The organism is Aneurinibacillus sp. XH2 (assembly GCF_001439585.2).
Taxonomy (GTDB): Bacteria; Bacillota; Bacilli; order Aneurinibacillales; family Aneurinibacillaceae; genus Aneurinibacillus; species Aneurinibacillus thermoaerophilus.
The window spans coordinates 65001-122671 of record NZ_CP014140.1 but is presented as its reverse complement, the minus strand read 5'-3'; the positions used below and the strand labels follow the sequence as shown (position 1 = coordinate 122671).

At 43.5% G+C, this 57671-nt stretch carries 55 protein-coding genes and 1 rRNA gene (2 of these 56 cut by a window edge); 17 read left to right on the top strand and 39 right to left on the bottom strand.

The window, feature by feature from the left end; all coding sequences use genetic code 11:
• Positions 1–1725, top strand: the 3' portion of a protein-coding gene (locus ACH33_RS00615) for a methyl-accepting chemotaxis protein (protein WP_057897264.1). 330 nt of this gene lie to the left of the window's left edge; the window shows 1725 of its 2055 coding nt (coding positions 331–2055); the start codon falls outside the window, past its left edge; the stop codon is at positions 1723–1725.
• Between the two features lie 100 nt (positions 1726–1825).
• A complete protein-coding gene (locus tag ACH33_RS00610) occupies positions 1826–3130 on the top strand; it encodes a haloacid dehalogenase-like hydrolase (protein ID WP_057897263.1) in 1305 nt (434 codons plus the stop codon).
• Positions 3131–3232: 102 nt separating this feature from the next.
• Here ACH33_RS00610 and ACH33_RS00605 read toward each other — a convergent pair whose 3' ends face one another.
• Complete coding sequence (locus tag ACH33_RS00605) at positions 3233–4108, bottom strand: LysR family transcriptional regulator (RefSeq protein ID WP_057897262.1); 876 nt, start codon at positions 4106–4108, stop codon at positions 3233–3235.
• Between the two features lie 134 nt (positions 4109–4242).
• Between ACH33_RS00605 and ACH33_RS00600 the strand changes: the two genes are divergently transcribed.
• Both ACH33_RS00600 and ACH33_RS00595 read left to right on the top strand, forming a co-directional pair.
• Positions 4243–5187, top strand: a complete 945-nt coding sequence (locus ACH33_RS00600) for a DMT family transporter (RefSeq protein ID WP_057897261.1) — start codon at positions 4243–4245, stop codon at positions 5185–5187.
• Between the two features lie 68 nt (positions 5188–5255).
• The gene (locus tag ACH33_RS00595; protein WP_057897260.1) at positions 5256–5993 is read left to right on the top strand and encodes a thioredoxin domain-containing protein; all 738 of its coding nucleotides are present in this window, start codon (positions 5256–5258) and stop codon (positions 5991–5993) included.
• A 34-nt stretch (positions 5994–6027) separates the two neighbouring features.
• Here ACH33_RS00595 and ACH33_RS00590 read toward each other — a convergent pair whose 3' ends face one another.
• The 6 genes from ACH33_RS00590 to ACH33_RS00575 all read right to left on the bottom strand — a co-directional run bounded on the left by ACH33_RS00590 (position 6028) and on the right by ACH33_RS00575 (position 10345).
• The gene (locus ACH33_RS00590) at positions 6028–6384 is read right to left on the bottom strand and encodes a hypothetical protein (protein WP_057897259.1); all 357 of its coding nucleotides are present in this window, start codon (positions 6382–6384) and stop codon (positions 6028–6030) included.
• A gap of 37 nt (positions 6385–6421) precedes the next feature.
• Positions 6422–7810, bottom strand: coding sequence for a class II fumarate hydratase (gene fumC / locus ACH33_RS00585; RefSeq protein ID WP_057897258.1), 1389 nt, complete (start codon positions 7808–7810; stop codon positions 6422–6424).
• 196 nt (positions 7811–8006) lie between these two features.
• Entirely contained in the window at positions 8007–8171 is a 165-nt protein-coding gene (locus tag ACH33_RS19930) for a hypothetical protein (protein ID WP_236781995.1), read from the bottom strand.
• 381 nt (positions 8172–8552) lie between these two features.
• Positions 8553–8783, bottom strand: coding sequence for a UvrD-helicase domain-containing protein (locus tag ACH33_RS20480; RefSeq protein WP_327874750.1), 231 nt, complete (start codon positions 8781–8783; stop codon positions 8553–8555).
• Entirely contained in the window at positions 8759–8935 is a 177-nt protein-coding gene (locus ACH33_RS18420) for a transposase (RefSeq protein WP_162264980.1), read from the bottom strand. Before ACH33_RS18420 ends, ACH33_RS20480 begins: the two co-directional genes overlap by 25 nt.
• 459 nt (positions 8936–9394) lie before the next feature.
• Complete coding sequence (locus tag ACH33_RS00575) at positions 9395–10345, bottom strand: ABC transporter substrate-binding protein (protein WP_057897256.1); 951 nt, start codon at positions 10343–10345, stop codon at positions 9395–9397.
• A 210-nt stretch (positions 10346–10555) separates the two neighbouring features.
• Here ACH33_RS00575 and ACH33_RS00570 point away from each other — a divergent pair, with 210 nt between their 5' ends.
• The 3 genes from ACH33_RS00570 to ACH33_RS00560 are packed head-to-tail and all read left to right on the top strand — an operon-like array spanning position 10556 to position 13407.
• Positions 10556–11590 (top strand): FecCD family ABC transporter permease, encoded by a 1035-nt coding sequence (locus ACH33_RS00570; protein ID WP_057897255.1) that lies wholly within the window; start codon positions 10556–10558, stop codon positions 11588–11590.
• Positions 11587–12594, top strand: a complete 1008-nt coding sequence (locus tag ACH33_RS00565) for a FecCD family ABC transporter permease (protein ID WP_057897254.1) — start codon at positions 11587–11589, stop codon at positions 12592–12594. Before ACH33_RS00570 ends, ACH33_RS00565 begins: the two co-directional genes overlap by 4 nt.
• A 15-nt stretch (positions 12595–12609) precedes the next feature.
• Positions 12610–13407 (top strand): ABC transporter ATP-binding protein, encoded by a 798-nt coding sequence (locus ACH33_RS00560; protein ID WP_057897253.1) that lies wholly within the window; start codon positions 12610–12612, stop codon positions 13405–13407.
• A 290-nt stretch (positions 13408–13697) separates the two neighbouring features.
• Here the strand turns inward: ACH33_RS00560 and rlmH are convergent, their stop codons facing one another.
• The 18 genes from rlmH to ychF all read right to left on the bottom strand — a co-directional run bounded on the left by rlmH (position 13698) and on the right by ychF (position 32713).
• Complete coding sequence (gene rlmH / locus ACH33_RS00555; RefSeq protein ID WP_057897252.1) at positions 13698–14177, bottom strand: 23S rRNA (pseudouridine(1915)-N(3))-methyltransferase RlmH; 480 nt, start codon at positions 14175–14177, stop codon at positions 13698–13700.
• A gap of 261 nt (positions 14178–14438) precedes the next feature.
• Positions 14439–14660 (bottom strand): CxxH/CxxC protein, encoded by a 222-nt coding sequence (locus ACH33_RS00550; protein WP_057897251.1) that lies wholly within the window; start codon positions 14658–14660, stop codon positions 14439–14441.
• A gap of 223 nt (positions 14661–14883) precedes the next feature.
• Positions 14884–16107: a S1C family serine protease gene (locus tag ACH33_RS00545; protein ID WP_057897250.1), complete on the bottom strand. Its 1224-nt coding sequence runs from the start codon at positions 16105–16107 to the stop codon at positions 14884–14886.
• A gap of 31 nt (positions 16108–16138) precedes the next feature.
• Positions 16139–16966 (bottom strand): MBL fold metallo-hydrolase, encoded by an 828-nt coding sequence (locus tag ACH33_RS00540; protein WP_057900190.1) that lies wholly within the window; start codon positions 16964–16966, stop codon positions 16139–16141.
• A 174-nt stretch (positions 16967–17140) separates the two neighbouring features.
• A complete protein-coding gene (locus ACH33_RS00535; RefSeq protein WP_057897249.1) occupies positions 17141–17962 on the bottom strand; it encodes a two-component system regulatory protein YycI in 822 nt (273 codons plus the stop codon).
• Position 17963: 1 nt separating this feature from the next.
• Positions 17964–19352, bottom strand: a complete 1389-nt coding sequence (locus ACH33_RS00530) for a YycH family regulatory protein (RefSeq protein ID WP_057897248.1) — start codon at positions 19350–19352, stop codon at positions 17964–17966.
• A complete protein-coding gene (walK, locus tag ACH33_RS00525; RefSeq protein ID WP_057897247.1) occupies positions 19342–21156 on the bottom strand; it encodes a cell wall metabolism sensor histidine kinase WalK in 1815 nt (604 codons plus the stop codon). The genes ACH33_RS00530 and walK overlap by 11 nt, the downstream gene beginning before the upstream one ends.
• A 3-nt stretch (positions 21157–21159) precedes the next feature.
• The gene (gene yycF / locus ACH33_RS00520; protein ID WP_175493633.1) at positions 21160–21879 is read right to left on the bottom strand and encodes a response regulator YycF; all 720 of its coding nucleotides are present in this window, start codon (positions 21877–21879) and stop codon (positions 21160–21162) included.
• 114 nt (positions 21880–21993) lie between these two features.
• The gene (locus tag ACH33_RS00515; RefSeq protein WP_057897246.1) at positions 21994–23472 is read right to left on the bottom strand and encodes a M23 family metallopeptidase; all 1479 of its coding nucleotides are present in this window, start codon (positions 23470–23472) and stop codon (positions 21994–21996) included.
• 351 nt (positions 23473–23823) lie between these two features.
• The gene (locus ACH33_RS00510; protein WP_057897245.1) at positions 23824–25113 is read right to left on the bottom strand and encodes an adenylosuccinate synthase; all 1290 of its coding nucleotides are present in this window, start codon (positions 25111–25113) and stop codon (positions 23824–23826) included.
• Positions 25114–25387: 274 nt separating this feature from the next.
• Positions 25388–26740, bottom strand: a complete 1353-nt coding sequence (dnaB, locus tag ACH33_RS00505; RefSeq protein WP_057897244.1) for a replicative DNA helicase — start codon at positions 26738–26740, stop codon at positions 25388–25390.
• A gap of 16 nt (positions 26741–26756) precedes the next feature.
• Positions 26757–27200, bottom strand: coding sequence for a 50S ribosomal protein L9 (rplI, locus tag ACH33_RS00500; protein WP_057897243.1), 444 nt, complete (start codon positions 27198–27200; stop codon positions 26757–26759).
• Positions 27197–29158, bottom strand: a complete 1962-nt coding sequence (locus ACH33_RS00495) for a DHH family phosphoesterase (protein ID WP_057897242.1) — start codon at positions 29156–29158, stop codon at positions 27197–27199. Before ACH33_RS00495 ends, rplI begins: the two co-directional genes overlap by 4 nt.
• 14 nt (positions 29159–29172) lie before the next feature.
• Entirely contained in the window at positions 29173–30165 is a 993-nt protein-coding gene (locus ACH33_RS00490) for a YybS family protein (RefSeq protein WP_057897241.1), read from the bottom strand.
• A 139-nt stretch (positions 30166–30304) separates the two neighbouring features.
• Positions 30305–30535 (bottom strand): 30S ribosomal protein S18, encoded by a 231-nt coding sequence (gene rpsR, locus ACH33_RS00485; RefSeq protein WP_057897240.1) that lies wholly within the window; start codon positions 30533–30535, stop codon positions 30305–30307.
• Positions 30536–30575: 40 nt separating this feature from the next.
• Positions 30576–31043, bottom strand: a complete 468-nt coding sequence (gene ssb / locus ACH33_RS00480; RefSeq protein WP_217639395.1) for a single-stranded DNA-binding protein — start codon at positions 31041–31043, stop codon at positions 30576–30578.
• A gap of 24 nt (positions 31044–31067) precedes the next feature.
• Positions 31068–31358: a 30S ribosomal protein S6 gene (rpsF, locus tag ACH33_RS00475; protein WP_057897239.1), complete on the bottom strand. Its 291-nt coding sequence runs from the start codon at positions 31356–31358 to the stop codon at positions 31068–31070.
• 248 nt (positions 31359–31606) lie between these two features.
• On the bottom strand, positions 31607–32713 hold the full coding sequence (gene ychF, locus ACH33_RS00470; protein WP_057897238.1) for a redox-regulated ATPase YchF: 1107 nt from the start codon (positions 32711–32713) through the stop codon (positions 31607–31609).
• Between the two features lie 132 nt (positions 32714–32845).
• On the opposite strand from ychF, the gene ACH33_RS18955 reads away from it, so the two are divergent.
• Entirely contained in the window at positions 32846–32995 is a 150-nt protein-coding gene (locus ACH33_RS18955; protein WP_156423976.1) for a hypothetical protein, read from the top strand.
• 42 nt (positions 32996–33037) lie between these two features.
• On the opposite strand, the gene ACH33_RS00465 is transcribed toward ACH33_RS18955, so the two are convergent.
• The 3 genes from ACH33_RS00465 to ACH33_RS00455 are packed head-to-tail and all read right to left on the bottom strand — an operon-like array spanning position 33038 to position 34498.
• The gene (locus ACH33_RS00465; RefSeq protein WP_057897237.1) at positions 33038–33241 is read right to left on the bottom strand and encodes a DUF951 domain-containing protein; all 204 of its coding nucleotides are present in this window, start codon (positions 33239–33241) and stop codon (positions 33038–33040) included.
• Between the two features lie 25 nt (positions 33242–33266).
• A complete protein-coding gene (locus ACH33_RS00460; protein ID WP_057897236.1) occupies positions 33267–34190 on the bottom strand; it encodes a mechanosensitive ion channel family protein in 924 nt (307 codons plus the stop codon).
• Positions 34191–34225: 35 nt separating this feature from the next.
• Positions 34226–34498, bottom strand: coding sequence for a putative Se/S carrier protein (locus ACH33_RS00455; RefSeq protein ID WP_057900187.1), 273 nt, complete (start codon positions 34496–34498; stop codon positions 34226–34228).
• 460 nt (positions 34499–34958) lie between these two features.
• Here ACH33_RS00455 and yyaC point away from each other — a divergent pair, with 460 nt between their 5' ends.
• The gene (gene yyaC, locus ACH33_RS00450) at positions 34959–35600 is read left to right on the top strand and encodes a spore protease YyaC (protein ID WP_057897235.1); all 642 of its coding nucleotides are present in this window, start codon (positions 34959–34961) and stop codon (positions 35598–35600) included.
• A gap of 101 nt (positions 35601–35701) precedes the next feature.
• On the opposite strand, the gene ACH33_RS00445 is transcribed toward yyaC, so the two are convergent.
• From ACH33_RS00445 to rpmH, 11 genes are all read right to left on the bottom strand, one after another.
• Positions 35702–36850, bottom strand: coding sequence for an aminotransferase class V-fold PLP-dependent enzyme (locus tag ACH33_RS00445; RefSeq protein WP_057897234.1), 1149 nt, complete (start codon positions 36848–36850; stop codon positions 35702–35704).
• Positions 36851–36933: 83 nt separating this feature from the next.
• Positions 36934–37791: a ParB/RepB/Spo0J family partition protein gene (locus ACH33_RS00440; RefSeq protein WP_057897233.1), complete on the bottom strand. Its 858-nt coding sequence runs from the start codon at positions 37789–37791 to the stop codon at positions 36934–36936.
• Positions 37784–38545, bottom strand: a complete 762-nt coding sequence (locus tag ACH33_RS00435) for a ParA family protein (protein ID WP_057897232.1) — start codon at positions 38543–38545, stop codon at positions 37784–37786. Before ACH33_RS00435 ends, ACH33_RS00440 begins: the two co-directional genes overlap by 8 nt.
• 179 nt (positions 38546–38724) lie before the next feature.
• On the bottom strand, positions 38725–39549 hold the full coding sequence (noc, locus tag ACH33_RS00430) for a nucleoid occlusion protein (protein ID WP_057897231.1): 825 nt from the start codon (positions 39547–39549) through the stop codon (positions 38725–38727).
• 271 nt (positions 39550–39820) lie between these two features.
• Positions 39821–40537: a 16S rRNA (guanine(527)-N(7))-methyltransferase RsmG gene (rsmG, locus tag ACH33_RS00420; protein ID WP_057897229.1), complete on the bottom strand. Its 717-nt coding sequence runs from the start codon at positions 40535–40537 to the stop codon at positions 39821–39823.
• 9 nt (positions 40538–40546) lie between these two features.
• Entirely contained in the window at positions 40547–42433 is a 1887-nt protein-coding gene (mnmG, locus tag ACH33_RS00415) for a tRNA uridine-5-carboxymethylaminomethyl(34) synthesis enzyme MnmG (RefSeq protein ID WP_057897228.1), read from the bottom strand.
• A gap of 41 nt (positions 42434–42474) precedes the next feature.
• Positions 42475–43848 (bottom strand): tRNA uridine-5-carboxymethylaminomethyl(34) synthesis GTPase MnmE, encoded by a 1374-nt coding sequence (mnmE, locus tag ACH33_RS00410; protein WP_057897227.1) that lies wholly within the window; start codon positions 43846–43848, stop codon positions 42475–42477.
• A gap of 173 nt (positions 43849–44021) precedes the next feature.
• Positions 44022–44795 (bottom strand): RNA-binding cell elongation regulator Jag/EloR, encoded by a 774-nt coding sequence (jag, locus tag ACH33_RS00405; RefSeq protein ID WP_057897226.1) that lies wholly within the window; start codon positions 44793–44795, stop codon positions 44022–44024.
• Positions 44792–45556 carry a membrane protein insertase YidC gene (gene yidC, locus ACH33_RS00400; RefSeq protein WP_057897225.1) on the bottom strand — a complete coding sequence of 255 codons (765 nt, stop codon included), beginning with the start codon at positions 45554–45556 and terminating at the stop codon, positions 44792–44794. Before yidC ends, jag begins: the two co-directional genes overlap by 4 nt.
• A gap of 100 nt (positions 45557–45656) precedes the next feature.
• Positions 45657–46022, bottom strand: a complete 366-nt coding sequence (rnpA, locus tag ACH33_RS00395) for a ribonuclease P protein component (RefSeq protein ID WP_057897224.1) — start codon at positions 46020–46022, stop codon at positions 45657–45659.
• A gap of 81 nt (positions 46023–46103) precedes the next feature.
• Entirely contained in the window at positions 46104–46238 is a 135-nt protein-coding gene (gene rpmH, locus ACH33_RS00390) for a 50S ribosomal protein L34 (RefSeq protein ID WP_057897223.1), read from the bottom strand.
• 574 nt (positions 46239–46812) lie between these two features.
• Here rpmH and dnaA point away from each other — a divergent pair.
• The 8 genes from dnaA to ACH33_RS00350 form a co-directional block, all read left to right on the top strand.
• A complete protein-coding gene (gene dnaA, locus ACH33_RS00385; RefSeq protein ID WP_057897222.1) occupies positions 46813–48174 on the top strand; it encodes a chromosomal replication initiator protein DnaA in 1362 nt (453 codons plus the stop codon).
• Between the two features lie 206 nt (positions 48175–48380).
• A complete protein-coding gene (gene dnaN, locus ACH33_RS00380) occupies positions 48381–49523 on the top strand; it encodes a DNA polymerase III subunit beta (protein ID WP_057897221.1) in 1143 nt (380 codons plus the stop codon).
• A gap of 17 nt (positions 49524–49540) precedes the next feature.
• On the top strand, positions 49541–49771 hold the full coding sequence (yaaA, locus tag ACH33_RS00375) for a S4 domain-containing protein YaaA (protein WP_057897220.1): 231 nt from the start codon (positions 49541–49543) through the stop codon (positions 49769–49771).
• A gap of 53 nt (positions 49772–49824) precedes the next feature.
• Positions 49825–50937 (top strand): DNA replication/repair protein RecF, encoded by a 1113-nt coding sequence (recF, locus tag ACH33_RS00370; RefSeq protein WP_057897219.1) that lies wholly within the window; start codon positions 49825–49827, stop codon positions 50935–50937.
• Between the two features lie 15 nt (positions 50938–50952).
• A complete protein-coding gene (gene remB / locus ACH33_RS00365) occupies positions 50953–51201 on the top strand; it encodes an extracellular matrix regulator RemB (RefSeq protein WP_057897218.1) in 249 nt (82 codons plus the stop codon).
• Between the two features lie 7 nt (positions 51202–51208).
• Positions 51209–53122 (top strand): DNA topoisomerase (ATP-hydrolyzing) subunit B, encoded by a 1914-nt coding sequence (gene gyrB, locus ACH33_RS00360; protein ID WP_057897217.1) that lies wholly within the window; start codon positions 51209–51211, stop codon positions 53120–53122.
• Positions 53123–53265: 143 nt separating this feature from the next.
• The gene (gene gyrA, locus ACH33_RS00355; RefSeq protein WP_057897216.1) at positions 53266–55776 is read left to right on the top strand and encodes a DNA gyrase subunit A; all 2511 of its coding nucleotides are present in this window, start codon (positions 53266–53268) and stop codon (positions 55774–55776) included.
• Positions 55777–56288: 512 nt separating this feature from the next.
• Positions 56289–57671 (top strand): 16S ribosomal RNA (locus ACH33_RS00350) (it continues 158 nt past the right edge of the window).

Genomic DNA, 57671 nt, shown 5'->3' with positions numbered 1-57671 from the left:
ATGCATTACGTGGAATCGCATCCCAATACATCTGCCGCTTTTTTAGCAACAGTAAACGGCGGTTACACCCAATACCCTGTAAAAGAAATGAAGCCTCATTACGATCCCCGCAACCGTCCTTGGTACAAAGCCGCTATGGCTAAACCAGGGGAAGTAGTTATTACTGATCCATATATTTTGTCTGCAACGAATACGATTGCGGTAAGTGAAGTTACCATGCTGAAGGATGCTAATGGAAAACCTGCGGGTGTTGTAGGAGTAGATGTTAACTTAGAGAATTTGACCGAAGTATTAAAAAATATGAAAATTGGAGATTCTGGCTATGTCATGATGCTTTCCCAGGATGGAACGATTCTTGCTCATTCCAAACGTCCTGACATGATTTCAAAAAACATTAAAGATTTAAAAAATGATAAGTTAGCATCCATTCACAATGTGTCACAAAAACATTTTGAAGTAAATATAGATGGGTTGGATTATGTTGCCAACGTTTATACTTCCAAGAAAACCGGCTGGAAATATATTTCCTTTATTGAGCAGCAAGAATTAAGTAAGAGCGCAAACCATATTGGCTATGTCATTCTATTTGTAAGCTTAGGCTTTGGAGTTATCGCATTGGGCGTAGCAATGATTATTTCCTCTAGATTTTCCAAGCCAATTACTATGATTATTGACCATATGAAGCAAATTGGCATCGGTAACTTAACGCAAGAAGTTCCATCAGCATTGCTGAATAGGAAAGATGAAGTCGGAATTTTAGCCCACTCTCTTGAATCTATGCAATCATCGATCCAACATTTGGTGGCACAACTAATAAATGCGGCAAAGAAACTAGTCGATTCATCGGAACAATTGTCTTCTCATGTTGAACAAAATATGAAGACAATTAATCAAATTGTATCGTCTGTTCAAGAAGTAGCGACGGGTGCCGATAACCAATTACAACGCACGGAAGAAAGTGCCAGAGCAATGGAAGAAATGGCTATCGGTATACAACGAATTGCCGAATCCACTTCAAATATTGCAGAATCGTCATTGGAAACATCGAAAGAAGCTGAAAAAGGAAACGGTACGATTCAACAAGCTGTTCAGCAAATGAATGAAATTGAAGATGCCGTGACCCATTCACTGAAAGTAGTCAAAGTATTGCAAGAGCGTGCAACCGAAATTGTAAGTATAGTACATATGATTACAGATATTTCTTCACAGACCAATCTTCTCGCATTGAATGCCAGCATTGAAGCGGCACGTGCCGGTGAACATGGCCGAGGTTTTGCGGTTGTAGCCGACGAGGTAAGAAAACTTGCGGAACAATCATCTGAATCGGCCGATAAAATCATTACTCTTATCCAGGAAATTCAACGTGAGACAAACCGAGCGATGGATTCAATGGATTTTGTTAGTGAAAGTGTGACGAATGGTATCAAAATGGTTCAGGAATCGGGAAAAGCATTTCAACGTATACTTGGCGAAATTAAAAATATTACCGAGCAAATTCATGATAACTCCGCTGTTTCTGAACAAATGTCTGCGTCTAGTGAAGAAGTAACCGCATCTGTTGATGAAACAGCTCAAATTGCAAAAATGTCAACTGCACATATGCAAAATGTTTCCACTGCATCTGAACGTCAACTAGCAGCAATGAAAGCTTTGCAAACCTCTTCCGAGGAATTGCATCAACTATCCAAAGAACTAAACCAACTGATCGACAATTTTCAAGTGTGAAAAATTCACACTCTGTAATTTTTTATAATATGTCTCCATCTAAATGATTGATCATGTTTTATAATTATTCATTTTATAAATATACAGGGGGAATTTATTCATGAAAAAGAAAAACTTTTTACTCGGATTGGGACTGACCTTCTCTCTTTTACTAACGTCACAAGGCCCTGTCTTGGCAGCGCAGCCAGTACAGGAAACTACATCACGTATCGTGCAAAATATTCAAGCGCTTGATCAAGGAAAATGGGCACCGAAAAACTACGAAGCTATTCAAGCTCTTATTGACCAATATGGAATAAAAAATCCTTCATACAATCCCGAAAAAAAGCCTTATGTCATCTTTGACTGGGACAATACTAGCATTATGCACGATACGGAAGAAGCGTTATTTGTTTACCAAATAAACAATCTGGCCTTTAAAATGACTCCTGAAGAATTTGCCAAAGTACTTCGTGCCAATGTCCCGGCCGGCGCATTCTCCGCTCAGTATAAAAATGCAGACGGCAAAACGATAACACTTGAAGCGATTGCTTCGGATATCGAATCAGATTACAAATACTTATATGATCATTACAAAGGTTTTAAAGGCGAAAACTCTCTTGAAGACATTGTCAAAACTGATGAGTTTCAAGATTTCCGTAGCAAAATGCTCTTCCTTTACGAAGCGATAATCGGTACTCATGGCAGTAAAGTAGGTTATCCCTGGGTTCTGCAATTCTTTACAAATATGACAACCCAGGAAGTACAAAAGCTTGCGGAAGCTTCTAACGATTACTCTCTTGGAGATGCCATTAGAAAGGTTACATGGACAAGTCCAACATCACTTGCCGGTAATGCCGGGGTAGTAACGGCTACACACATCACAGGAATCCGTCTTACTCCGGAAATTGCAAACCTTATGAACACTTTCCGCTCCAACGGAATCGATGTTTACGTTGTTTCAGCTTCTATGGAAGAAGTAGTGGAGGTATTTGCCACGAATCCGAAATATGGTTACAACCTACCGAAGGAAAATGTGATTGGCATGCGGTTAGAGACAAATTCTGACGGTAAAATTATACCTAAGTACAAACAAAATTGGTTTATTACAGTAAATCACGGCAAAACGGAAGTTATCCAGTCAGAAATCGCCAAGAAACGCGGCTATGGGCCTCTCTTTATCGCCGGAGATAGTGACGGGGATTACGAAATGATGACCGAATTTCCTGATACTAAATTAGTTTTGATCATCAACCGTGTAAAAGACGGAAATATTGGTAAAGCAGCAGCCCGTGCTACAGAAACTGCGAATAATAAACAACCAAAATTCATCCTGCAAGGACGCGATGAAAATACTGGCATGTGGATCCCGTCTGAATCCACGATTAGACTTGGCAAGTCGGAACCGGAACTTTTGAAAAAATAGTAAGTACTGTTGTACAAGAACCGTTCGGAAAAATGACGAACGGTTCTTGTATATTCAATATGGGTTAAGCTGCATTCAGAAAAACATAGAATTTAAGATTGTTTATCTATCTCTTATGTTCTGTTCATTCCGTACAATGCGAATTGTCTCTATAAATTTCGCCAATGCATTTGTCATGTGCGATCCCGACCTGTACACAAAAACGGTAGAAACGATACTGTATTCTTTTGGGATAGCGTAGCATCTTACTTCCCCTTCCGCTTCCAAATGTTTTACTGTCATCTTGGGAATTAGCGTAATTCCCAAACCGGAGACAACACTACCTAAAATCGTTTCAAGTGTACCAAACTCCATCTCTTTCCCCGGTACGATTCCTTCCGATTCCAGCCATCGTCTCAATCGGGCCCGGTAACCACATCCTGGGCCAAATACAAGAAGCGGTTTTGTTTTTATATCATCCAAAGAAGAGGAACGAGCATTTGCCACGAGAACCAATTCTTCTTCAAATACTTGCTCCTGGATAATGTGAGGATGTTCAACAGGCCCTGTGACAAATGCGCCGTCAAGCTTACCGTTTATTACTTCGCGAATAAGATGGCTCGTAACTCCCGTGATAAGGGATAAATCCACCTGTGAGTATTTGTGATGATAGGCAGATAAAATGACAGGAAGTTTTACGACGGTTTCGACGGAACCGATTTCCAATGTGCCGCGCGGGTTATCTTTGTCTTGAAATGATTCTACCATTTCATCCATCATTGCTAAGATTTTTTCTACGTAAGATAATAACCGTTTTCCTTCCGAATTTAGTGTCATACCACGGCTATGACGATAAAAAAGCGGCGTTTGCAGCTTGATTTCCAACTGTTGAATTCTTGCTGTTACATTAGACTGAACATAATTCAGTTCTTTAGCTGCCTTGCTAATGCTTCCATGCTGCGCAACAGCTTGAAAAATTCGCAAATCTCGAATCTCCATGTGCATCCTCCATACTATTTGCCAGTTAGCTATCATTTATAATGATAGCTTATATCTATTTTAAGCATTTTACATGATATGTGAAACAGGCCTATGATTGGTTATGTATGAAACAGAGATGGAGGAAAGAAAAAATGCGAAGCGTTCAAGTCATCAAGGGTGCTATTCTCTGCCTGATTGCAAGTATAGCGTGGGGAGCTATGTTTCCGGTGGCAGAGCAAGCATTGAAGCATATTGATCCGTTTTATTTTTCATTTTTGCGGTATGCATCCGTGTCGGTGCTCCTTCTCATTTGGTTAGTAATAAAAGAGGGGAAAAAAGCGCTGCGTCTTGAAGGAAGGGCGATGTTACTGTGGTTTTACGGTACGATGGCATTTACCGTGTATAATTTCTTCATATTTTTAGGACAAAATTTACTGGGAAAATCGGGTGTTATTCTTGCTTCCATTATGGAAGCCATGATGCCCCTTATTTCCATTCTAATTTTATGGATTCATAAGCGTGCTCGTCCGGCAGGTTTTACGATGGGATGCATGATCGTTGCCTTTTCAGGAGTCTTCATGGTCGTTACTAAAGGAGACATAGGCTTTTTTTCTGAAGCAAAAAACAGCCTGCTTCCAGTTTTGATCATTTTTTTGGGCGTATTCGGCTGGGTCGTTTATACAATCGGCGGCAACTCGTTTAGTAATTGGTCGCCACTGCGGTATTCAACGCTAAGCTGCGTGCTTGGCACAATCACGGCGGGTATAATCGTCGCGGTTATGACATGGCTTGGTTATTTGGAGATTCCTAAATTCAAAACACTCGTTCTGATTCGATGGGAAATGACTTTTATGATTTTGATAGCCGGGCTAGCGGCACTCATAAGCTGGAATATCGGGGTTAAATACATGAAACCAGTAAATGGAATCTTATTTATTAATTTTGTTCCGGTAACAACATTTGCTATTTCTGTTATACAAGGATATACGACGACTATGTTTGATGTAGCAGGCACCCTTTTGATTATTACAGCCCTTATTTGCAATAATTTATATCAGCGTAAGACACTACAGAAACGGCTGCCGCAAACTACATAATAATAAATCGAATAGCAAAATGGACGTTGATCGAGCATCACTCCCTTTGATCTCGAATATGTTATTACATGACGCAAAAGCAGGAGGGAGTTAACTTGCGGGAGCAGCTACATTCATACGAAAAAAAAATCATGTCTCAGAATGGAGAAGACGGAATCATTGAGGAACTATTTTCGCGTATCGGCACAACGAACCAATTCTTTGTAGAATTTGGAGTACAGGATGGATTGGAATGCAACAGCGCCTACCTCGCTTTATTTAAAAATTGGTCCGGGCTTATGATTGAAGGGAATTTGAATCATTACAAAAATTTATATTCAAACTTTGCCAATCGTGCGACTGTAAAAATCGTACACCAATTTATTACTAAGGAAAATATTGTATCTATATTTAAAAGGATGCATGTCCCCATTGAATTTGATTTATTATCGATCGATATAGATGGCAATGATTACTGGGTATGGAGAGCCTTATCGGAATATAATCCGCGAATTGTCGTTATTGAATATAATGCGTCTTTTCCCCCACCCCAAAAAATGGTGATCAAATACAATCCGAATTTCATGTGGGATGGTACATCTTATTACGGAGCCAGTTTAACATCATTATCAGAGCTTGGAAAGGAATTGGGATATTCATTAATTGGAACCGACTCAAGAGGAGTGAATGCATTTTTTATCCGTAATGATTTAGTGAATGCTTCAAGATTTAAAGAATTGACCCCTGAACAAGCCTATCATCCCCCAGCTTACGGCCCATATAATGGCGGTCATCCATGGCGGGATGGACCTTACCTGGAGATTTAATAAAAAAACCCCTGTCCTTTCAGGGGTGTTCATTTCAAATATTACCCAACTCTTCCGAGAATTCCACATCGACAAACATGCGTCCATTTTTGTAGCGAGTAACGGGTAAGGGAAGTTCAATGGCTTCCGTTAAGATTCCCTTGCATTGAAAGTAAATCACACAATTCTTCTTCCCTGCTTCTCTCTTTTTCATATTAGCGAAGTATCGTATAGCTTCCAGAAGCTGTTCGTACTCCTCTCTGCTCTTCACATAAAAAATATGGATATCGACGCGAATCTCCAATTTGTCATGCATTTCTTTTACCAAAGCGACAGCTGTCCAAGCTTCGTCCCAGTTTTGTTCCAGCTGAAAGCCAAATATATTATGAGAAATAGAGAGAGCCTGCCACACAATGAACCCCCCTTTCGTTCTTTTCAAATGTTCGTTTCTATTCTTTAGGGTGAATCATATGTTCAGGCCGAACGATTTGATCAAATTGTTCCTCGGTCAACAGATTGCTTTTAATAGCAGCTTCTTTCAGCGTTAATCCCTCTTTATGGGCTAATTTAGCGACTGATGCGGCATTTTCATAACCGATATGGGGATTCAATGCCGTAACGAGCATCAGTGATTTTTCCAGATTGTTTTTAATCACACTCAGATTGGGCTCAATACCGACGGCGCAATTGTCATTGAAAGAGAGCATAGCGTCAGTCAGCAGTCGGGACGATTGCAGGAAATTGTAAATGATCACTGGCTTAAAGACATTCAACTCAAAATTTCCTTGACTGGCAGCAAATCCAATTGCTGCATCATTGCCCATCACCTGGCAAACGACCATCGTTAATGCTTCGCTTTGTGTTGGATTGACTTTTCCAGGCATGATAGAGCTGCCCGGTTCATTAGCCGGAATCGTAATTTCGCCGATTCCGCAGCGTGGCCCGCTGGCCAGCCATCTCACATCATTAGCAATTTTCATCAGATCGGCGGCAAGCGCTTTTAATGCACCGTGAACATAAACAATTTCATCATGGCTGGTCAAAGCATGAAACTTATTGGCCGCAGACTCGAATTTCTTGCCTGTTAACTTGCTGATCTCTTCCGCTACCATCTCTCCGAATCTCGGGTGGGCATTAATGCCGGTTCCCACGGCCGTTCCGCCAATGGCAAGCTCCCTTAGAGATTCTGCGCTTTCTCTAATCATTTTTTCACTTTTTTCAAGCATACGGTACCAGCCGCTAATTTCTTGTCCCAATGTTAGAGGGGTTGCATCCTGCAAATGTGTTCTTCCGATCTTAATGATGTCCTTATACTCCTCACTCTTTTGGTGGAGAGTATTTTTTAATTTGACCAATGCAGGCAACACATTGTCTTCAATGGCGATGAGAGCGGCCATATGCATAGCTGTGGGAAAGGTATCATTTGAGCTTTGCGATTTATTGACATCATCATTGGGATGAACCCGAAGTTGGCTTCCGTTTTGTTCCAACAATTGATTGGCACGTTTGGCAATCACTTCATTCACGTTCATATTTGACTGGGTGCCGCTTCCGGTTTGCCATACGACGAGCGGGAAATGTTCATCCAGTTTTCCTTGTAAAATTTCATCCGCTGCCGCTACGATTGCGTCTGCCTTTTCGTTTTCTAATTTACCTAGTTTTTGATTTACCAATGCCGCGCTTTTCTTAAGAACAGCAAACATCCGAATAATTTCTTGCGGCATTTTTTCCGTACCAATTTTAAAATTCTGGAAGCTGCGCTGGGTTTGTGCACCCCACAATTTATCTGCAGCCACTCTCATTTCTCCTAAGGTATCCTTTTCGATTCTGTACTCCATTTCACTTCCTCCTTTTTATATCCACATGTATATGATATCCAGTTTCCCTCCTCTTTGCTCAATTCATAGTGTATCTTCACTGATATGATAATGATTTTCATTATTAATTATATTATCGTAAATAATGGTCATCTTTGTCAATGTCTTTCTGTCAGACGATCTCTAATGTATTTGTGTCCCTTTAATGTTAATCACATCAACTGACCGATACATAAATATCGGGGGAAACGTCATAGATAAATGGACTCATCTCGCCAATGAAATAAACGTGCAATTCATGCATCGCCCTGGTACAAACGGTATAAAAAAGCTTGCGCTCAGAATCTCTCCCATACTGTGCTTGCGAGCCGTTGTAGACGATGACTGCATCGAATTCAATTCCTTTAGCGAGATAAGAAGGAATGACAAGTATACCTGCCTCAAAATATGTTGGTCTCTTTTTCGATAAGACGAAGCGGTAAGTCGTTTTGCAACATCTCGTACGCCTCCCGGATTTCCTGCGCCGTTTTGCAAATAACAGCGATCGTCCTTGTATCCAGCAACCTGAAGCATCTGTAGGCGTTCAGCAATCTGCGCGACAAGTTCCCTTTCATTGGCCGCTTGCGTCAACGTCGGCTTACTTCCTTCACGGTTGAACGGTTCGATTTCTTCTCCACCGTCAATTAATCCACGCGTAAACTCAACAATTTGCCGCATCGAACGATAACTGCTCCTCAATATGAACGTTTCGATCTGTTTGGTTTCATATACGCAAGACAACGCCGCAAATCCTGCACTGGCAGCCGCATGGGTATATATTGCACGGTTTAAGGTTACCAAGCACCGTCATTTTGCTGCGTAGAAACAATCGCCTGATAAACGCGAACTGAAATGGTGAGTAGTCCTGTGCCTCATCAATGAACACATACTGGACAGAAGTGTTCGTCTGAAAGCCTTCAATTTGCTCTTTTACCGTACAAATAAGGCACTGCATCTTCGTAATCTAGCTGTAAGTTGACTCAATAAATCGGATACAGCATCACTATCGTACACATTTGCTGTTGTCAGTTCTTGTGCAAGAATAATCCCTGTCGGTGTTGTTGCCAGATGTAACTTGTAACCCTTGTATAAGCAAAGATGAAACAAAGCAAGGATGTTTCAGGTAAAGTAGTATGCTTTTATGTAATGTTGGGTATCATGGTAAGTATCCACCTCGCTAGAATGGGGTTTGTCGGTACTCACCATTCTTGCTTACGAGGTGGATTTTTTTACGCTTTATTCAGAGAATATACGTTTTGCGACACCCTTATGCTTCATTATAAAATAACAGTATCGTTTTAACATGCCTTACAAACATCCCCATAAATAGTAATTTCGAATTTCTGCTTTACGATCACTTGTGATATGGTTCACCGTAACGGTTATATCCGAGAATTTTTTATTTTTAGTTCGCTTCCCCAGGGACACACCCTTGTCTTGAACACTCCCCTACTACTTCCTTCGAGGCTCATGACTTGCATCCGATAGATTACATACATACTAGACTCATACAAAAATAGGACTGACATTCACGTCAGTCCTATACACTATAATAGATATTTCACTTTATTTTTTCGTTAACGAATCAACAATTTGATCAATGGTTAGTTTATTAGCTATCAAACCGCTAATTGTCCAATGGCTTGGATCTTCCATATTATATACATTACCTTTTTTAACAGCTGGAATACCCTTCCAAACAGAACTATTTTTTAGTGTTTCTAATCCAGATTCACCAGGTTTGCTAACAAGGAAAAGGTGATCAGCATCAAGTTTAGATAATGCTTCAAGTGAAACCGGCTTCCATGTCGCTTCAGCTACAGGTAATTTTTGAATCATTTCAGGTTGAGCAACACCCAAATCATCATAGAGAACATTTGCTGCAAAGCGCGTGTTTTCAAACAAGTAGAATTGATCACCAGCTACCCATAAAATGGCTGCTGTTTCATCACCAATTGCTGCTTTAATTTTCTTAGATGCTTGTTTAGCTTTTTCGTCATAATCAGCCAATGCATTTTTTGCTTGTTTATCTTTACCTAACAATTTACCCATTACTAGCAATTGTTTACGCCAGTCGGAGCCCTCTTCATCTTTAAAAACATATGTTGGTGCCACTTTTTTGTAAACTTCATAATTCCCTTTTTGAATAGCCGCTGGTGAACTAAAAATGATTAAGTCAGGTTTTGCTTTAATCGTTTGTTCTAATGGTAAATCCCAACCAATTTTTTGCACATTTTTTAAATAAGATTGTAAGTAATCAAGTACCGTTGTTCCAATTGACCACTGAGCTACTGGAGTCACTCCAAGTGCTACGAGTGAATCTTCCATGTATGGAGCAAGAATGCGTTTCGCATTTGCAGGGATCGTTACTTGTTGCCCCATTGCATCAGTTACTGTCACATCTTTTGATTTTTCTTTCGCTTCCTTAGCGTGGTTGTTAGTACCACAACCTACTAATAACAATATAGTACAAATAAAAACAGTGATTATTCCTAAATACGTATTTCGAAATCTCATTTATGTCCTCCCTTGTTTATATTACGATAAAGATGATAATCATTATCAAATAAAACGTCAACAATTAAAAATTTAGTTTTTTTGATAATATTTCTCAATTAATTTGATAAAATATTTTGTTGAAAGGTATAGAGAATAATTTTATACTTAATTAATGTTGATAATGATTATCACTATTTTGAAATAACAAAGAAGGGTTGTTTTCAGCTAGTGACAAATTTAGTACAGCGAACTTGGATAGCAGAAGGACGTAAATTAAGAACAGGCTTAATTTTGTTTGTTGGAATTAGTGCTGTCTTGTTGGCCATTTGTATTTCTCTCGTTTATGGAACGACAACTATAAAACTGACGACAGTTTGGCAAGCAATATTCCATTATAATTCTGATAACAAAGCACATCAAATTCTTCTAGAAATTCGTCTACCACGAACATTAGTAGCTGCATTTATCGGTTCTTATTTAGCATTATCCGGAGCCATTATGCAGGCAATAACAAGAAATTCACTCGCTGAACCCTCTCTTTTAGGGGTATCTTATGGAGCAGCATTTTCCCTTGTTATTACAATAGCCCTGTTTCCGAGCGTATCGACTATTGGAGCAACTGTTGCTTCTATGATTGGTGCTGGATTATCAGTGCTTTTCGTATTTACGTTAGCTGCTACTTCAAAAGGTAGAACGACACCTGTTAAATTAGCACTTGCTGGTATAGCGGTAGGAATGTTTTTGAGCTCATTGACCTCAACTGTGGCGCTGCATTTTGATGTGTCAAAAGAGATGAGCTTTTGGTATGCTGGTGGGTTAGCTAACACAAACTGGAATGATCTTAAAATACTTAGTTTTGTTGGATTAATGGGGATTCCAATCGTCTTTGTAATTGCTCATACTTTAACGTTACTCAATCTTAGTGAGGAAGTAACGCAAGGACTAGGAATTAATGTAAGTCTAGTCAAAGCCCTTAGTGTTACCGCAGTTTTGCTATTAACTGGAAGTTCAGTTTCTGTAGCTGGATCAATTGGTTTCGTTGGACTAGTTGTACCTCATATTAGCCGAATGTTAGTTGGACCAGATTATCGCTTTTTGCTCCCAGTTTCAGCAGTATTGGGTAGCTTACTGCTTGTTTTAGCGGATGTCGGAGCAAGAATGATTAATCCTCCTTTTGAAACACCTATTGGAGTAGTCACAGCAGCAATTGGAGTGCCCTTTTTCTTATATTTAGTTCGAAATGAAGGGAGTAGATTAGTATGAACAGCATCTCTATTAAGTTTAAATGGACGATGTTGGTATTACTAGTACTCCTTTTCTTAGCTTGTTTAATAAGTTTGAATCTTGGTGTCGTACCCATTTCACCAGATGAAGTGCTCAAAACATTTATTGGTAATGGGACGAAACAACAACAGTTGATCTTGTTTGAGATTCGTCTACCCGCAATTGTATTAGCTCTCCTCGTTGGTGCAGGTATGGCTGTTTCCGGTACAATTTTACAAAGCATAACACGCAATGAATTGGCTGACCCTGGTATTTTGGGCATTAATGCGGGTGCGGGGGTAGCTGTCGTCATTTATATTACTTTTTTCAAAACAGTAACAGGAAGCCTTAGTACGTTCAGTACTTTTGCTTTACCTCTCTTTTCTTTTTTGGGAGCTTTATTGACAGCAGGTTTGATTATTAGTCTTGCTTGGAAACGCGGATTTCATTCTATTCGCCTAATCTTAGTTGGAATCGGAATCAATGCAGGTTTTAGTGCTATATTGATTGCACTTCAATTAAGAATGACACCAAACGATTTTATGCAAGCAATGGTTTGGTTATCTGGAGATTTATGGGCAACGCAGTGGAAGTTTGTATGGGCTTTATTGCCTTGGTTTATCGTACTAATTCCATACTCATTGTATAAAACACATATACTTAATATCTTGAATTTAGGGAGTCGAGTGGCAACGGGTCTTGGAATACATACAGATCGTGAACGTCTGCTTCTCCTTATATTAGCGGTGGGTTTAGCTGGTCTTGGAGTAGCTGCGGGCGGTGGAATTGCTTTTTTAGGTTTGATTGCACCACATATTGCTCGACGTCTTATTGGACCAAATCATCATTTGTTACTTCCAATAGCTGCAATTCTAGGATCGCTCATTTTAATGTTAGCTGATACGATCGGAACAAATTTAATGCCACCTACAGAGATTCCGGCTGGGCTTGTCGTGTCAATTGTTAGTGCTCCATATTTTATTTATTTATTAATGAAAAAGTAATAAGAAGGGATAGCTATGACAACTCTATCAGCAGAAAAATTAACCATTGGTTACGAGGAACGAATAATTGTTCAAGACCTAAACTTAGAAATTCAACCGAATCAAATCACTGCAATTATTGGTCCAAACGGTTGTGGCAAATCGACTATTTTAAAGACAATGGCACGACTGCATCCATCATTATCTGGTGTTATTTATTTAGATGGAAAAATCATTCATAAGACACCGACAAAAGAAGTTGCTAAAAAGCTGGCAATTCTACCTCAGTCACCAGAAGCACCAAGTGGATTGACAGTGTATGAATTAATTTCATATGGACGGACACCTTATCAAACAGGATTTTCACGACTAAGTAAACATGATCGCCAAATGATTGATTGGGCGCTTGACGTTACTGGATTAACCAATCTCCGAGACCAGTCCGTTGATACTTTATCAGGTGGACAAAGACAACGAGCTTGGATTGCGATGGCTATTGCTCAAGAAACCGATTTATTACTTTTAGACGAACCAACAACGTATCTAGATTTGGCTCATCAATTAGAAGTTTTACAACTCCTAGAGAAATTAAATCAAGAAGATGGACGGACAATTGTTATGGTGATTCATGATTTGAACCATGCTGCTCGTTTTGCTCATCACATGATTGCGCTCAAGAATGGAAAGATTGTTAAACAGGGAACTCCAGAAAAAGTAATGACTACAGATGTACTTAAGCAAGTGTTTAATATCGATACAGTGATTGTTACTGATCCTAGAACAGCTAAACCAGCAATGATTTCTTATGATTTAGTGACATCCTCTCTCCACTAAAGTGAAGAGCTTCCCTGTAGAAGTTCGGGGGCGAGTTGCTCCAGCAGAGATAGTGTCTCTCGACAAGGCCCGTTGTTTTATTTCCGACCTACTTTTTACGCAGATGTGCCACGGCGATCCTCCTGCCACGATTCTACCTGACAGGTACAAAGTGACAGATAGAGCACTAAAAATAGAAACAACTAAGAGAAAGTCCTAATTACTAGGGCTTTCTCTTTCACTGAAAAAACCATTCTATATACGTATATAAATCTTACTTAAGAAATCAACATCTGCTCGTGGAATTTGCGTCATTTGTGATATGGCTCGCCGCGATTAATCTTAAACCCGCGGTACACTTGCTCAAGCAAAATCAGCCGCATCAACTGATGTGGAAATGTCATCCTTGAAAATGACAACGACTCGTTCGCACGCTTCATCACCGCAGCCGACAGCCCCAGCGAACCGCCAATTACAAATGCCACTGAACTCTGACCATACGTCGCCCAGTAATCTAGTTTCTGTGCCAACTTCTCTGATGACCACATCTCGCCTTCGATCGCAAGCGCGATCACATGCTGATCCGGCTTCAACACGGCCAGAATCCGTTCTCCTTCCTTCTCCTTCACCCGCAGCATCTCAGCCTCACTCAAATTCTCCGGTGCCTTCTCATCCGTCACTTCTACGATTTCCACTTTCGCGTACGCCGACAAACGTTTCGAATATTCCTCAATCCCCAACTTCAAATATTTCTCTTTCAATTTGCCAACTGCGACAACTGTTATGTGCATAACTTTTTCCGCCTCTCTCTTTTTTCACACTTTTTGCACAGTTATCCCCTGTATAAACAGAGTTATCCACATTATGTTGATAACATGACTGTGAATATATACTACGAAATAACATTCAAAAAACCCAGTAAAATCAATAATTGTTCCATCTAAAACCTTGTTTTTTCAAATGTGAATAACTACATACACACAAGATTACCCACAAGTTATTCACAGCTATTGGATAACCTTCCCTCTCTTTGTTCACCTGTGGAATTTTATTTATAGTAAAATATATGCAGGCTTTTCGGCGCTATACCGACACGTCTTCGGCGCTTTCCAGCCCACGACTTCTTTCTCCACTTCCGACAATACATACACGTCTGGTGCCTCTCCGTACTCATCTACAAATTCATCAAGCGCCAGCTCAAGCTGATCAGCCGCACACACGATAAAACGCTCACCACCGTTCTCCAAATATTCCTTTTTAACCGGATCGAGCATTCTTTTTTCCTCCGTTACATATTTTCTCTGCTACCCTATGATACCGTATTTACTTGACAGACATACAGAAAAACTCCCACTCGCATTTTTACACACGGATGTTGATGATTCAATACTTACCAGAAAGAAGAAGAGACATATTTTTATCTAAACTCCCGATAAACAACCATATTTCTTACACATAAGAAAACCGGGGAAAATTCCCCGGCCTCTGTTTCATTATTTATTGCATGAGCTGCTTCACAAGCGTCACATTTACACTTTTCTTAATCGATCCGCGGTAGAACGTTATTTGAACCGTATCGCCAACCCGCTTCTGGAATAAATACTTACGCAGCTGCGCCAGGCTTTCAATCTTCTGATCATCAAGCTGCACAATTACATCGTACCGCTTCAGTCCAGCTTTGTCGGCCGGGCTCATCGGCGTTACACTCGTAATCACAACGCCACTTTCCACATCACCCGGCAACTGCAGCGGGTCTCGGCGAGCGTCTTCCGGAACCTGTCCCAAGTCTACCGGTCTCTCAAGACCAAGCATCGGGCGCTGCACAGACTTGTAGCGAATTAAATCGTCAATAATCTTGTTTGCATCATCGATCGGAATCGCAAAACCAAGGCCTTCTACGCCTGTTTTCGCGATTTTCATGCTGTTGATTCCAATAACCTGTCCGGCAATATTCACAAGCGGTCCGCCACTGTTTCCTGGATTAATTGCCGCATCTGTCTGTAAAACGTTTACTTCTAAATCCGTCTCATTGTCCCCGTCGATATCCACCGGCATCGTCCGTTCCGTAGAACTGATGATGCCCTGCGTTACAGTGCGGGAAAATGCAAGACCAAGCGGATTGCCGATCGCGATCGCCGGCTCTCCAACTTTGACTTTGGAAGAATCGCCAAATTCCGCGACTTGCTCTACTTTTGAACCATCAATTTCTAGTACTGCAAGGTCGGTATACTCGTCTGCACCTACTACTTTCGCCTCTACATTCTTTTCACCATTGGCCAATGCAACTTGTACTTGTTCAGCTCTTTCAATCACATGATAGTTCGTTACGATATATGCTTTTCCCCCGGCTTTGCGAAACACAATACCAGAACCTGTCCCTGCTGTTCCCTCTTCCACAAATCCGAAGAAATCGCGTCTCTGCTGAATATTGACGACACCAACCACCGCATTTTCTACTTTTTCCACCGCATCTACAATAGCAGTATTAACATTGACCGAATAGTTGGCCGTATTGCCCCCGATTACAGGTTCCCGCTGTCCCGGCTGCTCGGGCAGAGCCGTCCATCCGGGAAAATAACCTGATTTCAGCAATGTCGGCACCATCATCAGTACCACAAGGCCGCCGATGATCGCTGACACAAGCGCAATAAAGAACGTAGAGGCGCCGCCCCGCTTTCCTTTCTTGTGGCCGTTATAAAGTTCATCATCGTAATAACCCATGGCGTTGCTCCTTTCTTTCCCTGATCACTTCCTACTTTCCATTGTTACCTGTCATGCCGCTTCCCTTACGAACAATTTCCTGAACAGCTGTAGGATGAACAGGCGAAGTATCCATCAAATGTATATCTTCTCCTTCATAAAATCCGTATTCCTCAAGAATATTCTTCACCGTTAGCCGTGCCAATTCAGTCATGTTGTTCTCTTTGCTTAAATGGGCCAAATACACGGTCTCTCCCTTACCTGCAAGAATATCTCCCAGCGCTTCACCGGCCGCATCATTGGAGAGGTGACCAACGTCGCTTAGAATACGCCGTTTTGTATTCCATGGGTAGCTACCCATGCGAAGCATTTCCACATCATGATTGGATTCAAAGATATATGCATCTGAATCGCGAACTGTATCCTTAATTCGTTGACTTACATATCCTAAGTCGGTTGTCAAGCTCACCTTGGCTTCACCCTCATAAAAACAAAAGCCCATCGGTTCAGCGGCATCATGTGATAAGCCATACGATTCTACTTTTATGTTCCCAAATTCTACTGTTTCGCCTACTTCCATAATAAGACGCTGATCTTCGGCGATTTGCCCAAGTTGGCGCTCCAGCTGTTCCCATGTTTTTGAATTGGCGTAAATGGGAAGCTGATAACGGCGGGCCAGCACTCCCACCCCCTTAATATGATCGGAGTGCTCATGGGTAATAAGGATAGCGTCCAAATCAGCAGCATTCACGCCTACCTCTTCCAATAACCTCTCTATTTGCTTACCACTTAATCCGGCATCTACTAATAATTTACTATTTTTTGATTCGATAAAAAAAGAATTGCCAGTACTTCCACTGGCGAGCACGCTAAATTTCATAACACGTTCTTCGCTCCTTGCTAAGCCCTTCTTTGCAAATTTAAGGAAAACTCGCATGCTACCCGCATTTATCCTTGTGCTGCTTATGTAAAAACAGCCTCCTAGCATCGCTTTAGAGCGGAGCGCAATTCGTAAGTTTTTCCTATTCATACTCTAGAAGGAACCCCGTCATTTTTATGACGGGGGAATACCACTAGTATTATTATTGGAGATTGCCTCATTTTTTTCAAGAGGAGGGGCCTGTTCGATCGCCCCGGTGATACCGTTCACATACTGTATGCCTCCGGTATGAACCACCCGCCAGACAGGAGCCAGCACTTGAATGTCCGCATCATACATATGACCGAAATAACCGACCGTTACATCAGAGATAGCTTCACCGTAACGGATGTACCCATTATCCAACAACGTGCGGATGGCAGTGAAAGCCGGGATGATTTTACGTCCCGTCCCCTGATTAACAATTTGAACATGTATCTGTCGATACCCCAGCATCCGGTTGCGATCATTCATAATTTCCAGCGGGGCACTGAATATCGGATACTTGCCGTATTGCTGGACATAACATTGCAGCGTCTTGGAACTTCTCTTCTTGTCATATGTGTAATCCTGGCTATACGCGATATACCGTTCCACCTTTTTCAACAATTCCTCCTTATTTATAAGGTTCGTCAGTAGCAATGGCTTATTAAACTTTACCGTCACCCCTACACCTTGCTGTCCGACAATCTGTCCGGTTAACTTCTGCAGGTGACTGGCAAAACTGGTAAACCGAACATTCACATAGTTCATCTCTGGCGGCATTTCGGTTGGAATCTCCGTTTCCAGTTTGATATTGCGAGTTTTTAAAAGCTCCTCAAGACTTGATGGAATCAGCTCTCCTTGAGGCGCAATTTCCATGTCCCGGTTCTGGCTCATCATCACCTGATAGCCAAGAAACAAATCCAGCAATAAAAATGTAATAATTAAAATGGTTTTCGCTTTGCTCCAGTCCATTTTACTTTCCCTCCGCCCGCTTATCAAACGCGGTGGCATCGGCTTCGATATAGATTGGTGGACGCTCCGTCATTCTTACTGTCCAGCAAGGTTTCATCTCAATAAAATCATAAACCGGACGGGTACACAATCCCAGTTCAATGGAGACGACCTGTTGTCTAGAAATTCCAAGCTCTTCAAGGCGCTTTATCAATTCTTCACCTGATACAACTGTAACTGGTACACGCTCGAAGTATACATCAAGTTGCCGCATTGGATAATACAGTTCAGAAACCGTACCGCCCGATACCCGGACAGAAATCGTGTTCTCATCCGGCCCATCGCTAAACAAAGGATAAGCTCCAATATACTGGCGAAAACGATAGGTTACTGTTCTTTCGCGCTCCGGCTCTACCATATCAACACTCTCCAAGTAATAACGTCCGGTCCATCCACCATGACGATTGACAAAAGAAAGTGCGGAATTCAACGCTTCATAGTTCGCCTGCTTTGTTTCCGCCTGTTCCCACTCATGCACAGGATATCGATACAATAAATAATTTCGTGCAGCCGGAATGGAAACGGATTGACTGCCATTTGTATAGATCGTAGTGCCATCGCGCTCCGTCACCTGCCGGGTCAAACTTACGTCGACAAACATCGCCTCCAGTACTTGCCTAACAGTCAAAGGCTGGTAGAAATATCGGTAGCGCGACATCTTCTCCCGTTCTTTCGGCAGATAAATCGGTTGATAGAATGCATACCGATTAGAGTGAATAGCCTCTTCACGATGATGGACAAATGCTCGGTACATCATTTGCTCAGGTAGATGAGTCAGATAATTAGGTGAAAGAATGCTGTCCATTTGTCCAACTGTCACCGAAGTGTGAGCCCGAACAACCTGTTGATCACGATCTGAAATAAATAAAGCGTTGACGATATTTTTTTCCCGACTCTCATACAGCAAAATCCGGCTCGCCGAGCGAAACTCTTCCGCTCCCCTTCCACGAACTGTAAAAAGTTCGGGCATAATATCGGCTGGGATTTCGTGGCTATACACAATTTCCACAGCCTTTTTCTTGTTGATAATATTTTCCCATTCTTCTTTCGTAAGCCGAGTACGTGCAAAATCATAAAAGTACCACGTATCCATTTCGTATTGGATTTTTTTGTATGTCCCTGATTCAACGGCGGCTTTCATATGTCTTCCATTTCCTGTATGGAGGATAAAGGCCTTGGGACGGATTACATCAGTTACTTCATATTTATGGCCTGCCGGCGGCGGCGCAACATAATCGGAAGGAGCAAGGTTTTCCAACTGAGGGGTGCTATTCCAAAGCAACCCGGAAAGCACAAGGCTTATGATAATCAAAAAAGTTAGGAGTATTGTTTTGATTTTTTCAAGATTCATTCTTCATCTCCTCGTATACCGGCAGCGTGAAGCTGACCCTCGTTCCTTTCTGCCACTCGCTGTCAATCTCAATCGTTCCGCCGTGCGCCAGCACAATCTGCCGGGCAATAGACAGACCCAAGCCCGTGCCTCCCATACTGCGGCTACGCGCTTTGTCTACCCGGTAAAAGCGTTCAAAAATTCTTGTCAGATCGCGTTTCCGTATTCCCATCCCTTCATCCATAATATCAATCCGTACATATTTTTCTCCCACTTCACACGCTTGAATCATCACCTTTGTATTCTCATTGGAATACTTCATAGCGTTTGAAATCAAATTGTCCAGCACCTGAATGATATTATCCCGATCTGCTTTTACAGGCGGAAGATCATGCGCCGGAAAATCCAATTGAAGCTCAATGTTTTCCTGCCGGCTCTGTAACGCAAATCTTTCTACTACGTCTTGCAACAATTCCGGGACATTCACTGGCTGAAAATCAAAGTTGTATTGCCCGGCATCGTACCGGGAAAGCTGCAATAAGTCAGTTACCAGCCGCGTCATCCGATCCGTTTCGTTCAACAATACGCGAAGAAACCTCCGGGAAAGCTCCGGATCATCGACTACGCCTTCTTCCAGCGCTTCAAGATAGCTTTTCAGCGTCGTCAGCGGCGTACGCAATTCATGCGACACGTTGGCTACGAATTCCTGTCGTTCGCGCTCAAGCGCTTTCTGCTCAGTCACATCCTGCAAAACGGCGATAATACCAGCATGTTTTTGCTCTGCCCGGTTTTTTAGCACCGTAAACGAAAAGCGGATCAGCCTCTCTTCCCCTTCTACATTCATATCCATTAACAACGATCCGTTTTCTTCAAATAAAGAGTCCCGTTCATCACTATCGCCAGGAATAGAGAGCACCTCATACAAATTCTTACCAAGCACGGTTTTATAACTTACACCCAAAATACGCTGTGCAGGTTTATTGACAAGGATGATGTTACGATCGCCATCAGCGGCAATGACACCGTCGCTCATATTTGCCAGAATCGAGGAAAGTTTTTCTTTTTCTGCCTCAGTCTGAGAAAGGGCTTGCTTTAGTCTTCGGGTAAGCAAGTTAAACGTTTCCCCCAATTGTCCGATTTCGTCTTCGGAATAAATGCGAACTTGCCTGTTAAAATCCCCGTTTGCCATTGCTGTCGCTTGCCGGGTAATTTCCTTGACCGGCGTCGTAATCGTGCGCGCCAGTACAATCCCCAGCGCGGCTGTAAGCAGGAGGGCAATCCCCGTACCGGTAGCGAAAATTCCATTAATCTGGCGCATTGTGTGATAAACTTCTTCCATTGAAGCCACCATGTAAAGCACGCCAAGAATTTTTGTTCCCTTCTTAATCGGCAGGGCCAGTACCTTAACCCGCTGCCGGGTTTCCGGGTTGTACTGGATCGATTCGTTCCTTGTGCCAAGCAACGCCATATTTACTTCGGCTCGTGTATTTTTCTGGCCGATAAAAGCTTTGTTTTCTTCGGTCGTGGTAAGTACAATCCCGTTCTGATCTAACAATTGGACATCCGCATTTCGCAGGGCAAACAAGTTATGGATTAGATTATCTATATCCTCCCGCGGAACCATCTCTTCTTCTAGGTATTTCTCCACATTAACAGCTAGCAAATTCGCCTGTGTATTCAACGTTTCATTGAAATTATTTAAATAATACGATTCTGCGGAGCGGATAAAATACGCCCCGATCACCTGCATTGCAATCAGAATTAACAATAAATAAAGAATAACGATCTTCCATTGAACCGTTTGAAAAAAACGGATACGTTTCATTCGTTATTCCTCCACGCCGTTGCGCATCATATATCCGAGTCCACGCCGGGTAATAATGTACTGCGGAGAACTCGGATCGTCTTCAATTTTCTCCCGCAGGCGTCGAATGGTTACATCAACAGTGCGTGCATCGCCAAAGTAATCAAAGCCCCATACCGCCTGCAACAAGTGATCGCGCGTCATCACCTGGCCACAGTGTTTCGCCATGTATTGTAAAAGCACAAACTCGCGGTGCGTAATATCAATGTTTTGCCCGTTCTTTTCAACTGTATAAGACTTCATGTCAATTGTCAGTTGACCTACCGTAATCCTGGAAGGAGACTCGCTTTCTTTCTTGTTTTCTTCCACCACACGCTCCTTTACGTGACGACGCAAATTGGCTTTAATCCGTGCAAGCAATTCACGGCTGCTGAACGGCTTCGTAACATAATCATCAGCGCCGAGTTCTAGGCCGAGCACCTTATCTAGTTCGCTATCTTTAGCCGTTAGCATAATAATCGGCACATCAGATGTGCGACGGATAATACGGCACACTTCCATACCGTCCTTTCCCGGAAGCATGATATCAAGCAAAATTAAATCCGGATTTTCTTTTTCCGCAAGTGTGACCGCTTCGTTTCCGTCATAAGCACATACAACCTCATAGCCCTCTTTCTCTAACGTAAACTGCAAAATGTCCGCGATCGGACGTTCATCGTCTACTACCATTACTTTATGTCTCACGGTTTTCACCTCTCTAACTACTTTCCACTTTCCTGGCTAAAATCCTGCCCCGGATATCCCCATTAAAAAACCGGTGAAAGAAGCCTCTTACACCGGTTTTTTCTCTATTCTATATTAACGAAGATAGGGGAGCGGGTCGACAGCTTCCCCGTTTTTGCGAATCTCAAAGTGCAAGTGGGGCCCTGTGGAACGCCCTGTATTGCCGGATTTGGCGATCACTTCTCCCTTTACCACAATATCGCCCGGCTTAGCTATAAAGCTGCTTAAATGGCCATATAACGTTCTGTATCCATTTCCATGATCGACAATCATACATTTTCCGTAGCCGCTTTTTTCTCCGGCAAAAACAACGCGGCCATGATCGGCTGTATGTACTGGCGTGCCAACCGGATTTGCGATATCAATTCCTTCATGCATCCGGCCCCAGCGCATACCAAAACGCGAACTCAAAAGTCCGACCGCAGGCATGCGAAAATGTCCATCTCCGCGGGAAGGCTTGATTTTTGTTCCGCGGATCACAACTTGGGCGACCGGTTTCTGCAATATTTTCTGGTGTACAGGATTTTTCCTCACAAGTTTGCCGTTCTCTTTTATCAGTTCGTACACAATCTGCTTGCTTCCATTTTTGCCCTGGATGACAACTTTGTCATCACCACGGTACTTTTTCGGATCATTCTGCTGCTTTACCGGGTAAGGAATAGCAACCGTTTCGACCATTTCCTTTCGGGACACTACCGTAACCTGAGGTGAGAACGCCTGCACATTTATCGTGTCACCGATTTGCAATACACTATCTTCTTTAAGATGAGGATTTAAAGCAAGCAATTCTTTTTCTTTAAGCCCATATTGCGATGCGATATTCCAGAGCGTCTCCCCGGCCTTGATCACATAATTTTTTTGCTCCGGTACACCTTTCAGCAGCACATTCATCAGTTGTTCGTCATTTAATACACGGGTGGGAGAAATGGTTTTATATGTAATGTCAATATGTTCCTTAATGCTGACATCCGATAAATCAGGTTGCGCCTTCGCGTGTACCTTCGGTGCGAAGGCAGGAGTAACGGCTACCATCAGCGCGTGCGTAGACTTCTTCTCGCTATACATCGCTTTTAACCGTGTTAACGCCTGCTCAATACTTTTCTTATCCCGCGCATAAGCAATCGCTTTTCCGTTCACTACAAGTTGTGCGGCATTCGCTTCTACTTTGATTTCGGAAGCCAGACGATCCAGTACGGCTTTATTCTCTAACTTTTTCTCGGCGTAATGTTTTTCTTCGGTTATTGTAATCTTTTTGTTAAATCCGAAGGCAAGATGAGGATACTTTTTCTTTTCAGCTACCAGCATATCCGCGAGCCATTTTTGAATCATTTGCGGATTATCAACCACACCAATATCTTTTCCGTCTATCGCGACACGATACAACGTACTAAGATTGGACTGATATATATAACCACCTACAATTGTTCCACTTACCAACAAAAAGACTGCAAAAATACCAAGTGCCAGCTTCCCTGTATTTTTTTTATTTTGAACGAATCTTACGCCATGAGACCATGTTCCTTTCGTCCATGACGACATTCTTTCAATAAACATCGTAACCTCCCGTTTTTCTCCGTCGAATCGCAAAGATTCTTCTATAAATAACAAAAAAGGGGATCCTTAGAAAAGTATCCCTTTGTCCTTGCTTATTTTTTAGTTAACGGGGAAATTTTATACATATCGCAAGGCAGAGCACGACAATGCCTTCATGTTCCTTCTTCCAAACACCCCTTCATGGTAGCACCGGAAGAGTATAATAGCAAGAAAAAAACGACACATTTCGACAGAAAATAACAGGAATAAGAGGAATAAATATCTAAACTCCCTGAAAAAGCAATGCTCCCGGCTTTTTTAAATAAAGCCGGAAGCGATTAACCTCGTTATATATAGCATTACGCTGACACATTACAAAGAATATACGCTACGAACAACATTGGTTTGATCACGATCAGGACCTACGGAAAACGTCGCAAGCGGAATGCCGGTCAGTTGTGTGATACGCTCCACATAGTGGCGCGCATTTTCCGGAAGTTCATCAAGCGAACGAACGCCTGTAATGTCTTCTTTCCAGCCTGATAGTTCTTCGTATACCGGCTCGCATTCCGCCAACATATTAAGGTTTGCCGGGTAATGTTCGATAATTTGGCCCTTATAGCGGTAAGCGGCGCAAATTTTCACCGTATCGAGCCCAGTCAATACATCCAGAGAGTTCAGAGCAAGAGCTGTGATCCCACTTACGCGACGCGCATGGCGGACAACTACGCTATCAAACCAGCCTACACGGCGCGGACGACCTGTTGTCGTACCATATTCACGGCCTACTTCACGAATACGGTTACCGATCTCATCATGCAGTTCAGTTGGGAATGGCCCGTCACCCACACGGCTAGTGTACGCCTTTGCCACGCCTACCACATGATGAATTTTTGTCGGTCCTACGCCGGAACCGATGCACACGCCGCCAGCTACCGGATTGGAAGACGTTACAAATGGGTATGTTCCTTGGTCAATATCCAGCATTACGCCCTGCGCACCTTCGAACAATACACGCTTCCCAGCATCAATAGCATCATTCAGCACAACAGACGTATCCGTTACATATGGGCGAATGCGTTCCGCATATGCCAAGTATTCATCGAGAATTTCCTCCGCTGTAAAACCGTCTGTTTCATAGTACTTTTCGAACAGTCGGTTTTTTTCCTCCAGATTGCGGCGAAGTTTTGTTTCGAATACTTCCTTATCCATCAAATCGGCGATGCGAATACCGATACGGGCAGATTTATCCATATATGCCGGTCCGATACCTTTTAAGGTTGTGCCGATTTTATTGTCGCCTTTCTTTGCTTCCTCTGCCGCGTCGAGTTTCATATGATACGGCATGATAACATGAGCACGGTCGCTAATGCGCAGATTATCCGTGTTTACACCATTGTTATGTAAATAATCTAGTTCTTCTACTAACGCCTTCGGATTGACAACCATTCCATTTCCGATGACGCAGATTTTTTCTTTGTAAAAAATTCCTGAAGGAATTAAGTGCAATTTATATTTTGTCCCGCCAAAAACAATGGTATGACCCGCATTGTTTCCACCTTGATAACGCGCGACGACTTCCGCTTTTTCCGCTAAGAAGTCAGTGATTTTTCCTTTTCCTTCGTCTCCCCATTGGGTTCCTACAACTACTACGGTTGACATTGGCTGGGCACCTCCTACTTTTCTAACATACTAAGTTTAGCAATCGCTCTCTTGTATGTCAATCAAAACCGAACGATCGGGTTCTATTGAAGCAATTTGTTCGAGAATTAGAATAAATATAAGAAAAATTCGCGGGCATTGCTATTTGTCCTTTTTCCTTAAAAAAGGAAAACGGCCGCTTTGCGTCCTGTCGATCGGATCTGCAAAATATCAAAAAAATCCCTATCAAGTAGAATAGGGATTTTTTTGAAAATATATGCATGGATGGTACTTCCTACTTCTGCACCGGCTCCTCATGCTGACTTAGACTTACAAACTTATTGTATTCTTTAAGAAAGGCAAGTTCCACCGTCCCAGTCGGCCCGCTCCGTTGCTTACCGATAATGACTTCAATGATGTTTTTCCGCTCCGTCTCTTTGTTGTAATAGTCATCGCGGTAAAGGAAGGCAACCATATCAGCATCCTGTTCAATGCTTCCACTCTCGCGAATATCGGACAACATCGGCCGCTTGTCCTGACGCTGTTCCACAGCACGGCTTAGCTGCGATAAGGCAATGACCGGGCATTCAAGCTCACGGGCGAGCAACTTAAGCGTTCGGGAAATCTCGGAAATTTCCTGCTGGCGATTATCGCTGCCGCCCTTTCTCCCGGTAATCAACTGTAAATAATCGATCAAAATCAAACCCAGACCCACCTCCGCCTTCAGGCGGCGGCACTTGGAACGGATTTCGCTTATAGTAATTCCTGGCGTATCATCTATATAAATAGGAGCGTTCGCCAGCGTACCAATTGCCATCGTCAACTTGTGCCAGTCTTCCTCCGTGAAATACCCTGTACGCATTCGCTGTGCATCAATATTGCCTTCCGCACAAATCATCCGCTGCACAAGCTGGGTCGCTGACATCTCCAGACTGAATATCGCCACGGAAGCCCCGGCGCGAGCAGCCACATTCTGTGCCACATTTAACGCGAACGCAGTTTTTCCCACTGCTGGCCGGGCAGCCAAGATGATAAGCTCGGACGGTTTCAGCCCAGCTGTCATCTTATCAAGATCCGGATACCCGGTAGGCAACCCGGTAATCTCGCCCTTATTATTCGATAGTGTCTCAATGTACTCATACGTATCCATCAGCACATCTTTAATGTGCTGAAAGCTGGATGTACGCTGACGCTGCGCAATCTGCATAATGCTACGCTCAGCTTCGCTCAAGAGCGCCTGCACATTTTCACCCATCGTATAGCTGTCTGTCACAATCTTGGTCGCAGCCCGAATTAAGCGGCGCAGAGTTGATTTTTCCTCTACGATCCGGGCGTAGTATTCCACATTGGAGGCTGTTGGAACAGATGTGGCCAGATCAGTCAAGTACGAAACCCCGCCTACTTCATCCAACTGTTTGCGGTTCTCCAGCTCCGCCGTAACGGTTACAAGATCGACTGGCTCATTCCGTTCCCCTAAATCCACCATCACCTGAAAAATGCGTTGATGAGATGTTCGGTAGAAATCTTCTGCCGTCAAAATATCCGTCGCCGTGATTAATGCTTCCTGCTCCAAAAAAATAGCCCCCAAAACGGCCTGTTCGGCCTCGATGTTTTGGGGTGGAATACGATCGAGGAAAATATCACTCATAGCCTATCCCTCAATTCTATTCTTCAACAACATGTACCTTTACGGTCGCTGTTACTTCTGGATGCAGCTTTATCGGCACATTTGTATAACCAAGGGTACGAATCGGTTCAGAAAGCTCTATCTTACGCTTATCTACCTTGTAATTCGCTTTCTTCAATTCCTCGGCGATTTGCTTTGTACTCACGCCGCCAAACAGACGACCACCTTCACCGGCTTTCGCTTTAACAGTAAGCGTGAAATTCTCAAGCTCTTTTGCCAGTGCTTTCGCGTCTTCACGCTCCTGTTCTTTGCGTTTGGCCTCGCTTTTCTTATGTGCTTCAAGCATTTTCAAATTGCCGGGAGTCGCTTCCTGCGCCAATCCTTTTTTAAACAAAAAGTTACGCGCGTAACCTTCGGAAACCTCCTTAATTTCCCCTTTTTTTCCTTGCCCTTTCACATCTTGCAAAAAGATTACTTTCATTTTAGTTTCCCCCCTTGATAATTCTTAAGTATTTCTTTTAGTTGAGCAACCGCTTCGGAAACGGTCACGTCTTTCAACTGGGTAGCTGCATTATTTAAATGTCCGCCGCCGCCCATCTGTTCCATGACAAGCTGAACATTGAAATCACCCAGCGAGCGAGCGCTGATAGACACCAAACCATCCGGTCTGCGGCAGACAACGAACGAAGCTTCAATACCAGCCATCGTGAGCAACGTATCCGCCGCCTGCGCGATCAACAATTGACCGTATGTTTCGTCCTCTTTCCCTCTCGCGATGGCGATAGAGCCGCAAAACACTTCCGTATGTTGGACAATTTCCGCACGGCGAATGTATTGATGTAAGTCTTCTTTCAGAAGCACTTGTACAAGAGCGGTATCCGCCCCTTTACGCCGCAAGAACGAAGCGGCTTCAAAAGTCCGTGAACCGGTGCGAAACGCAAAGCTCTTCGTGTCAACCACAATTCCAGCGAGCAACGCGGTCGCTTCCAACACATCAAGCGCCAGGTTATCTCCTTGATACTGAAGCAATTCGGTAACAAGCTCGCTAGTCGATGAAGCATAAGGCTCAAGGTAAATAAGAACCGGGTCGGAAATAAACTCCTGCGAACGCCGATGATGGTCGATAAGAACAACCTTGTGGGTCACGTTCAACAAACGCGGTTCGATAACCATAGACGGACGATGCGTATCGACCACGACCAGAAGCGTCCTCTTCGTCGCCATTTGCAACGCCTGATCGCTGGAAACAAAATAGTCACCCAAGTATTCATGTTCTTCTACTTCCTGCATCAAGCGCTCAATCGCAGGATTGCTTTCATCCAGTACAATATACCCCTGTTTTTCAGCCGCATGCACTGCTTTCAGCACGCCGATTGCGGCGCCAATCGCGTCCATATCCGGCATTTTATGTCCCATAATAAGCACAAGATCACTTTCCAGCATTAAATCGCGCAGCGCGTGCGAAATAACGCGTGCGCGTACCCGGTTCCGCTTTTCAACAGCATTAGACTTACCACCATAGAACGTAATTTTATCCCTGAATTTCACAGCCGCCTGGTCACCGCCGCGGCCAAGTGCCACGTCAAGACTGGATTGTGCCATTTCACCCAGTTCAATAACCGTGTCGCTTCCGGCTCCTACTCCGATACTCAGCGTAATCGGGATTTTATTCTTGTTCGTCATCTCACGCACCACATCAAGAATATCAAAGCGAGTGGCCTCCAACTGATGCAAAGTTCCTTGATCAAATACCGCCAAGAACTTGTCAGAAGAAAAACGCCGTAGATAAATACCATATTGATGCGCCCATTTTGTGATCGCTCCCGTAACATTAGTAAGAAGAAGGCTTCGGCTTTGTTCATCCATGCCCTTTGCTACCTCATCCAAGTTATCCAGATGAACAATCGCAAGTACAAGCTTTTCCTCCTCATAATGCATCTGCAATTCCTTATAATCGGTAATGTCCGTAAAATAAAGCAGACGCTCCTCCGGGCGATGCAATATTTCGTAAATTCGCTTGCGGTATGTTATCTCCGCTTTTTGCTGATCTTCCTTTATTTCAGTAAGCGGTGGAAATACATCAAGCAGCGATTCGCCAATTAAGCTGTCTTTTTCGGTCATATGCTGCAAATATGGATTGTGCCATTCGATCACCTTATCTTCATTATAGAGCACAATGCCGATCGGCAGTTCATTGACCACTCCATCCCCCGCTTTTTTGATGCGATGGCTTAATGTAGAAATATATGTCTCCATCTCATCACGAATAAGCAGCTGATTATGAAACGCAAGATATCCACTGCTCGCCACCACCACAAAACCAATGATCGCAAACACCCAATTTACATAAACAGCCAATAATCCAGCCGCTAATGCACAAAAGCCGAGAGCGAGGATAATATGCGAGCCAAACCAGCGCTTTGCCAGGAACTTCAGCATATACTCAGCTCCTATTATCGAAAAAATCGGTTCCGCAGATTAAAACCTACATCCAGAACCCCTATTAACAGTAGTATATAAGTAAACGGCGGAATAAGGAACAAGATCACCGCAATAAATAACAGCCCTTTGCTTGCGTTACGCTGATGAATCCAGTACGCAATAAATCCTAATCCCTGCACGAAAAAGAGCAGCTGCAACACCAGCATAATATTAAGAACCGCCATGTACAAAAAATGGTAATCCTGTAGCCCTTTTATCATGAACAGAAAGAGTACAATAAAATAATAATACAAAATCGAGCGCGGAAAGCGCAAATTATGTAAAGCTGGCAATGATTGAATCTGTACGCCCATTCGCTGCGAAATTCGCCGGAAAAACGCATGGTTGATTAAAGCGGACAAAAGTGATGATGAAATTAAAAGCCCTGGAATGATAGCCGTGATTAAAGATGTAACCTGCGCTTTCATCATCCCTAAAGATTCTTTAAGCTGTGCGAGTTGCTTTGTCTGTGCCTCATTTCTTTGGTCTTCGGGCAATTGGCTAACCGAATTCTCAATCTGTTTCTGCATATCAGTCAAAACTTGCTCCGAAATTTCCCGCATAGCTTTTATCATATCATCCAAAGGATTTATTTTCATAACGGCTAGCGCCAGACCGATACTGACAAACATAAAAGTCAGTTCCACTAATGTTCCGATCATTAGAACCTGCCCAGCCGACTTTTTCTTCCGATAGGCAACACCCATGACCAGTCCCATAACAGCGGCCGGAAAAGATAGTAGCAATCCTGGAAAGCCTGCGAATATAAACGACAAAAATACAGTCACAAAAGCAGCCAGTCCTCCTGCTTTTGCCTCATGACGGTACCCATATACGGTAAGCGGAAGCGGCAACGCAAACACGGCAACAATGCTGAGCGGCGTATAAAACGCGATAAAAAAAAGCACAAGAAAAATTGCGCTGACGAATGCTCCTTCCAAGATCGCCCTTACGTTATTTTGCACAGGTGTTCCCTCCTTTTTATCATTTTTTGCAAAAAAAATAAGCCTCACTAAATTTATCATAAAGAACGGTCAAGTGGCAAATAAGGAGGTGAAAAAAGAGGCAGGAGTATTCCTCTCTGCCTCTTTCTATCCATGTATATTACTCTGTTACGTATGGCAACAAAGCAACTTGACGAGCGCGCTTAATCGCAACCGTCAGCATACGTTGGTATTTCGCGGAAGTTCCAGTTACGCGGCGAGGTAAAATTTTACCGCGTTCGCTGATGAACTTCTTCAGCAAATCAACATCTTTGTAGTCGATATGAGTAATTTTGTTCGCAGTAAAGTAACAAACTTTACGGCGCTTACCGCGTCCACGACGTTGTGCCATGAAAATTCCCTCCTTTTGTTTAAATCATACCGTAGCGTTATTAAAATGGTAAATCGTCGTCCGAAATATCGATCGGTCTCTGATCGTTAGCAAAGGGATTATCGTCAAACGAATCGCGAGAATGTCCGCCATCAAAACCCGCCGACCTCTCAAATCCGCTGGAGTATGATTCGTCGCTGCTTTGGCCTTGTCTACCGCCTAAGAATTGCACATTATCTGCAATGATTTCCGTAACATATACGCGACGTCCTTCCTTATTTTCGTAGTTACGCACCTGAATGCGTCCTTCCACAGCGGCTTGCTGCCCTTTTTTCAGGTATTGGGCGCATAATTCAGCCAACTTGCTCCATACAACAATAGGAAGAAAGTCGGTTTCTCTTTCGCCCTGTTGATTTGTCATTCGACGATCAACCGCAAGCGTAAAGGTAACTACAGCAGTTCCGTTCGGCGTATAGCGGAGTTCGGGATCTTTGGTTAAACGCCCTAACAATACCACACGATTCAACACGATAATCCCTCCAAATCATAAGACTTATTTTTCGTCTTCACGAACAACCAGGTAACGAATGATATCATCATTGATTTTCATCAGACGTTCCATCTCAGCAACCGCTTGCGGCTCGGCTTGGAAATTCATGAGCACATAGAAACCCTCGCGGTAATCCTTGATTTCGTATGCCAGACGTTTCTTACCCATTTCAGTAATCTTCTCCATCTGACCGCCTTTCTCCGTAATAATTCCGGAGAAGCGCTCAATGTTAGCCTTAATGGCTTCCTCTTGAAGATCCGGGCGCAGAATGTACATCACTTCGTATTTACGCATATTCTTCACCTCCTTTTGGACTAAACGGCCCCATATATATGGGACAAGGAGCGAGCACGTTCTAGACGTGACTATTTCTAAACTCGCATTTAAAAATTATAATAAATTATTCAAAATGCTGCAAGTATTTTTTCTTCCAATTTGCTAGAGCACGTTCCAGTCAAAAAAAATGGATACCTTTTTGTATTTATATTTTACCAATATTTTACATAATTTTCTACTGTTTTATCTTTATTTTTTTGTATTTTTTATACATTAAAACGAAAATGCATAATATCTCCATCATTCACGATATAGTCTTTTCCTTCCAGACGGAATTTTCCATTTTCTTTCGCCTTTGTCATCGAACCGGCTTCAATTAAATCATCGTAAGCTACTACTTCCGCGCGAATAAAGCCGCGTTCAAAGTCGTTATGAATAACGCCAGCCGCCTGAGGTGCCTTCGTGCCACGGCGAATCGTCCAAGCGCGAACTTCCTGCACACCGGCCGTAAAATACGTAATCAAGCCAAGCAGCGCGTATGCTTCGCGAATTAAACGATCCAGTCCAGATTCCTTCAGGCCAAGCTCTTCCAAAAACATCTGCTTATCTTGTTCATCCATCTCCGCAATTTCAGACTCTACTTTCGCGGAAATGACAACAACGCGTGAACCTTCTGCTACAGCGAATTCTTTCACCTTCTCTACATGCTCATTTTGTCCGTTTTCCGCTTCTTGGATACCGTCTTCGCTTACGTTGGCCACGTATAATACTGGCTTCATCGTTAACAAATGGAAATGGCGTACAAGTTTTTTCTCGTCATCCGTAAGCTCCACACTGCGAGCCGGTTTCTCATTCTCCAGCGCTTCTTTAATTTTTAAAAGCACTTCATATTCCATTTTTGCATCTTTATCTCCAGCTTTTACTTTCCTTCCTAAACGATCGATACGACGCTCAACCGATTCAAGATCCGCCAGTATCAACTCAAGATTAATCGTCGTGATATCGCTAACCGGGTCTACCCGTCCCTCAACATGAGTAATATTCTCGTCTTCGAAGCAGCGAACTACGTGCGCAATCGCGTCTACTTCACGAATATGGGACAGAAACTGGTTACCAAGCCCTTCTCCCTTGCTTGCGCCACGCACAAGACCAGCGATGTCAACAAACTGGAACGTCGTTGGAACCGTACGATTTGGCACTACAATTTCTGTCAGCTTTTTCAGACGCGGGTCTGGCACCTCCACGATTCCTACGTTTGGTTCAATCGTACAAAACGGATAATTCGCCGATTCGGCGCCTGCCTGTGTAATCGCATTGAATAAAGTGGACTTTCCTACGTTAGGAAGGCCGACAATACCGCAAGAGTTTCCCATATATGTAAACACTCCTCAATCTTAATTTCCAAAAATACTTTTACCATTATAGCACGAGTATATCGCAGGAAAAAACAATTAGCCCGTCTCTCCCCCTTTAATCAGGGCATACTACGTTGAGGAGGTGAAATCATGGCTAACGAGTATCTTAACACATATCCCCCGGCCAATCTGTCAGAAAGAGAAGTAGCAAAAATTCAAGAGCTAGAAAAACAATTAAGCCAAGAAACCAACTCTCGCATTCTACTTATGGCTTTTTTAAATGAAAAGAGCGAAAAATAAATAAGAAAAGCTCGCAGGTGTGCCCCGCGAGCTTTTCTTAATTTATTTTTCTTCTCCGGCACGGACAAGTACTTTCTTTAACCGTTTCTCGAATTTTTGACGCGGAATGAGAACACTGTGATCACACCCCTGACATTTTAAACGAATATCCATTCCCATGCGAATAATTTTCCAACGATTTGTGCCACACGGATGTGGCTTTTTCATTTCTACGATGTCTCCTAGTCCAAATTCTTTCCGCTCCATCTTTACGTCTCCCCTCTTTTTGTTATTAGGATGAAGCTTTCTGCTTGGACACTTCTTCAGCAGCCATCTGATTATTATCACCACGCTGAGGAATCATAACCATATGTGGGTAAGGGATTTCAATGCCCCGTTCATCAAACATTTTTTTGATATCTGCCCGTAATCTACGCATAACCGGATAATGTTGCATCGGCTGGCATTCCGCAATGAGACGGATAACTACATCAGAAGCGCCAAAACGCTCCACACCAAGAACGGTCGGGGTTTTAACGATTTCTTCATATTCTTGTTCCCATCTGGGCGCCGCTTCCTCAAGTATTCTTACGACTTCATTAATATCTTCTTTATACGAAACGCTCACATCAACCACAGCCATAGAATTTGCGATGGACAAGTTTGTTACTTCCGTAATACTCCCATTTGGAATAATATGAATTTCCCCTGTCCAAATTTTGATTCGGGTAACACGCAGACCAATTTCTTGAACCGTTCCGGTTATGTTGTTAATTGTGACTACATCTCCAACCGCAAATTGGTCTTCAAAAATAATAAAAAAGCCAGTAATCACGTCACGCACTAGATTCTGAGCGCCAAAGCCAATCGCCAATCCCAGTACACCAGCACTTGCCAAAAGCGGTTTTGGATCATATCCAAGAAACGTAAAAACGTTTAAAAACGCAATAAAATAAATCGTATATTTAATAACATTATTTATCAAGGTTCGCATCGTCTGGCTACGGCGTGGGTCCATGCGAAGGCGATCAAACTTATTTGCAGATGCTTCGCGTTCTTTGAATAAACGGTTTACCGCAGCGTTTCCCACAACGACAAGAATTTTCGCTACGATGAGAATAAGAACAATCTTAAGGGTTATTTTACCAAAAGCGACCCACTTTTCCACATCGGTTATATAAGTTATAAAATCATCATAATACTTATGTAAATCCATGCATTCAATTCCTCCTATTCTCCATCTAGTTCTAACTATTCATGTTCCATTTCTTCCCGATGAATATAAGGTACATAAATACCCTTCACCATATGATAATACCCTTTTATTTCGACATTTTCATCTTTAATAATGCGATCGACTTCTAAAAAATCAGCGGCGGGAATATCGATCGATAGGGCGCATCCGGCCGTAATTTCTTTCGGTGTCGGCCTTGTGTCAATCTCGATGTCCGCATATTCAAGCAACACTTCTGCTCGCAGCGCTTGCTGGGTCGAATCAAATGCAATTAAAATGCGGCTGTTCATATCATTCTCCTTATTGTAACATAACATCCTTTGCGTTTTTTCTTCCTTATTAATCGTATAAGCAGTCAACGCTCCCCTCCTATACTTCGCTTAAGGGTAGAGGATTTACGATTTTAGATGAAAAAAACAAAAGATGTGAACGATGCTTTGCCAGTCTGCACATAATATGATGATTCTTCTTTAATACGTGAAAAAAGAACGAACGAGTATAAGCATAAAAACTTTCTTAATATAATGCTCTGTACAAAAATATAGCAAAATTCCAAAACTAAGTCATATTCCAAATGTATCCCTTCACATGTCATATTGTAAAGCAAGTCGTGTAAACATTAATAAAATGTTCTTTGGTGTCGCCCATCATTGTCCCTGATTCCCCAATCTCTGAATACGTTATTACAGTAGTATATTTTTAACAACTCCGGCGTATACTGATAATATTATTTTCATACGGGAGGTACAAATGATAAACGACAGCAATACGGTACACATGTACCCGCCCAATCCCTTTCGCATTGACCATTCAGAGGAACAAGCCGTTGAATTGTTAACCCAACATCTGCAGCAACGCCTTCGCGTATACCGTGGATATTCGGATATCGTCGTATTCTGCATTGGAACCGACCGTTCCACCGGCGATGCGCTTGGTCCAATTGTCGGTTCCCATCTTGAACGTATGTACCCAAGCAATGTTTCGATTTACGGAACACTTGATTCTCCCGTCCATGCCGTGAATCTTCAAGAAACCATCGACTATGTAAAGAAAAAACATACCAATCCGCTTATTATCGCAATTGATGCCTGTCTCGGACAACTCAACAGCGTTGGTAAAATCACAGTCGCCCACGGCCCCATTAAACCAGGGGCAGGAGTAAAAAAACAACTGCCCGAGGTAGGAACATTTCACATTACTGGCATTGTGAATATAGGCGGATTTATGGAATATTTTGTCCTACAGAACACTCGTCTAAGCGTCGTGATGAAAATGAGCGAAATTATCGCAACTTCGCTTTATAGCGCAATCGTCCACATAAAAGAATCGCCATATCGCTATATGCCCAACATAGGAAATCGCTCTTCCTTGTATCAAAGCGCTTCCGAATAAGTAAAGAGCATATGATTCATTGCTACTATGAATCATATGCTCTTTTTACTCTTGCGGCTCTCTTGCCGACCATTCGACCATTATTTAATTGAGAAAAACCTTTAGAACGCAAAAGCCTCTCTAATCTCCCGTAAAGCCACAACCAGCGCTTCTACATCTTCTTGTTTATTAAAATAACCAAAACTAGCGCGAACAGCCCCTGTTGTCAACGTCCCTACCGTTTCGTGTGCCAAAGGTGTACAATGAAAACCGGCGCGGACAGCAATATTATACTCCTGATCTAAAATATAGGCGAGTTCAGAAGCATCGACCCCTTCTAGCATAAACGGTACAACCCCGACCCGTTCTGTATCCTTATCAGGTCCAAACACCGTTACCCCTTCCATGTCTTCCAACTTTTCAAGCAGAAGACGCGTAAGCCACCATTCTTTTCTGCGAATAGACTCTATTCCTGTCTGTAGCACAAATTCCACCCCCGCCGCCAACCCGGCGATCCCCGGCGTATTTAGTGTCCCGCTTTCATAACGATCCGGCCGCGTCATTGGTTGGTCAATATCCTCTGAATGACTGCCTGTTCCACCATGCAGCAATGGCGTAAGAGCAATAGAAGAATGAACATATAAACCTCCAGTTCCTTGCGGGCCGTACAACCCTTTATGCCCTGGAAAAGCAAGCATATCGATGTACATGTCTTCTACATCAATCGGTAGAATGCCCGCCGTCTGCGACGCGTCTACCAGATATCTTACTCCCGCTTCCCGGGCAATCCGACCTATTTCTTTCACAGGAGCAATTGTCCCCAATAAATTCGAAGCATGGCTAACAACAATCAATTTCGTATTCTCGCGAATAGCTGCACGAATGGTCTCAAGCGAAAACATATAATTCTCCGGTTTAATATATGTAATCTCCACGCCGACTTCTTTCCGCAAAAACTCCAGCGGACGGCGGACGGAATTATGCTCCAGCGAAGTCGTAACCACATGATCTCCCTGCCGTATAAATCCTTTAATAGCTTGGTTTAATGCTTGCGTCGCATTTAATGTAAAAAAGATATCATTTGGATTTTTAATATTAAAAAGCTTGGCTAGCTTTACTCTTGCCTGATATACCGTTTTACTTGCCTTCATTGAAAGTTTATGGCCGCCGCGCCCCGGGTTGGCAGCATACTCTTCGATACATTCGGCTACTGCTTGGCTAACTTCTTTTGGCTTCGGCCAAGTGGAGGCTGCGTTGTCCAAATATATCATCACGCTCTTCTCTCCCTTCCTTTATTCTTTATATTGTCCGTTTCTAACAGCGAAGGCAACCTATTTTCTGCAGGTTGCCTTGCTTATGCTTTGCTATTTTCAACAAGTTCAAGAATCCGTTCCAAATCTTCCTGAGAAAAATATGAAATTTCAATTTTGCCTCGATTTTTACTTTTTGAAGGCTTAACATGTACCAATGTTCCGAACGCCATGCGCAACCTTTCTTCCCAGTCCTTTACAAAACGTTGAGTTTCTGTGTCTTTTGTTTCGCGTGAAACTTTTTTCTTTTCGCTCATTCTTTTTACTATCTCTTCCAGCTGGCGAACACTGAGCGACTTTTCTTCTACTTCTTTTGCTAGTTCAATTTTTATCTGGTCTTTTTCTACACCGAGCAATGTCCGGGCATGTCCCATTGATAACGTTCCACGTGAAACTCGCTCCTGAATTTCTTTCGGTAATTGAAGAAGACGCAAAAAGTTTGCTACATGTGGCCTGCTTTTTCCTACTTTCTTTGCCAATTCTTCCTGCTTTAATGAAAAAGCTGTCATTAGTTTCTGATAAGCCTGTGCAATTTCAATCGCGTTCAAATCTTCTCGTTGTAAATTCTCGATCAAAGCAATTTGCATGACCTGTTCATCGGTAAACTCACGGACAACTACGGGCACATGTTCGACATTCGCCAATTTAGCGGCTCTAAGCCTCCGCTCGCCTGCTACTAATTCATATCCTTTTATGCTTTTTCTTGCTATTAACGGTTGGATAATACCGTGTTCTTTAATTGAATCAGCAAGCTCATTCAACGCTTCTTCTTCAAAGTATTTGCGGGGTTGATATGGATTGGGCCGGATTTTTTTGATTTCTACTTGTAAAATATGATCTCCTTCATCAATATCAAGCGAAGAAATCAGCGCATCCAGTCCCCGCCCCAGTCGTTTAGTCAATGCCAATCACCTCTCTGGCTAAATCAGTATACACTTCCGCTCCCTTAGAACGGCGATCGTAGGTGATAATCGCTTGGCCGTGGCTGGGTGCTTCACTTAGGCGAACATTGCGCGGGATAATCGTACCATACACTTTTTCTTGAAAATACTTCTTCACTTCATCAATAACCTGAATGCCGAGATTAGTACGGGCGTCCAGCATGGTTAGCAGTACACCTTCGATATATAAATTACGATTTAACTGTTTTTGTACAAGCCGAATTGTGTTCAATAGTTGACTTAACCCTTCCAGCGCGTAATATTCACACTGAATCGGAATCAGGACAGAATCAGCCGCGGTCAGCGCATTAACAGTTAGAATGCCGAGCGAAGGCGGACAATCAATAATAATATAATCATACTTATCCCGTACTGTATCAAGCGCTTTCTTTAGACGTTTTTCTCGCGAATATACAGGCACAAGTTCAATCTCTGCGCCTGCCAGTTGAATGGTAGCCGGCAGCACGAACAATCCCTCAATGTCGGTTGGTAAAATTGCGTCAAGCGTGTTAATGTCGTTAATCAATACATCGTACACACAATAACGAACATTCGCTTTTTCGATTCCAATACCGCTCGTAGCATTTCCCTGGGCATCAATATCAACAAGCAGTACTTTCTTTCCTTCTTTGGCAATACATGCACTAAGATTAACAGAGGTAGTTGTTTTTCCTACGCCGCCTTTTTGATTTGTGACCGCAATAATTTTACCCATACGTTTCACAGAAAAAGGCGCAGGAAGCCCGCTTGTTTAAGAGCGGGAGGAATGCGCCTCATCCTGCTGCCTCCCTTCATTTGGTTTGATAATAATATTCATTAGAATGCCGCATGAGTTTGCCATTCTTAAACCTCTCATGGCTAAAGCCACGAGATTCTTGGCTAAATGATAAAATCTTATTTTTTATTCTTCGGAATTTTAATGATGAATTGATAAAATTCTTCGTGGTCTTCTTCTTGTGTTTCAATATATAAGCCGCTTTGCAACACCATATCTACAGATTGTCTTACAGTATTAATGGCCAGACGTGTATCTTTTGAAAAAGAACGCCGCTTCGGCACAGGTTTTTCGTTCTTCTGCTCCATTATCGACTTGATGCGTTGCTCTGTTTGCTTTACGTTCCACCCTTTTTCTATAATTTCTTTCAAAAGCTTTAACTGGGCCCGCTCATCTTTTAAGACTAATAGAGCCCTAGCGTGCCGTTCAGAAATTTTTCGAGCGAGCAATGCTTCTTGAACCTGTTCTGGCAGATGAAGCAGACGTAATTTATTAGCAATCGTCGACTGGCCTTTCCCCAGCCGGTTCGCCAAGCTTTCCTGTGTTAAGCCATGAATATCAATAAGCTTCTGGTAAGCTATAGCCTCCTCGATTGGAGTAAGCCCTTCTCGCTGCAAGTTTTCAATCAAAGCAATAGAAGCCGCCTGCTCATCATTAAAATCCTTTACAATAGCCGGGATTGTTTCCATACCTAACCTTGTAACTGCGCGCCACCGTCGCTCACCAGCAATAATTTCAAACACGCCTCTTCTTTCCCGTACAACAATTGGTTGAATAATGCCGTGGACTTTTATTGTCTCGCATAGTTCATCAATTTTATCATCATCAAACACAGTTCGAGGTTGATAAGGATTAGGGACAATTTGAGCTACGGGTATCTGTCGAATCTCTTCCTGATCGGTACGTTCTGTTAGACCAAATAATCGAGAAAACTGATCCTTCATAAGACATCACCCACTTCTCCTTCTTTCCAATTTCAATATTCGCCATCATCCCACCTATTTCCTGCACAATGTTTCACGTGAAACATTATGAAAGCGCGCAATCTTATAGAACACGATAAAAAACTTAGCTGCTGTCAAACGCAAGCGCAGGCAACAGCCTTTGTTGCTCCCATACAAATTTGCCGCAAAAAAGGAAAGACGGACAGGCCCCATAAGTTTTTCGCATTTGTCAATGAGAAAAGGCAGCCTTTTGGCTACCTTCTTGTCCTTGTTATACAATTGGTTTCTTGGCGGGAGTACCGGCTTTTCGAGGATAAACAGATGGGGTCTTCTGCTGTTTACGAATAATGATGATGTTGCGTTCCGCTTTTTCTTCCGGAAGTTCAAACGTCTCGACTCTTTCGGTTTTTCCACCAAGAACTTTAATCGCTTTTTTGCCTTCGTTCAACTCCGCTTCAATATCCGCACCTTTCATGACAAGGAACGCGCCGCCCGGTTTAACAAACGGTAAACACAATTCCGCAAGTACGCTCATCCTCGCTACCGCCCGGGCAGTCACAAGATCAAAGCGATCACGGTATTTCTTGTCTTTTCCGGCATCTTCTGCCCGGCTATGGACAAATGAGATATCCACCAGGCCAAGCTGCCTTGCCACTTCTTGCAAAAAGACAAGCCGCTTATTCAACGAATCAAGTATCGTCAATTTTAATGACGGGAAACAAATTTTGAGCGGAATCCCCGGAAAGCCCGCACCTGAACCAACGTCAATTAAACTTTCCGCACCAGTAAACGTATAATAAAACGCCGGTGTAATTGAATCATAAAAATGTTTTTCATATACCTGCTGCTTTTCCGTAATCCCTGTCAAATTCATTTTTTCGTTCCATTCTACAAGTAGCTCATAATACTTCTCAAACTGCTGAAGCTGCTCTTCTGAAAGTTCAATTCCTTTTTCAGCAGTTAATTGTCTCAATGTCACTGCGTCCATGGATCTCTCCTAATTTGCGACTTTTCGATTATAAGATTCGAGATATACAAGTAAAACGGAGATATCCGCTGGCGTTACCCCGGAAATGCGCGATGCCTGGCCAATAGAAAGAGGTTTGACTTTGTTAAGTTTCTGGCGCGCCTCCATTGCAAGACCTTGGATATTCATGTAATCCAGATTTTCTGGTAAACGTTTTTTCTCCATTTTCTTGAGACGGTCCACATCCTGTAATTGCTTGCGGATATATCCTTCGTACTTAATCTGGATTTCAACCTGCTCCGCTACGTCCGCCGGGATCTCCATTTCCGCCGGCGCAATCTGTGCAATATGCTTATAAGTTACTTCCGGACGTTTCAACAAGGAATACAGATCAATCGCATTGTCAAGCTCTTTAGAACCAACCTCGCGCAGCATTTGCTGCACTTCCGGTTGCGGCCCTATTTTCGTTGTCCTCAAGCGTTCCTTCTCCGCTTCGATCGCTTCTTTTTTCTTCAAAAAACGCTGATAACGCTCTTCGCTAATCAAGCCAATTTTATATCCGATTTCCGTAAGACGCATGTCCGCGTTGTCATGACGTAGAAGTAACCGGTATTCCGCCCGGGATGTAAGCAAACGATACGGTTCACTCGTTCCTTTCGTGACAAGATCATCGATCATCACACCAATATATGCTTGCGAACGATCAAGAATGAGCGGCTCTTTACCTTGTACTTTCAACGCGGCGTTAATGCCAGCCATAATTCCCTGGCCCGCCGCTTCTTCGTAGCCGGATGTGCCATTTAATTGTCCCGCTGTGTACAAGTTTTTAAGCCGCTTTGTTTCAAGGGTTGGCCACAGCTGACTCGGTACAATCGCATCATATTCAATGGCATATCCAGGACGCATCATTTTTACGTTTTCCAGACCAGAGATTGTTTTCAGAATTTCTAATTGCACTTCTTCAGGCATGCTTGTGGATAATCCTTGTACATATACTTCTTCTGTATTGCGTCCTTCCGGTTCTAAGAAAATTTGATGACGCGGCTTATCGCTGAAGCGAACAATTTTATCCTCGATAGAAGGACAATAACGAGGACCCGTTCCCTCGATCGCTCCGGAAAACATCGGCGCACGATACAAATTATTGTTGATAATTTCGTGTGTTCTCTCATTCGTATACGTAAGCCAGCATGGTAGCTGATCCTCTACACGAAATTCCGTTGTTTCATAAGAAAATGCCCGCGAAACATCATCTCCCGGCTGAATTTCTGTTTTACTATAGTCAATTGAACTGTTGTGAACGCGCGGCGGCGTACCAGTTTTAAAACGAACCAATTCAAAACCAAGCTCTCTCAAATGATCGGACAATCCGATGGACGGCTGCATATTGTTTGGACCACTTTCATATTGCAACTCACCGATAATAATTTTTCCACGTAAATACGTACCGGTTGTCAATACAACTGCCTTAGCTGCATATTCGGCACCAGTTTTCGTAATCACACCTTTACATACGCCATCCTCAACAATCAAACGCTCAACCATCCCTTGGCGCAACGTCAGATTTTCTGTATTTTCCACCGTTTGCTTCATTGTATGCTGGTATAGAAATTTATCCGCCTGCGCGCGCAACGCATGCACAGCCGGGCCTTTCCCCGTATTTAGCATCCGCATCTGAATATACGTTTTGTCAATATTTTTGCCCATCTCGCCACCGAGCGCGTCGATTTCACGAACCACGTGACCTTTGGCCGGCCCGCCAATCGAAGGGTTACATGGCATATACGCTATCATATCCAGATTAATTGTTAACAGAAGCGTCGAACATCCCATGCGGGCCGCGGCAAGCGCCGCTTCCACTCCCGCATGTCCGGCGCCGACAACAATTACATCAAATGTACCTGCCTGGTATCCCATTTTCGTATTTCCTCCTCCGCGCAATTCTCCGCGCTTTCTTACTACTTTCCAAGACAGAACTGAGAAAAAATCTGATCAATCAAATCATCGCTCACTGCGTCCCCGACCACCTCGCCAAGCAGTTCCCATGTGCGGCGAATATCAAACGCCACCATATCGACAGGCAATCCGTTTTCCACTGCTTCAATCGCTTCTCCAATCGTTCTATACGCTTCCTGTAAAAGCTGAATATGTCGAGAATTGCTTACATATGTTAAATCATCGCTCTGTACCGAGCCGGAGAAGAATAAAGAAGCAATCACTTCTTCAAGTTGTTCGATCCCCTCTTCTTCTTTCACCGAGATGGTAACGAGCGGCAAATCTCCAGCCAGTCTGCGTACTTCTTCCATGTCGATTTTCTGCGGCAAATCAGTCTTATTAACAATAACAATTGCGTTCATCGGTTTAACGACCGCAAGCAAATTACGATCCTCATCCTCTAACTCTTCCCCAAAGTTCAGCACCAAGAGAACCAAATCAGCCTTTCCCAGCATCTCACGCGATTTCTCGACCCCAATACGCTCGACAATATCTTCGGTCTCCCGAATCCCTGCAGTGTCAACAAGGCGTAACGGAACACCCCGGACATTGACATATTCCTCGATAATATCACGCGTCGTGCCAGGAACATCTGTAACGATGGCTTTCACCTCCTGTAGCAAGCTGTTTAAAAGCGACGATTTTCCCACGTTTGGCCGACCAACAATAACGGTAGCCAAACCTTCGCGCAGAATTTTTCCCTGCTTTGCTGTGCTTAGAAGCTTTTCGATCTCTCCCTGTACCCAGCGGCTTTTCTCGGACAACAAAGTTCGTGTCACTTCGTCCACATCATGCTCAGGATAATCAATTGTTACTTCAATATGTGCCATTAATTCGAGCAGCTGCTGACGCAGTTTACCAATAAGTTTTGACAACTTACCTTGCACCTGATTAAGCGCCACTTTCATCGCACGATCCGTCTTAGCGCGAATCAAATCGATAACCGCTTCCGCCTGCGACAAATCGATTCGACCATTAAGAAATGCCCGCTTCGTAAACTCGCCCGGTTCGGCCATGCGTACCCCCTGCGCAAGTACAAGATCTAGTACGCGCTTTACGGACACAATCCCTCCATGGCAATTCACTTCGACAACATCTTCCCTCGTAAACGTACGCGGTGCCCGCATAACAGAAACCATCACTTCTTCTAAAGTTTCACCGTTTTCATCTATTAGATGCCCGTAATTGATGGTATGACTATCCACAGTGGATAATTTTTGACGTCCTTTAAATATTTTATCCACAGCTGCAATCGCATCCGATCCGCTCACGCGAATAATGGCGATACCACCCTCACCCAGAGGCGTTGCAACGGCTGCTATTGTATCAAAATCCATTTTATGTCACCACGCAAAAGGCATGTTTTTTAAAGCTTTCCCTAAATTTATAGGATAACATACTTCATCAATATTTGAGAACAAAACAAAAGTTCATTAGTAAAGTATCATCTTTACTTTATCCACAAAAAACCTCCCTACAATAAAAAGCAGGGAGGTTTCTATATTTATTATTACTTTTTCAAAGTGATAACCACACGTCGGTACGGCTCCGTCCCTTCGCTAAACGTCTCTACCTGTGGGTGATTTTGCAGTCGGCTATGAATCATCTTCCGTTCCGCTGGATTCATCGGTTCCAGACGTACTGGTTTTCGGGTTTTAGCTACTTGGCGCGCCATCCGATCTGCTAGCTGCTCCAGTGCCCCTTTCCGTTTTTCACGGTAATCCCCCGCATCCAGCACAATTCGCACTCGCTTATCCATATGCCGGTTTGTCACCACATTTACTAAATATTGAAGTGAATCAAGCGTTTGGCCGCGGCGACCGATGACGAGACCAAGCCCTTGGCCTTTTAGGTTAAAGATTACTTTCCCATCTTCTTCGATCTGTTCCACTTGGACATGAAGCCCCATTGTAGCGAGTACTTCTTCCAAAAACGCTTTCCCTCGGCGGATCGCATCTACTCTCACTGCCTCCCTGGGCATTTCCGGTGTTTCTTCCGCCTCTTCAACATTTTCTTCTAGGGAAGAAATGGCTATTTTTTCAGGTTCAGGCACAGGTTCATTTACAGACGACTCTTCCAGAACACCAGAAACTTCATTTTTTTCTAGTTTTTCCTGTAGAATTACTTCCACTTTTGCGTCACGAGCACCAATTAACCCAAAAAAGCCTTTACTTGGCTCCTCCAGCACACGGTATGTAACCATGTCGCGCGTGGTCTGAAGCTCCCGCAACGCTGATTGAATCGCGTCTTCTACTGTTTTTCCCGTTGCCGTCACCTTTTTCACTTGGCCGTTCCTCCTTTAGGAGCAGTATCGCGATAAAGGAAATATGTTTGAACAATAGTAAAGATGTTTCCGTATACCCAGTACAAAGATAAGGCAGACGGAAGGGTCATAGAGATGACAAGAATCATAACCGGCATCAAATATAGCATCATTTTCATTTGCGGATTTTCAGCAGCAGCCGCATTGTTTCGCATCATCATCCATTGTTGCAAATACGTGGTTATAGCTGCAATAATCGGTAAGATGAAATACGGGTCTTTTGCGCCAAGCTGCAGCCATAGAAAACTATGGGAGCGAATTTCTCCTGTCCGAATAATCGCATGATAAAAAGCAAGCAAAATCGGCATCTGGATTAAAATCGGCAAACATCCAGAAAGCGGGTTGATTTGATGCGTTTGGTACAGCTTCATCATTTCTTGCTGATAACGTTGCGGATCGTTTTTGAACCTATCGCGCAGCTTCATCATCTCAGGCTGCAATTCCTGCATCTTCTTGCTGCTTTTCATCTGTTTTATCATGAGCGGCAAAATCGCTACGCGAACAATAATAGTTACGATTAAAATCGCAATTCCGTAGTTTCCACTGGCCAAAGCCGCCGATTCTTGTAACAACCAAGAAAGCGGATATACAAAAAACTTGTCCCAAATTCCTCTGTTCGGGTCGATCGGCAAAGGATGATTCGGGTTGGCGGCGGTACATCCTGCGGAAAATACAGCGATTAGCGCAAAAAGCAGTGCCAGTTTTAATCGCTTGGGAAGCAAGAAAATTCCCCCTTGCAACTTATGTATTTTCAATTATTATACTTGCCGAAAGAAAAAAATGAAAACTTTCTGACACAAATATTATTATCAAATATTATTATCAAGATGTATTTTTTCCTCTTTTCGTTCCTTTGAATAAACGGGCTTTCCTCATGCAATGGTAGAGGCTTTCTTTAAATTGATGAAATCCCAGCTCCACAGCAGGCAGACGGCAAATCACAATGAAGTCAACGTTCGGTTTAATCTCATCCGCGCGCAGGCGAATCGCCTCTTTGATGATTCGCCGCAGCCGATTGCGCGTAACCGCCTTTCCCATCTTTTTGCTGACAGAAACCCCTACCCGAAAAGCGTCCTGTCCCTCTTTTTCCAGATAATAAATAACGAATTGGCGGTTCGCAACAGAAGTGCCCTGTTTAAAAACAATCTGGAATTCCTCATTTTTTCGCAACCTGTTCTTGCGATACAAAGGACACACTCCTTATCTGCTGCTGTCTTCCCCGCTTTATCCTCCAATAAAACGGTAGAAAAGGCCACTATGGGAGTGGCCTTATGCTGACAATACTTTTCTTCCTTTTCTGCGACGGCGTGCAAGAACTTTACGACCGTTCTTTGTGCTCATACGAGCGCGGAAGCCGTGAACTTTTTTACGCTTACGATTGTTTGGGTTAAAAGTCGGTTTCATTATATCCACCTCCTTGGGAAGGTTCCATCCAAAATAACAATATTATAGACAGTCTAAGTTATTATATCTATCCCAGGAGTGAGATGTCAAGCTGTCATTCTTTATCCACATTTTTTATTTCCCAATCCCCTGTGAGTAAATTATTTCCCGAAATCAAATTACCCACACATTTCTCCAAAAGATATTCACAAAATCTAGTGTTGTGAATATCTTTTATACACAAGGTATAGAATTTGTGGATAACTATCAAAAAAACGTTGCGGTGATTAGCTTTATCTGCTATCATGATTTTGTTTTAATCGGTGGATAACTTGACGTTACCAATGTATTTATCCACAATATGTGGATAAAATTGTGGACATTTTTAAACATAGTGTGGAAAATACCATCCACATGTATGGGGATTTTGTCAAAAGACAGTAAGAAGCCTTTGCGGTGCTCGCTCAAAATATAAACGAATTATCCACAATGTCTTTTGCTATCGCCGCCTATTAAGCATTACATGCTTCTTCTTAAAAAAACACGGTTCAGCAAAGCTGTTATATGGGAAGGGGAAGGAGAAGGAAGGAGACACATGGTTACCAATGCTAAAGAACTTTGGGATACTATCTTATCACATATACAAACCCGCATTAGCAAACCCAGTTTTGAAACATGGCTAAAATCAACAAAAGCCACGTCGCTCGACGACAATACGCTCTTAATTACTGCTCCTAACGAATTTACGCGGGACTGGCTCGAATCAAGATATTCCGAATTAATTCTAGAAACATTGTATGAGGTAACCGGCAAAGTTATTACAATCAAATTTGTTGTCCCTACCTCAAACTCCCAACAAAACGAACCGGAAATGGGTACGGTTCCCGCTTCAAAAGAAAAACGTAGCTCGACGCAAGACGACTCCCCCCAAACGATGCTAAACCCGAAGTATACATTTGATACATTTGTCATTGGAGCGGGGAATCGCTTTGCGCATGCGGCTTCTCTTGCAGTCGCTGAAGCGCCTGCAAAGGCTTACAACCCACTTTTTATCTACGGAGGCGTTGGGCTGGGAAAAACGCATCTAATGCACGGAATCGGTCATTATGTACTTGAGCAAAACCCAAACGCCCGAGTCGTTTATCTGTCGTCCGAGAAATTTACAAATGAATTTATTAATTCGATCCGTGATAATCAAACAGTCAATTTCCGCAACAAATACCGGAACGTAGACATTTTGCTTATTGACGATATTCAATTCCTAGCCGGAAAAGAACAGACGCAGGAAGAATTCTTCCATACATTCAACACCTTGCATGAAGAAAGCAAGCAAATCGTAATTTCAAGCGATCGGCCCCCCAAAGAAATTCCGACGCTAGAAGACAGGTTACGCTCCCGTTTCGAATGGGGGCTAATTACCGATATTCAACCTCCGGATTTGGAAACAAGAATCGCCATTTTACGCAAGAAAGCAAAAGCGGAAAACCTAGAAATTCCAAACGAGGTTATGGTGTATATTGCCAACCAAATCGATACGAATATCCGTGAGTTGGAAGGAGCGCTTATTCGTGTCGTTGCCTATTCCTCTCTTATTAATCGGGACATCGACACAGAACTGGCAATAGAGGCACTAAAAGATATTATTCCTTCCAACAAGCCACGTATCATCAACATCGCAACCATTCAGCAAGCTGTAGGTGAATACTTCAATCTAAAATTGGAGGATTTTAAAGCGAAGAAACGAACAAAGTCCGTCGCGTTCCCACGGCAAATTGCCATGTATCTATCCAGAGAGCTAACCGATTATTCCCTGCCAAAAATCGGGGAAGAATTTGGTGGACGCGATCATACCACCGTCATTCACGCGCATGAAAAAATTACGAAGGCTTTACAAAACGATCGCCAGTTACAAGGAACCATTCAGGAATTAATCGATAAGATTAAAAACGGCCGATAAATTTCGATTAGCCTGCCTGTGCACAAATGTGAATAACCAACATAGCCTGTACACAAAGTTATCCACATGTGTATAGGCTTTATTTCTTTTTTACACCAAACTTATTCACATATCCACCTCCTCTATTACTATTACTGGATATAAAAAAAGAATAAAATAAAAGTATATGATAAAATGACCAAGAAGATTCCTAAAAGGGGGATACAATGAAGTTTACAATTCAAAGAGAGCAACTGACGAATGCGATTAATATAGTGAGCAAAGCTGTGTCGTCCAGAACAACGATTCCGATTCTTACAGGAATTAAGATTGTAGCTCATGAGGATGGAATTACATTGACAGCAAGCGACTCGGATATTTCAATTGAACAATACGTCCCGATGGAATCGGGAGAACATCAGTGGATTGAAGACATTACGCCAGGCAGTGTTGTTCTGCCCTCTAAATTTTTAGGGGAAATTGTACGGAAGTTGCCGGGCGAACAAGTAACTATTTCAGTGAATGAACGGTTTATTACTACCATTTCTTCTGGACGTTCAGAATTTAACCTGAATGGTATGAATGCTGAAGATTATCCGTGTCTGCCGCAAATTGAAGAGGATAAGATACTTAGTTTACCTTCTGATTTGTTAAAAACAATGATTCGTCAAACGGTCTTTGCGGTTGCTACTACAGAAACCCGACCGATTCTGACAGGCGTTATGTGGGAACTGAGAGACGGACAACTTTCGTTCGTGGCCACAGACAGTCATCGTCTAACTACAAGAAAAGCCTCCGTTGAATCAGCGGCAAGTTTAAGTTTCGATAATGTAGTTATTCCAGGAAAAAGTTTGATTGAGCTTAGTAAAGTTCTCCCAGACGATGACCAACTAGTGGATCTTGTTATTACAGATAATCAAATTTTGGTAAAGATTAACTATATTCTTTTTTACTCTCGTATTTTGGACGGAACATACCCGGATACAAGCCGTATTATTCCGCAAAATACGAAAACGGAGATAATTTTATCGACAAAAGAGTTTTTAGGGGCAATAGAACGGGCAAGCTTATTAGCAAGAGAAGGGAAAAATAACATTGTTCGCCTGTTTACGCGTCCGGATGGAATGGTCGAGATTTCTTCTAATACGCCGGAAGTAGGGAAAGTAACCGAAGAGGTTGCACCTTCCTCCGTAGATGGTGAAGACGTAAAAATCTCATTTAATGCGAAATACATGATTGATGCACTTCGGGCCGTAGATAGCGAAAATATCCGCATCGGTTTTACTGGTGCGATGAGTCCATTTATCATTCGTCCAACGGAGCATGATTGGATCTTACACCTTATTTTGCCTGTGAGAACGAATCAATAGGGAGCGGTTACATCATAATGGAGAAAAAAAAGGTTACTATTACGACGGAATATATCCCCCTCGGCCAATTTTTGAAATTGGCCGAGATTATTGATACAGGCGGACAGGCAAAAATATTTCTTGCCCAAACACATGTTGAGGTAAATGAAGAGCCAGAGAATCGACGCGGCAAAAAGTTGTATAATGGAGATACGGTTTACGTAGAAGGGTTCGGCACATATGAAGTGTTACGTCAAACCGTGAAGTAGCCAGCGGCATGCTTTATCCATAGAAAAGCGTGCGAGCCGGGAGGGAAGACGGTTTGATATTGAGAGAATTGGAATTGACACATTACAGGAATTTTGAGCATGTCCACGTACATTTTGACGCTCCTATTGTTTTATTTGTCGGTTCAAACGCGCAGGGAAAGACAAACATGCTGGAATCAATTTACGTTCTGGCGATGGCGAAATCACACCGCACAAACAAAGACAAAGAATTAATCGGGTGGGACGCTTCGTTTTCCCGCCTGTCTTGCCGGGTAGATCGTCGGGGTGGCCCGGTAACGCTGGATATTCAGCTTACCGCAAAAGGGAAAAAAGCCAAAGTCAATCAATTAGAACAGCGCCGTTTGAGCGATTATATCGGCGCTATGAACGTCGTGATGTTCGCGCCCGAAGATTTAAGCATCGTAAAAGGAAGCCCGAATGTCCGTCGCCGTTTTCTCGATATGGAAATCGGGCAGGTATCCAAGTCTTACTTGTATAATATGCTGCAGTACCAAAAACTTGTGCAACAGCGCAATCAAGCGATGAAAGAACTACAGACGGGCAAGGCGTTTCGCGATATGCTTGACGTTTACAATATCCAGATGGCAAATCTCGCTGTGAAAGTGCTGCAAAAACGTTTCGTTTTCATGGATAAACTGGAAAAATGGGGGCGGGAAATCCATGCCCAAATCACTCAGGGAAAAGAAAAATTGACGCTTTCGTATGAAAGTACGTTCCCGGTTACAAAAGATATGTCGGAAAACGAAGCAGAAGAAGTTGTCTACAAATACCTTACCTCTATTCAGGAGCGGGAAATCGTCCGGGGCACCAGTCTGGCTGGACCGCACCGTGATGATATCCATTTTTTTATTAACGGAACGAGCGTTCATCGATATGGTTCACAAGGACAGCAACGTACAACCGCGCTTTCATTAAAGCTGGCAGAGATTGAATTAATTCGTCAGGAGGTGGGAGAGTACCCGCTTCTTCTTCTTGATGACGTGCTGTCCGAGTTGGATGCTAATCGACAGACCCACCTTTTGCAAAATATTAAAGACCGCGTGCAAACGTTTGTGACTACGACAGGCGTAGAGGGCTTATATCATCAGACATTGCAGCAGGCTGCGCTTTACCGGGTAAAACAAGGAACTATTACGCGGGAATAATGAAGGAGGAACCGTATGTTTATTCATTTGGGTGGCGATATGGTAGTACGTGCCAAAGATGTAATCGCGATTCTTGATTACCACATGAAGCAATCCTCTAAGATTACCCGGCAATTTTTGCAGAAGGCAGAGGAGTCTGGCCGCGTTGTCGCGCTTGGGGATGAACAAGCGAAATCGTATGTTGTGACGAAAGATAAAATTTATTGTTCTCCGATTTCATCTCTAACGTTGAAGCGTCGCGCTCATTTTTTAGAAAGCAGGTGAGACTTATATGACAGATAATGCGCAGAACAATTATGGAGCAAGTCAGATTCAGGTTCTTGAAGGTCTGGAAGCGGTTCGGAAACGTCCCGGCATGTATATTGGATCGACGAGTACTCGGGGATTGCATCATCTCGTTTGGGAGGTTGTAGACAACAGCATTGACGAAGCGCTTGCCGGGTATTGTGATGATATCCACGTGTATGTTCATCCGGATAACAGTATAACGGTTACAGACAACGGACGAGGCATTCCGACGGAAATTCACGAAAAAACCGGCAGATCCACAGTTGAGACCGTTTTAACCGTATTGCATGCCGGCGGTAAATTCGGCGGTGAAGGATATAAAGTATCCGGCGGTTTGCACGGGGTGGGCGTGTCTGTCGTAAACGCGCTGTCTAAATCACTGACTGTAGAAGTGAAACGGAATGGCAAGCGTTATAAGCAAAGTTATTCGTACGGAGAACCGCTTGATGAACTGAAGGTGGTCGGGGAAGCGGAAGACACGGGAACGGAGGTAACTTTCTTGCCTGATCCGGAGATTTTTACAGAAACAACCGTGTTTGACTACGAAATTTTGCAGAAGCGTTTGCGCGAGCTGGCGTTTTTAAACCGCGGCATACGTATTACCTTGCATGATGAGCGGGAGAACAAGACAGAGACTTTCCATTATGACGGTGGCATTAGCTCTTTTGTAGAATATCTGAATAAAAACCGGGAAAAACTCCATGAGCCTCCGATTTATATCGACGGCGAAAAAGACGGTCTCATGGTTGAGATTGCTCTTCAATATAACGATTCGTTTGCCAGCAATATTTATTCTTATGCTAACAACATTCACACGCATGAAGGCGGAACGCACGAGTCCGGCTTTAAGAGCGCACTAACGCGGGTGATTAATGATTACGCACGCAAGCATAACTTGCTGAAAGACAAAGACGGAAATCTGACAGGCGATGATGTGCGTGAAGGATTGACGGCGATTATTAGTGTAAAAATTCCAAACCCGCAGTTTGAAGGCCAGACGAAAACAAAGCTTGGAAATAGTGAAGCGCGTGGTATAACGGAATCGTTGTTTGCTGAGCATTTTTTCACTTTCCTTGAGGAGCATCCGCAAGAAGCAAAGAAAATTGTGGAAAAGTCGATGATGGCGGCACGTGCTCGGGAAGCGGCCCGGAAAGCGAGGGAACTTACCCGGCGGAAGAACGCGCTGGAATTTAGCTCATTACCGGGAAAACTGGCCGATTGTTCTAGTCGGGACGCTTCCATCAGCGAGTTGTACATTGTCGAGGGAGATTCAGCCGGAGGTTCAGCAAAGCAGGGGCGCGACCGTCAATTCCAAGCGATTTTACCGCTGAAAGGTAAGATTTTGAACGTGGAGAAAGCGCGCTTGGATAAGATTCTTTCCAACATGGAAATACGAGCGATTATTACCGCCTTAGGAACGGGAATCGGGGAAGATTTCGATCTTTCTAAAGCCCGTTATCATCGGATTATTATTATGACGGATGCTGACGTAGACGGGGCGCATATTCGTACCCTTCTCCTCACATTCTTCTTCCGCTATATGCGACCGTTGATAGAGAATGGTTACGTTTATATTGCACAGCCGCCTTTATACAAATTCCAGCAGGGAAAAGTCATTCGCTATGCTTATAATGATGCTCAGCTCGCGAAGATTAGAGCGGAAGCGTCACCACGTCCGGAACCAAATATTCAACGGTATAAGGGTCTTGGTGAGATGAATCCAGAACAGCTATGGGAAACTACCATGGACCCTGAAAGCCGTACGCTATTACGCGTTACGTTGGAAGACGCGATGCAGGCGGATGAAATTTTTGAGATGTTGATGGGGGATAAAGTCGAACCGCGGCGTGATTTTATCCAGGAAAACGCAAGAAAAGTTCGCAACCTCGATATTTAACAAAAAATAAGCCTTCTTCTTTAATTAAGAGGGCTTATTTTTGTGCGTAAACGGAGATAAATGATATAATAAAACTTATGGGCAAAATGATTGCGACCTGCTGTGAGTGGGCCAAATAAACGTTGAACGACGGAGGTAGTTTAATGGCCGAACAACAATCTAACGTTATTGATATTAATATAAACCAGGAGATGCGCGAATCATTCCTTGAATATGCGATGAGCGTTATTGTGAGTCGCGCTCTTCCGGATGTTCGCGATGGTCTGAAGCCTGTTCACCGCCGGATTTTATATGCGATGAACGAGATGGGAGTTACCCCTGATAAACCATACAAAAAGTCGGCACGTATTGTTGGGGACGTTATTGGTAAATACCATCCGCACGGAGATTCGGCTGTATATGAAACAATGGTGCGGATGGCGCAGGATTTTTCCTACCGTTATCCGTTGGTTGACGGACATGGGAACTTTGGCTCCATTGATGGGGATTCCGCAGCTGCCATGCGTTATACGGAAGCGCGGATGTCGAAAATCGCCACGGAGCTTATGAGAGATATTAACAAGGATACGATTGATTTTGGCCCTAATTACGATGGCAATGAACAGGAGCCGCTTGTAATGCCGGCCCGTTTTCCACATCTTCTTGTAAATGGGACATCTGGGATTGCGGTAGGGATGGCAACAAATATTCCTCCGCATAATTTGCGGGAAGTGATTGACGGAATTTTGTTGCTTATTGAGAATCCCGATTGTACAAGCCGCGACTTGATGGAGCATATCATCGGCCCTGATTTTCCAACAGGAGCATATATTATGGGACGAGGCGGAATCCGTCGCGCGTATGAAACGGGACGAGGTTCCATTGTTATCCGGGCAAAAGCGGAAATTGAAGATCAGGGAAATAAGCCAAAGATTATTGTGACGGAAATACCGTATCAGGTAAATAAGGCACGTTTGATTGAAAAAATCGCAGAACTGGTTCGTGAAAAGAAACTGGACGGTATCACTGATTTGCGTGATGAGTCGGATCGAAATGGCATGCGGATCGTCATTGAACTCAGACGTGACGTAAACCCGCAGGTTGTATTAAATAATTTGTATAAGCACACAGCCATGCAGACGAGTTTTGGAATTAATATGTTAGCGCTCGTAAATAATGAGCCACGCATTTTGAATTTGAAGCAGATGCTTTATTATTATCTGGAACATCAGAAAGAAGTCATTCGCCGTCGTACCGAATATGATTTACGGAAAGCGGAGGCAAGACTCCACATTGTTGAGGGTTTGCTGAAAGCAATCGACATTGTGGACGATTTAGTGGATCGTGAGGGGCCGATCCGCTCTGCTTCTGACCGTGAAGAAGCGCGTGGTTATTTGATGGCCGAGACCTTCTCGATGAAGGGACGGGAAGTTCCACTCGGTTTTACGCTGGAGCAGGCGAACGCAATTCTGGATATGCGTTTGCAAGCGTTGACTGGTCTTTCGATTGAACGTCTGACAGAAGAATACAATGAATTGTCTGCATTAATTGCCGAGTTACGTGCGATCCTTGGTGATGAAAGTAAAATTTTAGAAATTATTAGTGAGGAATTAACCGAAATTAAGGAAAAATACGGGGATGATCGTCGGACCGAAATTACGGTAGATATGAACAATATTGAGGATGAGGATTTAATTCCGCAAGAAGAAGTTGTTATCTCTCTTACGCACCGCGGTTATATTAAACGGTTACCTGTGGATACGTATCGGGCGCAGAAACGCGGTGGTCGCGGTGTGCAGGGGATGAGTACGCGTGAAGATGATTTTGCGCAACACTTGATTACAACGAATTCGCATAACTATCTTTTGTTTTTTACAAACAAAGGAAAGGTATATCGTTTAAAAGCATACGAGATTCCCGAATTGAGCCGTACCGCAAAGGGCATTCCAATTATTAATTTGCTGCAGATTGAACAGGGTGAGCACATCCAAACCATTATCCCGATTAAGGAGTTTACTGATAACCATTACTTGTTCTTTGCCACGAAGCAAGGGATCGTGAAGCGGTCAGATTTGGCTTCTTTTAGTAATATTCGTCGTATCGGTTTGTTTGCTATTAATTTGCGGGAAGATGACGAACTTGTGGGTGTTCGGTTAACTGACGGAGCTCAGAACATCATTATGGGAACCAAAAAGGGGATGTCCATTCTGTTCTCGGAAAAGGACGTACGAATGATGGGGCGTTCTGCGACCGGCGTAAAAGGTATTCATTTAAGTGAAGAAGATTGCGTAATTGACATGGACATTGCTGAAGAAAACGCTGATGTGCTTATCGTTACTTCGCGCGGTTACGGCAAGCGTACCCCACTGTCTTCTTACCGTTTTCAATCCCGCGGAGGTAAAGGAATTAAGACATTGCATTTGACAGAACGTAACGGGGTAGTCGTGGGGTTAAAAGTTGTGAATGAGAAGAATGACTTAATGCTGGTGACATCTACCGGTATTATCATTCGGCTTAGTGTAAAAGACATTTCTTCCATGGGTCGCAATACGCAAGGAGTTAAATTAATTCGTCTTGATGAGCAGGAAGAAGTAGCGACTGTGGCCAAAGTAGAAGTAACAGAAGAGACGGCGGAAGTGCAGGAAATAACGAGTGAGGTTGTCGAACCTTCATAGTAAGTTTGATTATGAAGAAAAGCCGAAAAGTTTTACAGGAGGGCAGCGTGCATAAGCGCTGCTTTTCCTTTTTAAATAAGTGCAAGACGATTGACTAATACGGTCGGTTTTGTTTTTTTAGCGAAGTTTGAAAAGCTGAGAGAAGCATTAGGTTTTCTTCTCTTCTGGGATAAAGATTTTTATTTAAACCAAAAACGTGGTACATTATCCAATACTGCTGTTTAAAAACAAAGCATTCAACAATAAATGGTAAGTGAGTTTAAATTTTTTATAAAAAAGTGCTTGCTATTTATTTTAGAATGTAATAAGATAAAGAAGTCGCCGCTGAAACGCGGTGAAAATGAAAAAGAAGTTCCTTGAAAACTGAACAGTGACACTCGTTTGTGTGCGAGGTAAATATCCCATGAAAGTGAAGGTCAGCTTCAAAGTTGATCTCAAGCACTTTTATGGGGCCCGAAAAACATTCTTTACTTTATGAGCTAGCTTACGAGCTTGCGTATCAATCTTCAACTTTTTTGGAGAGTTTGATCCTGGCTCAGGACGAACGCTGGCGGCGTGCCTAATACATGCAAGTCGAGCGAACCGATGGAGTGCTTGCATTCCTGAGGTTAGCGGCGGACGGGTGAGTAACACGTAGGCAACCTGCCTGTACGACCGGGATAACTCCGGGAAACCGGAGCTAATACCGGATAGGATGCCGAACCGCATGGTTCGGCATGGAAAGGCCTTTGAGCCGCGTACAGATGGGCCTGCGGCGCATTAGCTAGTTGGTGGGGTAACGGCCTACCAAGGCGACGATGCGTAGCCGACCTGAGAGGGTGAACGGCCACACTGGGACTGAGACACGGCCCAGACTCCTACGGGAGGCAGCAGTAGGGAATCTTCCGCAATGGACGAAAGTCTGACGGAGCAACGCCGCGTGAGTGAGGAAGGTCTTCGGATCGTAAAACTCTGTTGTCAGGGAAGAACCGCCGGGATGACCTCCCGGTCTGACGGTACCTGACGAGAAAGCCCCGGCTAACTACGTGCCAGCAGCCGCGGTAATACGTAGGGGGCAAGCGTTGTCCGGAATTATTGGGCGTAAAGCGCGCGCAGGCGGCTTCTTAAGTCAGGTGTGAAAGCCCACGGCTCAACCGTGGAGGGCCATCTGAAACTGGGGAGCTTGAGTGCAGGAGAGGAGAGCGGAATTCCACGTGTAGCGGTGAAATGCGTAGAGATGTGGAGGAACACCAGTGGCGAAGGCGGCTCTCTGGCCTGTAACTGACGCTGAGGCGCGAAAGCGTGGGGAGCAAACAGGATTAGATACCCTGGTAGTCCACGCCGTAAACGATGAGTGCTAGGTGTTGGGGAGTCCACCTCCTCAGTGCCGCAGCTAACGCAATAAGCACTCCGCCTGGGGAGTACGGCCGCAAGGCTGAAACTCAAAGGAATTGACGGGGACCCGCACAAGCGGTGGAGCATGTGGTTTAATTCGAAGCAACGCGAAGAACCTTACCAGGGCTTGACATCCCGCTGACCCCTCCAGAGATGGAGGTTTCCTTCGGGACAGCGGTGACAGGTGGTGCATGGTTGTCGTCAGCTCGTGTCGTGAGATGTTGGGTTAAGTCCCGCAACGAGCGCAACCCTTGTCCTTTGTTGCCAGCATTCAGTTGGGCACTCTAAGGAGACTGCCGTCGACAAGACGGAGGAAGGTGGGGATGACGTCAAATCATCATGCCCCTTATGTCCTGGGCTACACACGTGCTACAATGGACGGTACAACGGGCGTGCCAACCCGCGAGGGTGAGCCAATCCCTAAAAACCGTTCTCAGTTCGGATTGCAGGCTGCAACTCGCCTGCATGAAGCCGGAATCGCTAGTAATCGCGGATCAGCATGCCGCGGTGAATACGTTCCC

Bases quoted from the DNA above. Each gene is read 5' to 3' on its own strand.
- ACH33_RS00610 (WP_057897263.1), top strand. From the start codon at position 1,826: ATGAAAAAGAAAAACTTTTTACTCGGATTGGGACTGACCTTCTCTCTT.
- ACH33_RS00605 (WP_057897262.1), bottom strand. From the start codon at position 4,108: ATGGAGATTCGAGATTTGCGAATTTTTCAAGCTGTTGCGCAGCATGGA.
- ACH33_RS00600 (WP_057897261.1), top strand. From the start codon at position 4,243: ATGCGAAGCGTTCAAGTCATCAAGGGTGCTATTCTCTGCCTGATTGCA.
- ACH33_RS00595 (WP_057897260.1), top strand. From the start codon at position 5,256: ATGACGCAAAAGCAGGAGGGAGTTAACTTGCGGGAGCAGCTACATTCA.
- fumC (WP_057897258.1), bottom strand. From the start codon at position 7,810: ATGGAGTACAGAATCGAAAAGGATACCTTAGGAGAAATGAGAGTGGCT.
- ACH33_RS20480 (WP_327874750.1), bottom strand. From the start codon at position 8,783: ATGCAGTGCCTTATTTGTACGGTAAAAGAGCAAATTGAAGGCTTTCAG.
- ACH33_RS00575 (WP_057897256.1), bottom strand. From the start codon at position 10,345: ATGAGATTTCGAAATACGTATTTAGGAATAATCACTGTTTTTATTTGT.
- ACH33_RS00565 (WP_057897254.1), top strand. From the start codon at position 11,587: ATGAACAGCATCTCTATTAAGTTTAAATGGACGATGTTGGTATTACTA.
- ACH33_RS00560 (WP_057897253.1), top strand. From the start codon at position 12,610: ATGACAACTCTATCAGCAGAAAAATTAACCATTGGTTACGAGGAACGA.
- rlmH (WP_057897252.1), bottom strand. From the start codon at position 14,177: ATGCACATAACAGTTGTCGCAGTTGGCAAATTGAAAGAGAAATATTTG.
- ACH33_RS00550 (WP_057897251.1), bottom strand. From the start codon at position 14,660: ATGCTCGATCCGGTTAAAAAGGAATATTTGGAGAACGGTGGTGAGCGT.
- ACH33_RS00545 (WP_057897250.1), bottom strand. From the start codon at position 16,107: ATGGGTTATTACGATGATGAACTTTATAACGGCCACAAGAAAGGAAAG.
- ACH33_RS00540 (WP_057900190.1), bottom strand. From the start codon at position 16,966: ATGAAATTTAGCGTGCTCGCCAGTGGAAGTACTGGCAATTCTTTTTTT.
- ACH33_RS00535 (WP_057897249.1), bottom strand. From the start codon at position 17,962: ATGGACTGGAGCAAAGCGAAAACCATTTTAATTATTACATTTTTATTG.
- ACH33_RS00530 (WP_057897248.1), bottom strand. From the start codon at position 19,352: ATGAATCTTGAAAAAATCAAAACAATACTCCTAACTTTTTTGATTATC.
- walK (WP_057897247.1), bottom strand. From the start codon at position 21,156: ATGAAACGTATCCGTTTTTTTCAAACGGTTCAATGGAAGATCGTTATT.
- ACH33_RS00515 (WP_057897246.1), bottom strand. From the start codon at position 23,472: ATGTTTATTGAAAGAATGTCGTCATGGACGAAAGGAACATGGTCTCAT.
- ACH33_RS00510 (WP_057897245.1), bottom strand. From the start codon at position 25,113: ATGTCAACCGTAGTAGTTGTAGGAACCCAATGGGGAGACGAAGGAAAA.
- dnaB (WP_057897244.1), bottom strand. From the start codon at position 26,740: ATGAGTGATATTTTCCTCGATCGTATTCCACCCCAAAACATCGAGGCC.
- rplI (WP_057897243.1), bottom strand. From the start codon at position 27,200: ATGAAAGTAATCTTTTTGCAAGATGTGAAAGGGCAAGGAAAAAAAGGG.
- ACH33_RS00495 (WP_057897242.1), bottom strand. From the start codon at position 29,158: ATGCTGAAGTTCCTGGCAAAGCGCTGGTTTGGCTCGCATATTATCCTC.
- rpsR (WP_057897240.1), bottom strand. From the start codon at position 30,535: ATGGCACAACGTCGTGGACGCGGTAAGCGCCGTAAAGTTTGTTACTTT.
- rpsF (WP_057897239.1), bottom strand. From the start codon at position 31,358: ATGCGTAAATACGAAGTGATGTACATTCTGCGCCCGGATCTTCAAGAG.
- ychF (WP_057897238.1), bottom strand. From the start codon at position 32,713: ATGGGAAACTCTTGCGGTATTGTCGGCCTTCCTAACGTAGGAAAGTCC.
- ACH33_RS18955 (WP_156423976.1), top strand. From the start codon at position 32,846: ATGGCTAACGAGTATCTTAACACATATCCCCCGGCCAATCTGTCAGAA.
- ACH33_RS00465 (WP_057897237.1), bottom strand. From the start codon at position 33,241: ATGGAGCGGAAAGAATTTGGACTAGGAGACATCGTAGAAATGAAAAAG.
- ACH33_RS00460 (WP_057897236.1), bottom strand. From the start codon at position 34,190: ATGGATTTACATAAGTATTATGATGATTTTATAACTTATATAACCGAT.
- ACH33_RS00455 (WP_057900187.1), bottom strand. From the start codon at position 34,498: ATGAACAGCCGCATTTTAATTGCATTTGATTCGACCCAGCAAGCGCTG.
- yyaC (WP_057897235.1), top strand. From the start codon at position 34,959: ATGATAAACGACAGCAATACGGTACACATGTACCCGCCCAATCCCTTT.
- ACH33_RS00445 (WP_057897234.1), bottom strand. From the start codon at position 36,850: ATGATATATTTGGACAACGCAGCCTCCACTTGGCCGAAGCCAAAAGAA.
- ACH33_RS00435 (WP_057897232.1), bottom strand. From the start codon at position 38,545: ATGGGTAAAATTATTGCGGTCACAAATCAAAAAGGCGGCGTAGGAAAA.
- noc (WP_057897231.1), bottom strand. From the start codon at position 39,549: ATGAAGGATCAGTTTTCTCGATTATTTGGTCTAACAGAACGTACCGAT.
- rsmG (WP_057897229.1), bottom strand. From the start codon at position 40,537: ATGGACGCAGTGACATTGAGACAATTAACTGCTGAAAAAGGAATTGAA.
- mnmG (WP_057897228.1), bottom strand. From the start codon at position 42,433: ATGGGATACCAGGCAGGTACATTTGATGTAATTGTTGTCGGCGCCGGA.
- mnmE (WP_057897227.1), bottom strand. From the start codon at position 43,848: ATGGATTTTGATACAATAGCAGCCGTTGCAACGCCTCTGGGTGAGGGT.
- rpmH (WP_057897223.1), bottom strand. From the start codon at position 46,238: ATGAAACCGACTTTTAACCCAAACAATCGTAAGCGTAAAAAAGTTCAC.
- dnaA (WP_057897222.1), top strand. From the start codon at position 46,813: ATGGTTACCAATGCTAAAGAACTTTGGGATACTATCTTATCACATATA.
- dnaN (WP_057897221.1), top strand. From the start codon at position 48,381: ATGAAGTTTACAATTCAAAGAGAGCAACTGACGAATGCGATTAATATA.
- yaaA (WP_057897220.1), top strand. From the start codon at position 49,541: ATGGAGAAAAAAAAGGTTACTATTACGACGGAATATATCCCCCTCGGC.
- remB (WP_057897218.1), top strand. From the start codon at position 50,953: ATGTTTATTCATTTGGGTGGCGATATGGTAGTACGTGCCAAAGATGTA.
- gyrB (WP_057897217.1), top strand. From the start codon at position 51,209: ATGACAGATAATGCGCAGAACAATTATGGAGCAAGTCAGATTCAGGTT.
- gyrA (WP_057897216.1), top strand. From the start codon at position 53,266: ATGGCCGAACAACAATCTAACGTTATTGATATTAATATAAACCAGGAG.